General features: G+C 50.6%; 59 protein-coding genes (2 of these 59 running past the window's edge). 36 read left to right on the forward strand and 23 right to left on the reverse strand.

Annotated elements, in window-relative coordinates; genetic code table 11:
• Positions 1-976: the 5' portion of a phosphate acyltransferase PlsX gene (gene plsX / locus AWQ22_RS02725; RefSeq protein ID WP_030005802.1), read on the reverse strand. It extends 122 nt beyond the left edge of the window; the window shows 976 of its 1098 coding nt (coding positions 1-976); it begins with the start codon at positions 974-976; the stop codon falls past the left edge of the window.
• A 146-nt stretch (positions 977-1122) separates the two neighbouring features.
• Between plsX and AWQ22_RS02730 the strand changes: the two genes are divergently transcribed.
• The 3 genes from AWQ22_RS02730 (at position 1123) to AWQ22_RS02740 (ending at position 3558) form a co-directional block, all read left to right on the forward strand.
• The gene (locus tag AWQ22_RS02730; RefSeq protein WP_065710106.1) at positions 1123-2418 is read left to right on the forward strand and encodes a D-alanyl-D-alanine carboxypeptidase/D-alanyl-D-alanine-endopeptidase; all 1296 of its coding nucleotides are present in this window, start codon (positions 1123-1125) and stop codon (positions 2416-2418) included.
• Positions 2419-2621: 203 nt separating this feature from the next.
• Positions 2622-3251, forward strand: coding sequence for a precorrin-8X methylmutase (locus tag AWQ22_RS02735; protein WP_030005804.1), 630 nt, complete (start codon positions 2622-2624; stop codon positions 3249-3251).
• Positions 3252-3414: 163 nt separating this feature from the next.
• On the forward strand, positions 3415-3558 hold the full coding sequence (locus tag AWQ22_RS02740) for a high light inducible protein (RefSeq protein WP_030005805.1): 144 nt from the start codon (positions 3415-3417) through the stop codon (positions 3556-3558).
• 215 nt (positions 3559-3773) lie between these two features.
• Here AWQ22_RS02740 and zds read toward each other — a convergent pair whose 3' ends face one another.
• Positions 3774-5237 carry a 9,9'-di-cis-zeta-carotene desaturase gene (gene zds / locus AWQ22_RS02745; RefSeq protein ID WP_065710107.1) on the reverse strand — a complete coding sequence of 488 codons (1464 nt, stop codon included), beginning with the start codon at positions 5235-5237 and terminating at the stop codon, positions 3774-3776.
• A 241-nt stretch (positions 5238-5478) separates the two neighbouring features.
• Here zds and AWQ22_RS02750 point away from each other — a divergent pair, with 241 nt between their 5' ends.
• The 4 genes from AWQ22_RS02750 to AWQ22_RS02765 all read left to right on the forward strand — a co-directional run bounded on the left by AWQ22_RS02750 (position 5479) and on the right by AWQ22_RS02765 (position 10497).
• On the forward strand, positions 5479-5901 hold the full coding sequence (locus AWQ22_RS02750; protein WP_012306161.1) for a TerB family tellurite resistance protein: 423 nt from the start codon (positions 5479-5481) through the stop codon (positions 5899-5901).
• Between the two features lie 68 nt (positions 5902-5969).
• The gene (gene pcrA, locus AWQ22_RS02755; protein WP_065710108.1) at positions 5970-8336 is read left to right on the forward strand and encodes a DNA helicase PcrA; all 2367 of its coding nucleotides are present in this window, start codon (positions 5970-5972) and stop codon (positions 8334-8336) included.
• Between the two features lie 24 nt (positions 8337-8360).
• Positions 8361-8942, forward strand: coding sequence for a Uma2 family endonuclease (locus tag AWQ22_RS02760; protein ID WP_065710109.1), 582 nt, complete (start codon positions 8361-8363; stop codon positions 8940-8942).
• 130 nt (positions 8943-9072) lie between these two features.
• Complete coding sequence (locus AWQ22_RS02765; protein ID WP_012306164.1) at positions 9073-10497, forward strand: glycosyltransferase family 2 protein; 1425 nt, start codon at positions 9073-9075, stop codon at positions 10495-10497.
• Between the two features lie 35 nt (positions 10498-10532).
• Here AWQ22_RS02765 and AWQ22_RS02770 read toward each other — a convergent pair whose 3' ends face one another.
• Positions 10533-11765 carry an MFS transporter gene (locus AWQ22_RS02770; protein ID WP_065710110.1) on the reverse strand — a complete coding sequence of 411 codons (1233 nt, stop codon included), beginning with the start codon at positions 11763-11765 and terminating at the stop codon, positions 10533-10535.
• A 38-nt stretch (positions 11766-11803) separates the two neighbouring features.
• Positions 11804-14317, reverse strand: a complete 2514-nt coding sequence (locus AWQ22_RS02775) for an O-antigen ligase family protein (RefSeq protein ID WP_065710111.1) — start codon at positions 14315-14317, stop codon at positions 11804-11806.
• 51 nt (positions 14318-14368) lie between these two features.
• Between AWQ22_RS02775 and AWQ22_RS02780 the strand changes: the two genes are divergently transcribed.
• Positions 14369-14893: an AAA family ATPase gene (locus AWQ22_RS02780; protein WP_065710112.1), complete on the forward strand. Its 525-nt coding sequence runs from the start codon at positions 14369-14371 to the stop codon at positions 14891-14893.
• Here AWQ22_RS02780 and AWQ22_RS02785 read toward each other — a convergent pair.
• Positions 14850-15125, reverse strand: a complete 276-nt coding sequence (locus tag AWQ22_RS02785; protein WP_030005814.1) for a DUF3143 domain-containing protein — start codon at positions 15123-15125, stop codon at positions 14850-14852. The genes AWQ22_RS02780 and AWQ22_RS02785 overlap by 44 nt on opposite strands.
• A gap of 85 nt (positions 15126-15210) precedes the next feature.
• Positions 15211-15696, reverse strand: coding sequence for a J domain-containing protein (locus tag AWQ22_RS02790; protein ID WP_065710113.1), 486 nt, complete (start codon positions 15694-15696; stop codon positions 15211-15213).
• Positions 15697-15831: 135 nt separating this feature from the next.
• On the opposite strand from AWQ22_RS02790, the gene AWQ22_RS02795 reads away from it, so the two are divergent.
• From AWQ22_RS02795 to AWQ22_RS02805, 3 genes are all read left to right on the forward strand, one after another.
• Entirely contained in the window at positions 15832-16479 is a 648-nt protein-coding gene (locus AWQ22_RS02795; RefSeq protein WP_065710114.1) for a DciA family protein, read from the forward strand.
• Between the two features lie 419 nt (positions 16480-16898).
• Entirely contained in the window at positions 16899-17174 is a 276-nt protein-coding gene (locus AWQ22_RS02800) for a hypothetical protein (protein WP_062432330.1), read from the forward strand.
• Positions 17175-17573: 399 nt separating this feature from the next.
• The gene (locus AWQ22_RS02805; RefSeq protein ID WP_012306174.1) at positions 17574-17831 is read left to right on the forward strand and encodes a DUF6761 family protein; all 258 of its coding nucleotides are present in this window, start codon (positions 17574-17576) and stop codon (positions 17829-17831) included.
• Positions 17832-17876: 45 nt separating this feature from the next.
• Here AWQ22_RS02805 and AWQ22_RS02810 read toward each other — a convergent pair whose 3' ends face one another.
• From AWQ22_RS02810 to pyrF, 4 genes are all read right to left on the reverse strand, one after another.
• Positions 17877-18212, reverse strand: coding sequence for a hypothetical protein (locus AWQ22_RS02810; protein WP_065710115.1), 336 nt, complete (start codon positions 18210-18212; stop codon positions 17877-17879).
• Positions 18213-18331: 119 nt separating this feature from the next.
• Positions 18332-18661: a Grx4 family monothiol glutaredoxin gene (gene grxD / locus AWQ22_RS02815; RefSeq protein WP_012306176.1), complete on the reverse strand. Its 330-nt coding sequence runs from the start codon at positions 18659-18661 to the stop codon at positions 18332-18334.
• 60 nt (positions 18662-18721) lie between these two features.
• A complete protein-coding gene (locus AWQ22_RS02820) occupies positions 18722-18982 on the reverse strand; it encodes a BolA family protein (protein WP_012306177.1) in 261 nt (86 codons plus the stop codon).
• Between the two features lie 96 nt (positions 18983-19078).
• Positions 19079-19768: an orotidine-5'-phosphate decarboxylase gene (gene pyrF, locus AWQ22_RS02825; RefSeq protein WP_065710116.1), complete on the reverse strand. Its 690-nt coding sequence runs from the start codon at positions 19766-19768 to the stop codon at positions 19079-19081.
• A 202-nt stretch (positions 19769-19970) separates the two neighbouring features.
• Between pyrF and chlG the strand changes: the two genes are divergently transcribed.
• The 4 genes from chlG to AWQ22_RS02845 all read left to right on the forward strand — a co-directional run bounded on the left by chlG (position 19971) and on the right by AWQ22_RS02845 (position 24621).
• Complete coding sequence (chlG, locus tag AWQ22_RS02830) at positions 19971-20972, forward strand: chlorophyll synthase ChlG (protein WP_065710117.1); 1002 nt, start codon at positions 19971-19973, stop codon at positions 20970-20972.
• 247 nt (positions 20973-21219) lie between these two features.
• The gene (locus AWQ22_RS02835; protein WP_065710118.1) at positions 21220-21909 is read left to right on the forward strand and encodes a PHP domain-containing protein; all 690 of its coding nucleotides are present in this window, start codon (positions 21220-21222) and stop codon (positions 21907-21909) included.
• Positions 21910-22152: 243 nt separating this feature from the next.
• Complete coding sequence (purF, locus tag AWQ22_RS02840; RefSeq protein WP_065710119.1) at positions 22153-23622, forward strand: amidophosphoribosyltransferase; 1470 nt, start codon at positions 22153-22155, stop codon at positions 23620-23622.
• Positions 23623-23664: 42 nt separating this feature from the next.
• Entirely contained in the window at positions 23665-24621 is a 957-nt protein-coding gene (locus tag AWQ22_RS02845) for a M48 family metallopeptidase (protein WP_065710120.1), read from the forward strand.
• 95 nt (positions 24622-24716) lie between these two features.
• Here AWQ22_RS02845 and mtnC read toward each other — a convergent pair whose 3' ends face one another.
• The 3 genes from mtnC to mtnB are packed head-to-tail and all read right to left on the reverse strand — an operon-like array spanning position 24717 to position 26565.
• Positions 24717-25403: an acireductone synthase gene (gene mtnC, locus AWQ22_RS02850; RefSeq protein ID WP_065710121.1), complete on the reverse strand. Its 687-nt coding sequence runs from the start codon at positions 25401-25403 to the stop codon at positions 24717-24719.
• A complete protein-coding gene (locus tag AWQ22_RS02855) occupies positions 25400-25930 on the reverse strand; it encodes an acireductone dioxygenase (protein WP_012306184.1) in 531 nt (176 codons plus the stop codon). Before AWQ22_RS02855 ends, mtnC begins: the two co-directional genes overlap by 4 nt.
• A complete protein-coding gene (gene mtnB, locus AWQ22_RS02860) occupies positions 25927-26565 on the reverse strand; it encodes a methylthioribulose 1-phosphate dehydratase (protein ID WP_065710122.1) in 639 nt (212 codons plus the stop codon). Before mtnB ends, AWQ22_RS02855 begins: the two co-directional genes overlap by 4 nt.
• A 300-nt stretch (positions 26566-26865) precedes the next feature.
• Between mtnB and AWQ22_RS02870 the strand changes: the two genes are divergently transcribed.
• Positions 26866-27186, forward strand: coding sequence for a hypothetical protein (locus AWQ22_RS02870; protein ID WP_012306186.1), 321 nt, complete (start codon positions 26866-26868; stop codon positions 27184-27186).
• A 119-nt stretch (positions 27187-27305) separates the two neighbouring features.
• Here AWQ22_RS02870 and AWQ22_RS02875 read toward each other — a convergent pair whose 3' ends face one another.
• The 4 genes from AWQ22_RS02875 to AWQ22_RS02890 form a co-directional block, all read right to left on the reverse strand.
• On the reverse strand, positions 27306-27770 hold the full coding sequence (locus AWQ22_RS02875; protein WP_012306187.1) for an ATP-binding protein: 465 nt from the start codon (positions 27768-27770) through the stop codon (positions 27306-27308).
• Positions 27771-27939: 169 nt separating this feature from the next.
• The gene (rlmD, locus tag AWQ22_RS02880; RefSeq protein ID WP_065710125.1) at positions 27940-29298 is read right to left on the reverse strand and encodes a 23S rRNA (uracil(1939)-C(5))-methyltransferase RlmD; all 1359 of its coding nucleotides are present in this window, start codon (positions 29296-29298) and stop codon (positions 27940-27942) included.
• Positions 29299-29367: 69 nt separating this feature from the next.
• On the reverse strand, positions 29368-29955 hold the full coding sequence (locus tag AWQ22_RS02885; protein WP_065710126.1) for a peroxiredoxin: 588 nt from the start codon (positions 29953-29955) through the stop codon (positions 29368-29370).
• Between the two features lie 82 nt (positions 29956-30037).
• Positions 30038-32521, reverse strand: coding sequence for a glycosyltransferase family 39 protein (locus AWQ22_RS02890; RefSeq protein ID WP_065710127.1), 2484 nt, complete (start codon positions 32519-32521; stop codon positions 30038-30040).
• Positions 32522-32702: 181 nt separating this feature from the next.
• Here AWQ22_RS02890 and ndhL point away from each other — a divergent pair, with 181 nt between their 5' ends.
• From ndhL to trpA, 3 genes are all read left to right on the forward strand, one after another.
• Positions 32703-32936: an NAD(P)H-quinone oxidoreductase subunit L gene (ndhL, locus tag AWQ22_RS02895; RefSeq protein ID WP_012306191.1), complete on the forward strand. Its 234-nt coding sequence runs from the start codon at positions 32703-32705 to the stop codon at positions 32934-32936.
• A 51-nt stretch (positions 32937-32987) separates the two neighbouring features.
• Positions 32988-33308 (forward strand): DUF3007 family protein, encoded by a 321-nt coding sequence (locus AWQ22_RS02900; protein ID WP_030005830.1) that lies wholly within the window; start codon positions 32988-32990, stop codon positions 33306-33308.
• A 70-nt stretch (positions 33309-33378) separates the two neighbouring features.
• On the forward strand, positions 33379-34173 hold the full coding sequence (gene trpA, locus AWQ22_RS02905; protein WP_065710128.1) for a tryptophan synthase subunit alpha: 795 nt from the start codon (positions 33379-33381) through the stop codon (positions 34171-34173).
• Between the two features lie 34 nt (positions 34174-34207).
• On the opposite strand, the gene AWQ22_RS02910 is transcribed toward trpA, so the two are convergent.
• The 3 genes from AWQ22_RS02910 to AWQ22_RS02920 form a co-directional block, all read right to left on the reverse strand.
• Positions 34208-36853, reverse strand: coding sequence for a chloride channel protein (locus AWQ22_RS02910; RefSeq protein WP_065710129.1), 2646 nt, complete (start codon positions 36851-36853; stop codon positions 34208-34210).
• Positions 36854-37056: 203 nt separating this feature from the next.
• Positions 37057-38046, reverse strand: coding sequence for a vitamin K epoxide reductase family protein (locus AWQ22_RS02915; protein WP_065710130.1), 990 nt, complete (start codon positions 38044-38046; stop codon positions 37057-37059).
• Between the two features lie 40 nt (positions 38047-38086).
• Positions 38087-38599, reverse strand: a complete 513-nt coding sequence (locus AWQ22_RS02920) for a molybdenum cofactor biosynthesis protein B (RefSeq protein WP_065710131.1) — start codon at positions 38597-38599, stop codon at positions 38087-38089.
• A 60-nt stretch (positions 38600-38659) separates the two neighbouring features.
• Between AWQ22_RS02920 and AWQ22_RS02925 the strand changes: the two genes are divergently transcribed.
• From AWQ22_RS02925 to AWQ22_RS02935, 3 genes are all read left to right on the forward strand, one after another.
• A complete protein-coding gene (locus tag AWQ22_RS02925; RefSeq protein ID WP_030005834.1) occupies positions 38660-39142 on the forward strand; it encodes a flavin reductase family protein in 483 nt (160 codons plus the stop codon).
• A 65-nt stretch (positions 39143-39207) separates the two neighbouring features.
• Positions 39208-39558 carry a phenylpyruvate tautomerase MIF-related protein gene (locus tag AWQ22_RS02930; RefSeq protein ID WP_030005835.1) on the forward strand — a complete coding sequence of 117 codons (351 nt, stop codon included), beginning with the start codon at positions 39208-39210 and terminating at the stop codon, positions 39556-39558.
• A gap of 400 nt (positions 39559-39958) precedes the next feature.
• Entirely contained in the window at positions 39959-40495 is a 537-nt protein-coding gene (locus AWQ22_RS02935; RefSeq protein WP_030005836.1) for a CHRD domain-containing protein, read from the forward strand.
• A 135-nt stretch (positions 40496-40630) separates the two neighbouring features.
• On the opposite strand, the gene AWQ22_RS02940 is transcribed toward AWQ22_RS02935, so the two are convergent.
• Positions 40631-40990 carry an NAD(P)H-quinone oxidoreductase subunit M gene (locus AWQ22_RS02940; protein WP_012306200.1) on the reverse strand — a complete coding sequence of 120 codons (360 nt, stop codon included), beginning with the start codon at positions 40988-40990 and terminating at the stop codon, positions 40631-40633.
• 46 nt (positions 40991-41036) lie between these two features.
• Between AWQ22_RS02940 and AWQ22_RS02945 the strand changes: the two genes are divergently transcribed.
• The 6 genes from AWQ22_RS02945 to AWQ22_RS02970 all read left to right on the forward strand — a co-directional run bounded on the left by AWQ22_RS02945 (position 41037) and on the right by AWQ22_RS02970 (position 45123).
• Positions 41037-41546 (forward strand): hypothetical protein, encoded by a 510-nt coding sequence (locus AWQ22_RS02945; RefSeq protein ID WP_084448950.1) that lies wholly within the window; start codon positions 41037-41039, stop codon positions 41544-41546.
• 66 nt (positions 41547-41612) lie between these two features.
• Positions 41613-42152 (forward strand): RDD family protein, encoded by a 540-nt coding sequence (locus AWQ22_RS02950; protein WP_012306202.1) that lies wholly within the window; start codon positions 41613-41615, stop codon positions 42150-42152.
• Between the two features lie 52 nt (positions 42153-42204).
• A complete protein-coding gene (gene rpmG, locus AWQ22_RS16295) occupies positions 42205-42399 on the forward strand; it encodes a 50S ribosomal protein L33 (RefSeq protein WP_012306203.1) in 195 nt (64 codons plus the stop codon).
• Positions 42400-42463: 64 nt separating this feature from the next.
• Positions 42464-42679, forward strand: coding sequence for a 30S ribosomal protein S18 (gene rpsR, locus AWQ22_RS02960; protein ID WP_012306204.1), 216 nt, complete (start codon positions 42464-42466; stop codon positions 42677-42679).
• A gap of 71 nt (positions 42680-42750) precedes the next feature.
• On the forward strand, positions 42751-44763 hold the full coding sequence (locus tag AWQ22_RS02965; RefSeq protein ID WP_065710133.1) for a ribonuclease catalytic domain-containing protein: 2013 nt from the start codon (positions 42751-42753) through the stop codon (positions 44761-44763).
• Between the two features lie 156 nt (positions 44764-44919).
• The gene (locus AWQ22_RS02970; protein WP_012306206.1) at positions 44920-45123 is read left to right on the forward strand and encodes a hypothetical protein; all 204 of its coding nucleotides are present in this window, start codon (positions 44920-44922) and stop codon (positions 45121-45123) included.
• 50 nt (positions 45124-45173) lie between these two features.
• Here AWQ22_RS02970 and AWQ22_RS02975 read toward each other — a convergent pair whose 3' ends face one another.
• A complete protein-coding gene (locus tag AWQ22_RS02975; protein WP_012306207.1) occupies positions 45174-46049 on the reverse strand; it encodes a GDSL-type esterase/lipase family protein in 876 nt (291 codons plus the stop codon).
• A 287-nt stretch (positions 46050-46336) separates the two neighbouring features.
• On the opposite strand from AWQ22_RS02975, the gene AWQ22_RS02980 reads away from it, so the two are divergent.
• The 6 genes from AWQ22_RS02980 to AWQ22_RS03000 all read left to right on the forward strand — a co-directional run bounded on the left by AWQ22_RS02980 (position 46337) and on the right by AWQ22_RS03000 (position 53123).
• Entirely contained in the window at positions 46337-47644 is a 1308-nt protein-coding gene (locus tag AWQ22_RS02980; RefSeq protein ID WP_223209845.1) for a cation:proton antiporter, read from the forward strand.
• A 146-nt stretch (positions 47645-47790) separates the two neighbouring features.
• Positions 47791-49608, forward strand: coding sequence for an N-acetylmuramoyl-L-alanine amidase (locus AWQ22_RS02985; protein WP_065710134.1), 1818 nt, complete (start codon positions 47791-47793; stop codon positions 49606-49608).
• A 104-nt stretch (positions 49609-49712) separates the two neighbouring features.
• The gene (murI, locus tag AWQ22_RS02990; protein WP_030005842.1) at positions 49713-50552 is read left to right on the forward strand and encodes a glutamate racemase; all 840 of its coding nucleotides are present in this window, start codon (positions 49713-49715) and stop codon (positions 50550-50552) included.
• A gap of 151 nt (positions 50553-50703) precedes the next feature.
• Positions 50704-51675 carry a solanesyl diphosphate synthase gene (sds, locus tag AWQ22_RS02995; protein ID WP_012306211.1) on the forward strand — a complete coding sequence of 324 codons (972 nt, stop codon included), beginning with the start codon at positions 50704-50706 and terminating at the stop codon, positions 51673-51675.
• A 62-nt stretch (positions 51676-51737) separates the two neighbouring features.
• Positions 51738-51887, forward strand: a complete 150-nt coding sequence (locus AWQ22_RS16300; RefSeq protein ID WP_071819459.1) for a DUF2256 domain-containing protein — start codon at positions 51738-51740, stop codon at positions 51885-51887.
• A 42-nt stretch (positions 51888-51929) separates the two neighbouring features.
• Positions 51930-53123, forward strand: a complete 1194-nt coding sequence (locus AWQ22_RS03000) for a homocysteine biosynthesis protein (RefSeq protein WP_012306212.1) — start codon at positions 51930-51932, stop codon at positions 53121-53123.
• 83 nt (positions 53124-53206) lie between these two features.
• Here the strand turns inward: AWQ22_RS03000 and AWQ22_RS03005 are convergent, their stop codons facing one another.
• Positions 53207-53404 (reverse strand): hypothetical protein, encoded by a 198-nt coding sequence (locus tag AWQ22_RS03005; protein WP_012306213.1) that lies wholly within the window; start codon positions 53402-53404, stop codon positions 53207-53209.
• A 260-nt stretch (positions 53405-53664) separates the two neighbouring features.
• Between AWQ22_RS03005 and AWQ22_RS03010 the strand changes: the two genes are divergently transcribed.
• Entirely contained in the window at positions 53665-54939 is a 1275-nt protein-coding gene (locus tag AWQ22_RS03010) for a glutamate-5-semialdehyde dehydrogenase (protein WP_065711612.1), read from the forward strand.
• 73 nt (positions 54940-55012) lie between these two features.
• Positions 55013-56087 carry the 5' portion of an N-acetylmuramoyl-L-alanine amidase gene (locus tag AWQ22_RS03015; protein WP_065710135.1) on the forward strand. It continues 695 nt past the right edge of the window, so only the first 1075 of its 1770 coding nucleotides appear in the window; it begins with the start codon at positions 55013-55015; its stop codon lies off the right edge, out of view.

Genomic DNA, 56087 nt, shown 5'->3' on the forward strand with positions numbered 1-56087 from the left:
GGTTGTCAATTGCTTCTTTGGCTAAACGAATTGCATTAAAAATAGACGGCGCTTTCGAGCTACCGTGGCTAATGATACACACCCCAGCCACTCCAAATAGCAATGCGCCACCGTGTTCCGCATGATCAATGCGTTGCTTAATCCGTTTGAGGTTTGGAGTTAATACCGCCGCCCCAAGTTTGCCCCGCAGACCACGGGGTAATTCTTCTTTTAGGATTTGTAGGAGCACTGCGCCGACTGATTCTGCAAACTTTAGGAGGATATTCCCCGTAAAACCATCGCAGACCACCACATCAAACTCACCGGACAGCACATCCCGTCCTTCAGCGTTCCCTTTGAAAGGAATTGCAGGGTTACTACTCAATAGTTCGTGGGTTTTTAGGGCCAGTTCGTTGCCCTTGGAAGGCTCCTCACCAATATTCAATAAGCCCACCTGTGGTTCCCGGTTCCCCAGGACATACTTGCTGTAAATAGTCCCCATCAGGGCAAATTGTTCGAGATATTTCGGACGACTATCGACATTCGCTCCCACGTCGAGCACAATTACTGACCGCTCAGGATCAAGGGTCGGAAATACAGCCCCGATTGCAGGCCGATCAATGCCCTTAATGCGACCTAATTTCAAAAGAGCCGCAGCCATCGCCGCCCCAGAATGCCCCGCTGAAACAACGGCATCGGCTTGTTTTTTACGGACAAGCTGCATCGATAAATTAATTGACGCTTTGGGCTTGCGCCGAATGGCCACGAGGGGTTCTTCGCACATTTCCACCACTCCTTCGGCTTCTACCACATGGAGAAACTGGTTAGCTGGAGATGAATGTTCGTCTAAATACTTTTGGATACGGACAGGGTCACCGACTAGAAAAACTTCTACATTGAGTTCTTCTACGGCTCGGATCGCCCCAGCAACGATTTCGTCTGGAGCATAATCTCCCCCCATAGCGTCTACGGCTATTTTTGCGCGTGTCGATGACATTTTTATCAGGAATAGAAGCCTTCAACATATTACCAGAAGCCTGTTGGGTCACTGAAGTCACGGCTGAGAAGATTTTGATGTTGATATCATTGACCCAAATTTCGATTGTGATTTTGCATTGACGGGGATCAATGGGGGTTTACGGTATGTTAAATGGGTTAACTTTGGGGATTTTGGGTTTTTTGGGCTTTTTTCAGCAAGGGGATGGCACGGATTTGGCGATCGCCTCCTACGCAAGCTTGCAATGGCAAGAAGCGGGCCTCTTCGAGATTCGCTACCAACAGGACACCAATACCCAAACCATTGTGGATCGATACTTAGCGCAATTAGATTCTGGCGGCAAAGATCCGGCGTTACAGGGCATTTGGCTAGAATCAGCCTGGTCAACCCTGGGGAACCACCAGGGAAATCAACCTCTGTCGGCAGCTTCACTAACGAAAATTGCGACCACCCTAGCGGCCCTGGAGCAGTGGCCGTTGACCCATCGCTTTACCACCCGTGTTTACACAACGGGGACGGTGGCTAATGGTCTAGTTCAGGGAGATTTGATTATTGAGGCAGGGGGCGATCCTTTACTTGTTTGGGAAGAGGCGATCGCCCTGGGCAATGCCCTAAATCAAGCTGGAATTCGTCAAATTGAAGGAGATTTAATTATTGTCGGTGACTTCATGATGAATTATGTCGCCGAGCCTGCCACATCTGGGGATAGTTTTCGCCTCGCCCTTGATCAACGCGCCTGGAACGACGCCATCGAAACCCAATATCAACAGATGTCGCCGCGTCCGTCTCGTCCCCAGGTGGCGATCGCCGGAAAAATCCTCACTCGCCAAGCCCTACCCGATGGTGCAACCCTCGTCCTTAGCCATCAATCCTTAACCCTGGCCGACATCCTCAAACAAATGAATCTCTACAGCAACAATGCTGTGGCCGAGGCGATCGCCCAAAACCTTGGTGGTGGCCCAGCCATGGGAACAGACATTGCCCAAAGCCTGAATATTCCAAGCTCAGAAATCCAGCTTATTAACGGATCTGGCCTCGGTGTCGATAACAAAATCTCCCCCCGGGCTGCCGTAGCAATGCTCCAAGCCATCGACAGCAAACTCCAAGGACAACCCTTCACTGTATTCGATCTCCTACCCATTGCGGGCCAAGATCACGGCGGCACCGTCAATAACCGCACCATTCCCCCAGGCATCGCCTTTAAGACGGGTACCCTTAATCAAGTCAGTGCCCTCGCTGGCATTATGCCAACCCAAACCCAAGGAAACGTCTGGTTTGCCATTATTAATAACGGCACCTGGGACGTTAGCGGCTATCGACAACAGCAGGATCAATTCCTACAAACCCTGAGTGAGCAGTGGCCAGTAATTCCCCCCATTGACTCAACTCAAAAATCTCCCCCAGACTATTTCGGCAATCCCGAACGCATCCAAGCTAATTGAAGACCCAAAACCCAATCATTCCAATGCACACGATTTCAAAATAATGTCGAAATACCCACCTACCCAGATATTTAAAAGCTTTGCAATGCAACTAATACCAAGTTAATTTTTCCCGGAGAACTACTCTAGCGGCTTTTCGGGTGTGTCAAAATTGTGGAGGACTACCTACAAATCCCAACAACGCATAGGCAGAACAAAATACGATGGAATGGCATCTGACCGACGCCCAAAGTTTAGCCCTCATTGATCGCGAAATTGGCAAGCACTCCTTTTCCCCTGCCGAATATGAAATTGTGCGTCAAGTCATTTACTGTACCGCTGACTTTGAGTATGCCCAACTGATTCACTTTTCAGAACACGCTCTCCAGGCTGGTGCAGCGGCCCTGGCCGCTCGCGGTACGATCATCGTCGATGCTCCGATGGTTCGTGTCGGCATCACAGAACAGCTTCAAAATTCCTTCGCCAATCCCGTTTACTGTAGCGCCGATACCCTCACCCGTCCCCAACGGGAAAAGACAAAAACCGCTTGGGGTATGGAAACCCTGGCGCGCCGTTATCCAGAAGCAATTTTTGTCATTGGCCAATCCCAAACCGCCCTGTCTAGTCTGGTCACTTTAGTCAAAAAAGGCATCATTCGCCCTGCGCTGGTCATTTTTACTCCTGCTAATTTTCTGACAGGCACAGCGCCCCAAAAGTATTTAGAAGAAGCGGCGATTCCACACATTTGCATGCAAAGTCGTAAAGGTGGCGCGACCGTTGCCGTGGCGATTATCAATGGTTTGATTAGTTTGTCATGGAAAGCCTACGGACAAGATGTAGGCGAAAACCCTTGAAGGAGAAGGGTTTTCACCCTGTTTTCGTTTCAATCCTCGAAGAAATTTCCCTTCAAGCAAGTAACAAAACGTTGCAAGATATCTGCACTTTTGTTAAATTAAGTATCAACTGGTTGACTAGAAAGCAACTATATACGTCAAGATTCTTCTGAGGAAATAAATTATGGAAAATCAAGAAAGCAAATTTGGTTTTAGCGCCTTCGCTGAAAACTGGAACGGCCGCCTAGCAATGCTCGGTTTCGTGATCGGTCTTCTGACTGAGCTCCTAACCGGAAAAGGTATTCTGGCACAACTCGGCCTCATGTAATTTCTGAGAACTGACGACATTCCAGGATCAGTTATCACAAATTGATTGTTAAAAAAGCACTTAAAAGTCTGGGAGAGGATTAAGTTCCTCTCTTTTTTTTTGGTTAGCTGTTGTTACTTTTGTCAGCAATTAGTCAAAAAGGCCCCCATCCCATGATGTCAGGAGGCTTAATGGACAATTGTTTAATTAATTTTTTTAATTAAAGTAGTGCCGTCCTACACAACCGCAGGGGTTTTCTCGCGTGGTTCTTCGACGGTACGGAGGATTGCTGCTGCTGCTTGGCAACCGGAAATTGTTGCGCCTTCCATGCTGTCGATGTAGTCTTGCTGGGTATAGCTTCCGGCTAAGAATAAATTGTTGATGGGCGTCGCTTGGGCTGGGCGATATACATCCATGCCGGGGGCTTCTCGGTAAAGGGACTGGGCGAGTTTGACGACATTTGACCAAGTCATATTAAGCTCTCGGGAAGAAGGGAAGAGTTTATGTACCTGGGCCAAGACGTGCTGGGCAATTTCTTCATTACTTTTTTTGATAAATGGATCGCCGGGCGTCAAAACCAATTGCATAAGAGAACCTTCACCTTCTTTGTAGTAATCGGCGGGACTGGCGAGAGCTAAATCGGCAAAACAGGAAAAATCGGCTTGATGGGTGTAGAGCAAATTATCAATACCGACCGCTTCTTGGAGTTGTTTACGTTTTTCGGGGTCGTTGAGTTCTGTTACCCAACCGTCAAAGCGCAGTTGTACGGTGGCGACAGGCACGGCTTCGAGATTGTAGATGTTGTCAAATTCTGACCATTGACGCCAAGCTTCGGGAATAATGCGCTGGATACCAGGGATATCAAGGGCAAAAACATAGGTATCGGCGGTGATGGTCTCGGTAGTTTCACCGTTGTTGATGACAAGACCATCAATTTTGGGTTGTCCTTCTAGGGTGTAGTGGACATCGGTAAGCCGATGGCGGGTATGAATTTTGGTGCCCCGGGCTTCGAGGTAGTTGACAATCGGTTTGTGGAGATATTCGTGGGGAGAGCCTTCGAGCATCCGCAGCACTGAGGCTTCAGTTTTTGCGGCGAAGAACATAAAAATCGTTAACATGCAGCGGGCGGAGATGTTTTCGGTGTCGATAAAACCAAGGGCATAGGCGATCGGATTCCACATTTTTTTCAGACTGCCATCGTTACCGCCATGGCTCCGGAACCAATCGGCAAAACTGATTTTATCGAGGTCGCGGATCGTTTTCATGGCTCCGTCAAAATCAACGAGGCCACGCACAATGGGACTCGTCCCTAGGGCTAGGGAGTTGGCGGCTTTGTCGATCGCCGAAAGTTGAGAAGAGGTAAAGAATGCTTTGAGACCATGGAAAGGAGCACCGACGGGAAAACGGAAATCGAGTTCGCCAATTTTGCCCCCTTCGTTAATGAATTGGTGGGTGTGTTCCTTGAGGCGGAGGTTATTGCCGGCACCGACTTTTTCCATCAGGGCAAATAGGTTGTAGTAGCAACCGAAGAAGACATGGAGGCCCATTTCGATGTGATTGCCGTCTTTGTCAACCCAACTGCCGACTTTTCCACCGACAAAGGGGCGAGCTTCAAAGATTTCGACTTCATGGCCTGCATCGACCAGTTCAATGGCGGTGCTGAGTCCGGCGAGGCCTGCTCCAACGATTGCTACACGCATTACTTTTGTCCTACGGTTTGATTCTCAAAAAAGTATTAATTATTGTAAACGATTGGTGGGGGTCTCTTCGGGGCGATCGCCTTTCTTTCTGGTTGAATCGGTGCGGGTTCAGGAAAAGTTCAAGTCAGAATGTTTAAGATATTCAACAGAAAATTCGGGGTAACAAGACGGGGAGTTTAGGGTAGAGACAATCAAGAAGGTTTTGGCCCATAACTTTCCCCACTGATTCGGGAGGACCCCCATGCAGACGGCAGATAAAAACAAACAACTTTTTAAAATTCTTTTTAGTGCCGCTTGGATCGACGGCGAAATCCAGGTAGAAGAACGTCAATATCTCCACCAAATTGCGGATCAAAAAAACCTCTCCCAAGATCCGGATATTCGGGCTTTGTTATGTGAGGCGGTTCCTGTTAAACCAGAGGATTGTTACCGTCTCGTTGAAGAATATATTGATGACCATACCAACGAGGCGGAATACCAAGAACTGCTCGATGCGGTTAGCCACATGGTCTACAGCGATAGTCAAATTGAAACGGAAGAGGCGAAATTGCTTAATCGCTTGCAATCTCTAGCGCCGGAGTCCCAGCACGCAAACTCTCCTTTTCAGCGGGTGATCAAGTCCATCCAAAAACTCTACAAAGGGGCGATCGCCGAGATGAACTAACCGAACCCTGCCACGCCGGGGAGTATGTCAAAATAAGGTCTCTCCTTGTGCTGTGAACCTTACCTTCCATGTCTGACTTGTTAGCCCAACTCAACCCCTCCCAACGTCGTGCTGTTGAACATTTTTGTGGGCCACTCCTGGTGGTGGCTGGGGCTGGCTCAGGCAAAACCAGGGCCTTGACGTTTCGCATTGCCCATTTGATCCGCAATCACCGTGTTGATCCAGAAAATATTCTGGCCGTCACCTTTACGAACAAAGCCGCCCGCGAAATGAAAGAACGGGTGGAACTGCTCTATGCCCAACAACTCGCAGAACTGCAACATGGTAAACCCTTGGGAGGGCTGCCGGAGTTTGAGCAAAAAAAATTGCGATCGCAGGTTTACAAACAAGTTACCAAGCAGCTCTGGATTGGCACGTTTCACAGCCTATGCGCGCGAATTCTCCGGTATGACATCAACAAATATCAAGACGAACGGGGCCGCACCTGGCAGCGCAATTTCACCATCATGGACGATAGCGACGTCCAGACATTGATCAAACGAATTGTCACCCAGCAACTAAACCTAGACGATAAAAAATTCAATCCCCGCACCATCCGCTATCAGATTAGTAATGCCAAAAACCTCGGCCTTGCTCCCAACGATTATGCCCGGCAGCAGGGGGGTTACAAAGGCAAAGTGGTGGCGGAGGTTTATGAAGCCTATCAAACGGCCTTGGCGGCGAATAATTCCCTCGATTTTGATGATTTAATCCTGATTCCGGTGCGGCTGTTCCAACAAAATGAATCGATCCTCGGCTATTGGCACAGTCAATTTCACCATATCTTGGTGGATGAATATCAGGATACAAACCGGATTCAGTATGAGTTGATTCGGCTACTCAGTACCAATGGCGAAACAAACCAGGCCGCTTTGGGTTGGCATAATCGCTCTTTGTTTGTGGTAGGGGATGCGGATCAATCCATTTATTCGTTTCGGATGGCGGACTTCACAATCCTGCTGGAATTCCAAGAAAATTTTGGCGATCGCCTCCCCGATGACGAAACCCAGACGATGGTTAAGTTGGAGGAAAATTACCGCTCCCGGGAAAATATTCTGAAAGCCGCCAATGCCTTGATCGAGCAAAATAGCCAACGCATCGATAAAGTGCTCAAGGCCACCCGGGGCGCTGGAGAGGAAATTTATTGCCACAAGGCGGATAACGAAAACGAAGAAGCGCGGTTTGTTTTAAATCAGATCCTCGGTCTGCGGCGCAAAAATCCAGAACTCGACTGGGGCGACTTTGCGATCCTCTACCGCACCAATGCCCAATCCCGCCCTTTTGAAGATCTCCTGATTCGTAACAACATTCCCTACCAAGTAGTGGGCGGCTTTAAGTTCTATGACCGCAAAGAGATTAAAGATGCCCTCGCTTACCTCAAGGCGATCGCCAACCCCGCAGATACCCTGAGCCTGATGCGGGTGATCAATACTCCCAAGCGGGGCATCGGCAAAACCACCGTCGATAAACTTAACCACGCCGCCCAAGAATTAGGTTGTCCCCTCTGGGAAATCCTCAGCGATGAAACCTCTGTGGCCACCATCGCTGGACGGGCCGCTCGGAAAATTAACGAGTTTGCTGGGCTGATCCAGGAAATGCAAGGCAAAATGGCGACCATGCGCGGTGCCGATATCCTCGATTATGTGATGGAAAATTCCGGCTATATCGATGATTTAAAAATGCAAGGTACCGAAGAAGCCGACAGCCGCGTCGAAAATATTTCCGAGCTTTACAACGCAATGCTGCAATTCCAAGACGAAAATGAAGACAGTAGCTTAAATGGCTTTCTGGAAAATGCGTCCCTCGCTTCGGATCTCGATAACCTCAATGATGAGTCCCAGCAAGTTTCTTTGATGACGCTCCATTCAGCGAAGGGTTTGGAATTTCCGGTGGTCTTTTTGGTAGGGCTAGAGCAGGGGCTATTTCCCCATACCCGCTCCTTAAATGATCCCATTGCTTTAGAAGAAGAACGACGGTTATGTTACGTGGGTCTGACCCGCGCCCAGGAGCAATTATTCCTCAGCTATACCAGGGAGCGGTATATGTGGGGTTATCGGGAGCCTGCCGTTGCCTCGCAATTTCTCGCGGAACTTCCCCAGGAGTTGGTAACTTCCAATGGGCGATCGCCGGCGCCAATGCCCCCGAAGCAGGAGCCAAAGATGATGTCCATTAGCCAGAAGCAACGCTCCCAGAAAAGACGGGAACGACAGGCCGCCCGCACCGAAGTGGCCCAACAAAAATGGGACATTGGCGATCGCGTCCACCACAACGTCTTTGGGGAAGGGGAAGTGATTAAAATTTTTGGGGATGACAAAAAGACCAACCTGGCGATCCAGTTTCCCAATCTCGGTAAAAAAATCATTGATCCCCGGGTGGCCCCGATGAAAAAGCTTTAAGTAGATACCAAATTTAAAAAGATTATGATTGCCCTCAGTGACCATTCATACCTAACCCCAGAAGAATATCTCGCCTTTGAAGCCACCAGTGATATCCGCCACGAATATGTCGATGGTGAAGTTTATGCCATGGCTGGCGGCACAGGAAACCACAATTTAATCAGTTTGAACTGTGCCATGTTGTTGAGAAATCATCTAAAAGGCTCTGGCTGTCTGACGTATATGTCTGACATGAAAGTAAATGTCAAAAATCAGCAACGCTTTTTTTATCCAGATGTCCTTGTAACCTGCGATCGCCGCGATGATCCGGCCCAGACTTATCTCAACTTTCCGAAACTGATCATCGAAGTGCTTTCTCCCTCGACGAAAAATTTCGATCAAGCCGCCAAATTTTTGTACTATCGCACCCTGCCCAGCCTAGAAGAATATTTACTTGTTGGGACAGAAAACCCCTTTGTGCAATGTTTCCGCCGACAGACCCAAGATATTTGGACAGTACAAATTTACGAAGGGCTTGAGGCGATCGCCCATTTAGAATCCTTTGATCTTGATGCCCCCCTCACGGACATTTACGAAGGAGTAACTTTCACTGCGCCAACTCCGTAGCGATGGTCGCACAGTCCCTTGAGAACCGTTCCCCAAGGGGGCAGGCCTATCGATTATCATGAATGTCGAGCGGCAAACGCAATTATCCCCAGCCCCCGAACCGCACTTTTTGGAAGAGGAGAATCTTCGCATGGCAAATCAACCCTGGCAAACCGATGACAATCACGATCCCCTTGGGGCTTTTTTAGATGAACTGACTGATCCAGAGGTGGCCGAAGCGGAATTTCGGAGTGATTTTTTCCAGGGATTAGGGGGACGTCGTAAAAAGTCAGCCTTGATGCTCAGTTTCATCTGGGCGATCGCCTTTGTCCTGCACAGTGTGAGCTGGGGGTCAACGGCGGTTTTGGGGGCCACGGGTCTGCTTTTGATTCAGGCGATCCGTTTGGTTAGCGCCCAGCCTGATCCTCAACCCCAACCCCTAGCTGACGCAGATTTAACCACTGCCCCCATCGTTTCCCTCATTGTCTCGGCGAAGAACGAAGAGGCAGTGATTGGGCGTTTAGTAAAAAATCTCTGCCAACTAGATTACCCGACGGCGAAATGTGAGGTCTGGTTAATTGATGATGCCAGCACCGACAAAACACCCCAAATCCTCGATCAATTGGCCCTGGAGTATCCCCAGTTAAAGGTGGTGCATCGCTCTCCCAATGCCGGTGGTGGGAAGTCAGGTGCCCTCAACCAAGTTCTAGCCCAAACCCAGGGAGAAATTATTGCCGTCTTTGATGCCGATGCCACAGTACCGCCAGAATTTTTGCGCCATGTGGTGCCCCTCTTTGCCGATGAGAATGTCGGGGCGATCCAAGTCCGGAAGGCGATCGCCAACGAACCGCTAAATTTCTGGACGAAGGGTCAAGCCACAGAAATGATCCTCGACAGCTATTTTCAACAACAACGGATTGCCCTGGGGGGCATCGGTGAACTGCGGGGTAATGGTCAGTTTGTGCGCCGTTCTGCCTTGGATCAATGTGGTGGTTGGAACGAAGAAACGATCACCGACGATTTGGATTTGACCATCCGTCTCCACCTGGACAATTGGAAAATTGGCTTTTTGCTTAATCCCGCCGTTAACGAAGAAGGAGTTACCAAGGCGATCGCCCTCTGGCACCAGCGCAGCCGTTGGGCCGAAGGGGGTTACCAGCGCTACCTCGACTATTGGCGATATTTCTCGAATAAGCGCCTCGGCTTTGGTAAAAAAGTCGATCTCTTTTCCTTTATTTTGATGCAATATTTGCTCCCCACTGCGGCTATCCCTGACTTTATTTTTGCGGTACTGAAGGGCCATTTACCCGTCCTGATGCCAATGACGACCCTCGCCCTTGGCCTATCCCTCTGGGCAATGGTGCAGGGAAATATGCGTGTCTATCGCGAGTTGCCCTGGACTTGGGCGAAGGTCACAAAAATTTTTACGGCCTGTGGTCTGACGATGGTTTATATGCTCCACTGGATGGTCGTGATGCCCCTAACTACGGCCCGGATGTCGGTGCGTCCCAAGCGACTCAAGTGGGTTAAAACCACCCACCAGGGAGAAGAAGAAAGTTTTGTTTCCCAAACCTAGTGAATTTACAGGAAATAATTGACCCTTGAACGGAGTTAACCCTCCGTTTTTTTGTGGGTGATGAGGGTTTCGAGGTACCGCAAGGTCAACAGACAAGGGACAATACTCACTGCCCCCGCCAGCCAAAATCCATGGGCGATCGCCGGCACCTGATCCAAGGCCCAACCGCCGATCGGTGGCCCAATTAAATAACCAATCGCCCAACATTGGGAATTCAGTGCGAGGTAAACACCCCGTTGGGAGGCTGGGGCGAGATCAACCACTAAAGCAGAAGCGGCTGGGGTATAGGCATCGGTGGCTAGGGCTAAAATCCCCAAACTGGCGATCACACCCACCAGGGCCGGAATTGCACCAATACCCGCTCCCCACATCACCGTAAAACCCATGCCCCATAACAGGAGGGAAACCATCAGGGCATGGGGTCGGCTCAAGCCATTTAAACGCCGGGCAATGGGCAACTGACAGACGGAAGCAAACACGATATGCCAGGCAAACAGGCCACTAATCACCTGGGGCGAAAATTCAATGAAATTCGTGAGGTATAGGGGCGCGGTGCTTTGGATCTGGGCGATATACAGCGTAAACATCACATTGACCGCCATATAAATTACCAGCCGTTGATCCTGGAGGGCCGTTAACCAGCTATTACCTTCAGCTTGGACATCCTCGTGGCTTTGGTAGGTTTCGGCGATCGCCACCCAGATCACCCCAAAAAACACCACAAAACTGATGCCATCGAGGACAAACAGCAAACGATAATTTTGAATCGTCGCAATGATCAAGCCCCCCAGCATCACCCCTGTACCGAGGCCAATGTTGTCCGCCAGGCGCACCAGGGCAAAGGCTTCATTACGCTGACTACCGCTGGTTAAATCTGCCACCACTGTTTCTGTCGCAGGCCAATACAAACCGATCCCCAAGCCCATTAACAAATTTCCCAACACCAACAGCCAAAACGTATCTGCCGTTGCCAAAGCCACATCGGCGATCGCCGAAACCCCTGCGGCGGCCAGCAGCGTTTTTTTGCGTCCCCAGGCTGGATTATCCGCCCCTGTTCCCCCTAGAAAACGGCCCACAACCCCCGAAACCGAGGCACTCCCTAACGCAAGGCCCACCTGGGTCGCTGACAAGCCCACCTGATTTACGAAAAAGATTGGCGCATAAAAGGCAGTGAACCCGGTGCCAATCTGGGAAAGGAGTCGGCCTGCTGCGAGGATCCAGATCTGGCGATCAAGGCCCAACAGCCAAGTTTTTGATGCATTACCCATGAAATTTTTAAATTGCGCTTAAATGTTGACCGTGAAATTTATTGTTCCCTGAGTTGGAAATCGTTTTCAGTGGGGTGAGGCAGGCCCAACGCCTCGGTACGGACATCGTTGATCAGCTGATCTAAAACCGGGAACGTGCGGGGATAACCACTTCCCAGCCCCAACAGTGACAGGAGACGAAACGTCTGGAGATCATCGGGACGCAACACCGTATCCACCGCTTCAAAATCCTCACTACGGTAGAGCAATCGGGAAGCCAAGCGCTCACTACCGACGGGTTTGGCAAGTTCGGCAATCTGCTTCAGCCATGCCTGGAGCGTTACTCCTTCGGCACGGCGGGAGGTCAGGAGATAGGTTTGGGAGTCTTCTGCATCGGCTTGTTTGAGGTTTAGATTTAGATTAAAATCCGGCTGAAACCAGGCCTTGAGAATGAGCCAACGGGTATTATTGTCTGGGTTTTGGGCAATTTGTTGGTCGATAATTTTCAGGGCTTGTTCGGGTTGGCGATCGCCTAAAATCAACGCTTGCACCATCGGTGAAAATTGGCTGAGATGATCCCGGTGGGGAATCGGCAGACCGTGCCACCAGGCCAACCAAGCCATTCGTTCCTGGAGGGTGATGATGTAAGGATCTTGGGGATCAAGACGTTCAAGTAGATCCTGGTACAAAGCGAGGGACGCTTCGACAGCCTCCACCCGCACCGCCGCAAAGGGTTCTTGCTCCCATTGGCCGAGGGTCATGATATTGGGGTCGACTAAGCCCTGGAGCGAAAAGGCGGCGATCGCCTTTTCCCGTTGATCGGTCTGGAGGTAGGTTTGACCGAGGAGAAAATAGGTAGGTTCTGCTTCCCGCGATAACAGCTGGATTGCCCGTTCAAAGTATGGTTGCGCCAAGCTTGGGTCTAATTCCCGCAGCACAACCCCTGTATTAACGTTGGCATAGTAATCATTGGGGATCAGGGAGTGGGCATCGAGAAAATATTCCGCCGCCAGTTCTGTGGTTTGCTGGTTGCTTTCTGGGTTATCCGTTGCCTGGCGCGTTCCCCACAGCCACAGGCCCAAGCGGAGGGGATAATTCACATTCCAGCCATTGAGGGCATAGGCGCGGTTCACTGCGGTAAAGGCTGCTTCCGGTTGCCCATTGGCCCAGAGAGTCTGTCCCCGCGAAAAAAGATACATCCCAGCACTGTAGGGCACTGCAACTAACAAGGCTCCCAGAAAACCAGCGAGGCTTCCTAAGCTCCACAAACGGCGCTGAGGAATGGGCAAGGGTTGGGGAGTGGCTTCGTTTAAAACCTGATCCGCAACGCTCAGTAGCAGCACAATCGTTAAAGTCAGGGTAAGACTGATCGGGATATTTTCTAATTGATAATCGGTGAGGGTCGCCATGGCGTAGGCAAACCAACCGCCCCCCAAACCATAGAGTAACCGTTTGATTTGCGGGTTATCTGTGTGGTGATGGATACGATGACCGAGCCGAATTAGCTGCACCAAGAAAAAGGCGATCGCCACCCCACCGATTAAACCCAGTTCTCCCAGGAGTTGGATCGGATTGCTGTGGAGTTGTTGGATGTGGGCGGCGCCGGAGCCGACATTGATCGGACGGTAGAGGTTATATTCCCGGGACATATTCCCAGGGCCGACCCCCGTTAAAGGGCGATCTCGCAAAATATTTAAGCCCGCCTGCCACATAAACAAGCGGTCTTCGGTTTCCCCATCCACCTGGAACTGCACCGTTGGGAGGCCATCGTTGAGATCAATTTGAATCAGCCGCTGCACCCGGGGGTGTTGTAACCCCGCTGTCACCATGATCCCCAACAGAAATAGGGCAATGGTGCCGGAGATTAAACGTTTTTTTCCTTTTGTGCGGCCAATAACGAAGGCGATGGTGGCGATCGCCCACAAAAATAACCCCACAAATCCCCCCCGGGAAGAGCAAGTGTAGAGGAGATAGAGGAGGGGGGCACTTAGTACCAAGAGTAAACCCCGCATTTTTCCCCGGTGGGCAAGGGCAAAGCTCAAGATCATCGGCAACACAAGACAGAAATAGGCCGCCATAAAGTTGTGATGGCCCAGGGGAATGGAGTTGCGTTCTAGCTCGCCAGCGGTCATTAACCAACCAATCAGGCTCACGAAACTGATCCCAAAGCCCAGCCCCACGAGGCCCCGCCATTGATTTTGCCAAGTCCAAACACCCAGGCCGCCAAGGTTCCGGAGACCATAGAGGACAACGCCATACCCGGAAACAGTGACGAGATTAAATAGGGCAACCCCTTTAAACGGCGCAAATACGGTGGATAGTCCACAGGCGATCGCCACCGCGAGAATGCCCCAATCCAAACCATAGCCTAGGGGACGAAAAGGCAGCTCAAATTTCCGGAGCATCACCAAGAGTGCAAGACCCAACAGTAAGAATCCCCCCTGCCAGAGTAAGATCCAAGGGAAGGCAGCCATGAGGTAATAACTCGGCGGCAAAAACATAAAAAAAATCAAGAGTACCAAGCCCCCGCAGGCGAGCCAGCGTCCCATTGTCATCTCAGCAAAAGTCTTCATCTATCCCCGTTAATTCGTCGATATTACGCAAAACATGAGTTCAAACAGATTGTGTTTTCCTCGGCACAACCCCCATCGCATTTTCTCATTGGTGCCCCTGGTTCTGGCAAATCTACCTTTGCCCAGTGGTTGCGCCAAAGTATGCCCCAGGCTTGCTTAATTTCTACCGATGGGATTCGGGCGCAATTGTACGAGGATCCAGGGATTCAAGGGGATTGGCCCACCATTGAGGCGATTGTGCTGTGGCGGCTGCACCAGGCGATCGCCCAGGGAAAACCTGTCATTTATGATGCCACCAACTGCCATCAACCCTGGCGATTAGATTTTTTAGAAAAATGCCCGCCCATGGATTGGCTGGCTTGGTATTTAGCTTGTCCTCTAGAGGTTTGCTTGGCCCGTAACCAAAGGCGATCGCGCCAGGTTCCCCCAGAAATTATCGAAAAAATGATCCACGATCTCGAAGCCGCGCCACCCCAGGCCCAGGAAGGCTTTCTGGAAATCATTACTCTCCCGGATTTGCAACCAGAAACCCTTAAGGCCCTGAAAAAACAGCAGCTTCAATATCTCGACGGCTAAGGGAATATTTAAACGAACGCTCGATGTCAGAACCATCGGCCCCCGCTTTGAGGTAGGACACCGCCAGCTCTTCGATTTCGAGGCGAATTTCTGCTTGCCAACCAGGGCGGCCGACTGTCCAACAGTGGAGATTTTGGGGATCTTGCTCGCAGCCCATCTCCCGGAGCCACTGCTCAATTTTGGGGAGGGGATGGTTGTAGAGGGGGCTATCAAGGGAAGGCATCGTGGACATGGTTTTGGTAGAGGGTGATTGGCTTGGCTCAAAAGGCCACAGTTCAGTCTACCAATTTCTTTTTGGTGACAACTGCACTAAAACCCTAAAACAATCCCTCTAGATTTAGGTCTTGGCGGCTAATCCCTAGGGCGATCGCCAACAATACACAACCGACAAAAGTTAAACCCATAATAAAAAGCGCGAAAATTTCCCCCGCCGAGAGGGGCCGATCCGTCGGATCTAGATAGGCAGAATTTGAATAACCACGCTCTCCCTGCTCATGTTGTAAGGGTTGGATCACGCTGTAGCGAGAAAACCCAATCTGCAAATCGTAACGCGATCGCCGCTCCGGACTGCTTAAAATGCCGTAGGCTTCATTTAGACGTTGAAACTTTGCCGTGGCTTCCGCTTCCGGTAAAACCGTCGTATCGGGGTGAAACTGCTTGCTGAGCTCCCGGTAACGTTGGCGGATTTCTAGCGGCGATGCCGTCGGTGATAGGCCCAAAAGACCATAATGACTCTGGGCAATGCGTGTTTTGACATCAAGGACTTTTTCGGTGGTGCGAGACCGTTGGGAAGAACGAGCCATCGTGAACAAACCCCAAAGACTTGCCCCATATTTTATCGTTCTCTCTCCCCAGAGGTAATGTGGTAGTAACAGACAAAAGGCGATCGCCCTTTCGCCATTTTCCTTTGTCCCTTGCCCTGCATTCTCCGACGCCCCATGGGATTCCAATCCATTGATCATCTCCTCAACCATCTGCTCGACCAACCCGCCTGGGCGCACCAAAAACGTTTTACAGCCGTTAATAAGCGTTGGCAAAAGATCCTGCCGAAAAAAAGCCTGGCTAACAGTCATCCCATTCGGATCATTGATGACGTTTTGTGGGTCGCCACCCCCAATCACACCTGGTCACAACACCTGAATCTCCAGCGCCGCCGCCTGCTGGCCCAGCTCAATGCCCAACTAAACCCTCCCCTCAAGGATCTCCGGTTTTCTACCGTCCATTGGCACCGACGGCCTGCCTATTCCCCCCTGGCCGCCGACCCAAATCTCCCCCATCCGAGCCAGATCCCCCCTCGTCCAGACCAACTCCAGCGCCCGGATGCTCGTCAAACAAATCAAGATCCCCTCGAAGCCGCACGCCACTGGGCCGAAACCCAACAGCAACTCTTCGCTGGGTTACCTGCCTGTCCCCGTTGCCAAAGAGCGACGCCCCCTGGGGAACTACAACGGTGGCAGGTTTGTAGCTTTTGCATTGTGCAGGTTTGGCAGGAACAACAACCCTTAGGTTTGGGCCTTCCCCCTGAATCTTCGGCCCCGGAAACTTCTACCGAGCCAGAAAATGCTCCCCCTGAGGATGATCCCTAACTTACTTTTTGCAGGGAATAAAGCAAAGCGCCGGAATCGCGACTGTTGAGCTGTGGGAATTCTGAAATGTTCAGTAAAAATTTGACGATCGCCAAGGTTTTTTTGGACGTAATCACTGGCTTATTTTATTTTTCTGGGGGAATACAGAGAAAAAACATCTTGATTGTTAAATGATCCCCATAGTGAATTGACTGCGTTTTTGCCATATCTTAGGGGGTTACAGGCACATATACCTATTTAAAATTACTGTTAAGAAGTTGAAACATCAAATATAAAAAAAAACAAACTTTAATTGTGCCTTGATCCGGGTTAATCAAGGGCAGGGATTAAGCTTCAGGGGATCTGGTGATCTGGGTAACAGTCACATAATGAAAACATAAATAAAATTTTTATGACATGGGGTCCCTAGGGGAGCGTTTATGAAACCGCAAAGTTGCTCAGTCTCCACTTGTAAGCATTGTCGTTGTTTTCAGGCTGAAGGGCGTCGTGGCGGCATCTGTAAACGCTTCGAAACGTTTGCGGCAGGGGACTGGACAAGCTGTCCCTTTGCACTCCCTATTTTTGAAGACAGTTGGGAACCCACAACGGATCTGGTATTGCTCGAAAAATCTTTTTCGTTGGAATGTGTGGCCCAAAAAGTACCAACGGCGATCGCCCCGCTGCCAACGACCTATTCTGAGATTCATCCCCAATAGTCGGGATTAACTCTCTGGCCGACAAAGAAATGGCTTTAAAAACAAAAAATTGATGGCAAAAAACTTAGCATGGGCAACCATGCTTTTTTACTGGTGTTGTTCGGCAAAAAAATAACGGCGATCGCCCCCGTGGTGTAAAAATTAATTTTGGGAAATACTTTTATTTTTTTGTTGGTAAAACTTAATATTGTTTTAAGAAAAATTATCGGCAATTAGGGTATTTGAAGGGGGTTTTTATTGTTGCGCGAAGAGCCGAGATCTCCTTTAAAAAGGAAAAAAATCAGCGCCAATTCACAAAAATCGCTAAAATAGGGCCAAGAGAAACAGGTATCAGGTGACACAATAACCGTTTCCCTCTGTACCCAGACTCATCTACTGTTTTTTAAATCTTCCGTGACTATGCTCCAAGACAGTCTCACCATCCGCTACTATCAACGCTTAACGGACGCCATGGTAGAACTGTGGCGCAGAGGCAACCGTTATGAAGATATTCGTCAATACATGGACGGTTATATTGCCTGTCTTCACCACACGGGAGCCCTTGAAGTGTATAAGATTCACCGCTTAGAAGAAGAAGTTTTTCGTTTTCTGCGGGATCCATCCAATTTTGAGATGGCCTACCCCCAAACCCAAACGGAAACAGATTTTTATTACTAAAGCTGCCGTCGGGGCAAGGGAATTTTTGTCCCTGGGGCGTTGTTTTTACCAGGGAGCATCAACAATGGAAGCAGATTGTAGGGTCACGGCCTGACCGGCAAGGCGTTCAACCGTTGCTTCAAGGTGATCCTCCCCAACCACTTCACTCTGGAAATCCCGAAGACTTTCTAGGCCAGGATACTCATCAAGCAGCTCTTCTCGTAATTCGTAGCCACTGACCCGAAAAAGCCAGGGAACCCTATCAAAGTTGGGATGCTTGGTAGGTATACTTTTGACACCAGAAACGGTGATGTAACGGCGGTGACCGGCACATAGCGGGGGGAGCTCGGCAGCAAGCTTCTCCCCTCGTAGTAGGCGCTTATAGAGATCGGGGCTAAGCATAACCTGGGGATTTTTGGCCTATCTGAGACGGCCAGAATGTAGGGAAACAGCCTCTGACTTCGCAGGTATATGGCGCTGTTTCCCAAAGTTATTTTTTCGTTTTCGAACAGGCGATCGCCCTAGGACGCGAGGGCGACCTCAAGCATCTCATGGAGTTCTTTTGAGTTGTAAAGCTCGATCATGATGTCGGAACCACCCACAAATTCTCCATTGACATAGACCTGGGGAATCGTCGGCCAGTTGGAATATTCCTTAATGCCTTGGCGCACATCGTAGTCTTCTAGAACATCAAAGGTCTGATATTCAACGCCGAGACTGTTAAAAATTTGCACAACGTTGTTAGAAAAGCCACATTGGGGCATTAGCTTACTGCCCTTCATGAACACAAAAATTTTGCTGCTGTTGACCAATTGATCAATTTTTTCGCGGGTTTCAGGGGTTAAAGACATTTATTTTTCCTCATAGTATGGGTTGACAAGGGTTCAGGAAAACATTGTTTCCCCGACCGTTTAAGTGGGTTGACCCACTTCTGCCCATTTCTCCGGGGTGAAAGTCCGCAGGGCTAAAGCATGGATCGCTTCTGAGGCTAAATCCTCCTTGAGGGCAGCATAGACCATTTGGTGTTGGCGTACCCGGGATTGACCTGCAAAGTCGGGGGAAACGACGATGGCCTCTAGGTGATCGCCGCCACCGGTGAGATCTTTCACGAACACTTGGGCTCCGGAAAGATGGGTTTCAATGGAGGTTTTGACTGCCGATAAGCTAACCATAGGTAATTAGTGTGAAATCAATCCTAAATGTAAGCAGGAATACTTAAGCCATTGTATCTTTAGTCTTCCGTCTCTGGATTTGCTGGGGTGAATGATTTAGGCGATCGCCAACTCTGCTTGAATTTTCTGCCAAGCCGCTTGGGGATCTGCGGCCTGGGTGATCGGTCGGCCAATGACGAGGTGATTTGCTCCCTGTTGGAGCGCCGCCTGGGGAGTCATGACCCGTTGTTGATCCCCTGATTGAGCCCAGGTGGGCCGCACCCCTGGACAAACCAAGGTGAAATCTTGACCGCAACATTGCCGCAGCATCGCCACTTCCTGGGGGGAACACACCGCCCCATCTAACCTAGCGTCTTGGGCTAGGTTGGCCATGTGTTGGGCAAAGGCATCGAGGGGCAGATCCACTTGCAAATCGTCCCGCAACTGGTCTGGACTAATACTCGTAAGGACGGTAATTGCAATTAGTTTAGTCGGAGAATCTCCGAGGGCTTCTTTGGCAGCCGTTAAGGCGATCGCCCCGGCAGCACCGTGGATAGTCAGAAGATCGACCCCATAGGCCCGTGCCGAACGGCAGGCACCAGCAACGGTATTGGGAATGTCGTGGAATTTGAGATCAAGAAAAATGCGTTTGCCCTGGTCTTTGAGATAGCGCAAAATATCCGGCCCAGTGGCGACAAATAACTCTAGGCCCACTTTCCAGAAAGTGACCTCCGGTAAGCTCTCGACTAAGGCGATCGCCGCAGGGAGATCCGGCACATCCAGGGGCACAATCACAGTATCTTGCATCAGTTATTGCTTGCGTAAATTTCATTAGAGACGGTCATGTTCAGCATAACGGTGTTTTGAGCTTTTTGAGACAAGGCTTACCCATTGGCAAAATCCCACCGGGGACTAGGTTAAAATAAACCCCTTGCGGCGTAATATGCCCAATGACGAGTGGTTTTCCTTTACGCTCTTTTTCTGTACAAAATATTCCAATCCAGACGCCATGACAGAAACGCCTAATCCAGACACGAAACCAGCCACAGCCCCAGAGGAACAGGGTTCTAAAGCTCGCCAACTCCTCGGCATGAAAGGCGCCGCTGGGGGGGAAACCTCCATCTGGAAAATTCGCCTGCAATTAATGAAACCCATCACCTGGATTCCGCTGATCTGGGGGGTTGTTTGCGGGGCAGCATCCTCCGGTGGCTATGTGTGGGGAGTCGAAGATTTTCTCAAGGCCATGACCTGTATGTTGTTGTCAGGGCCTTTACTCACGGGCTATACCCAAACCCTTAATGATTTCTATGACCGGGAGATTGATGCGATCAATGAACCCTACCGTCCCATTCCTTCGGGGGCAATTTCTGTACCCCAGGTAGTGACGCAAATTCTCGTACTCCTGGGTTCTGGCATCGGTTTGAGCTATCTCCTCGACCGTTGGGCTGGCCATGATTTCCCCGTGATGTTGGTCTTAACGGTGGTGGGCTGCTTCATTGCTTACATTTATTCTGCGCCGCCGCTGAAGCTGAAACAAAATGGTTGGCTTGGGAACTATGCCTTGGGAGCGAGTTATATTGCGCTGCCTTGGTGGGCTGGCCACGCGCTGTTTGGGACGTTGACGCCGACGGTGATGGTGGTGACCTTGATCTATAGTTTTGCGGGTCTAGGGATTGCTGTTGTAAATGATTTCAAGAGCGTCGAAGGCGATCGCCAACTGGGTTTAAAATCTCTCCCGGTCATGTTTGGAGTCGGAACTGCAGCTTGGATTTGTGTGCTGATGATTGATATTTTTCAGGTGGGCATTGCGGGTTACCTGGTCAGTATCCACGAACAGTTATATGCCACGATTCTCTTGCTGCTTGTGATTCCCCAAATTACCTTCCAAGATATGTATTTCCTGCGGGATCCCCTGAAAAATGATGTGAAATACCAAGCCAGTGCCCAGCCTTTTTTGGTGTTGGGGATGCTGGTGGCAGGCCTTGCGATGGGTCATGCGGGGATTTCCTAAGCTTTATTTTCTCGGCTTCACCTGGCTCTTGTTTGCTTAAATTTTCGGCAATGCAGATCGGGTTCTTTCTCTCCGGGTCGTTGAGGACACGGGGGGATTTTTTAATGGTGCTGCCCAAGGGCAAAAATCTTTGCTATCTTGTTTGTAACAATTTGCAATATCTAATCTTTTTTTCAGGTTTTCTTTACCCTTTTATTACCATCCCGCTCGCCCTTTAAATCTGCGATCGCCAAAGATCGCCTTCGCCATGACTTCTACTTTGTCTGTTCCAAGTGCGGCTCAAGATTTGCAAGCGCTCGAAAAGGCTTGGCGCAGTCTAACGGCAACCAGTTGCCCCAATCAATACAACTTCCACATGCATTCGGTCTGTTCCGATGGTCAGCTCACCCCCAGAGAAATTGTTGACCAGGCGATCGCCATCGGTCTAAAAGGCTTTGCGATCACTGACCACCACACGCTCCAAGGTTACCAACAAGCCCAAGGCTACCTCAGCCGACAGCAGAACGAGACGACACGACCCTTGCCCCACCTCTGGACGGGCATCGAAATTAACGGCATCCTCCTTGATACCACGGTACATATCCTCGCCTATGGGTTTAACCCCGATCACAGTGCGATCGCTCCTTACTTTAACCGGGAAATTCCAGAGGGCGATCGCGCCGCAGCAGTAGCAATCATTGACGCGATCCATGCCGCTGGAGGGTTAGCTGTTCTGGCGCATCCCGCCCGTTATCGTCGTCCTGCCACGGAGTTAATCCCGGCAGCCGCATCCCTTAACATTGATGGTGTAGAAGCCTATTACGCCTACGACAACCCGAAACCCTGGGTGCCTAGCCAAAAACACACCCCGGTAGTGGCTGCCCTCGGCCATCAGCACAATCTATGGCTCACCTGCGGCACAGATACCCATGGTCGCAGCCTCCAGCAACGACTTTAGGGATCGCTGCGAAACTTTGATCCCCGCATAGCAAAATTCTGGCCTAAAATAAACTTACCCAAGGAATATTTTCTTCCTTTGCCCCCATTAATCATGCCGCGACCCTTAAAACGAGATTAAGTGGGGTTAAAGCCTTTGTGGATTTTGTCCCTCAAGGCATTCATTGACGTGGTATTGTAGCCATCGTAACCGCTGAATTTCCTTACTCTTTTTCACCCACTAACTAGGAGTGCAACCTGTAGGATGACTGTCCCTCAAACTGTCTATGCCAACGATCTCCCCGACAAACCCAAGGAATACTGTGGTGTTTTCGGCATCTATGCCCCAACGGAAGAAGTGGCAAAACTGGCATATTTCGGACTCTTTGCGCTCCAACATCGGGGGCAAGAATCCGCAGGGATCGCGACCTTTGACGGTACGCAGATGCACGTGCACAAAGGTATGGGCCTTGTTTCCCAAGTCTTTAGCGAAGAAAAACTGCAGGAACTGCCTGGGGTTTGGGCTGTGGGCCACAACCGCTACTCCACAACTGGCTCTAGCCATAAGTGCAATGCCCAGCCTGCCCTTGAAGAAACTCGCCTGGGGACTTTGGCCCTCGCCCACAACGGCAACCTGGTAAACACCATTGAGCTGAAGGATAAGTTGTTGTCCCTTGCCGATGGTCTAGATTTTCAGACGACCACAGACTCAGAAATGATTGCTAAGGCGATCGCCATCTATGTCGATCAGGGGAAGGATTGGACTGAAGCGGCGATCGCTGCCTTTAATCTCTGCTCCGGTGCCTATAGCTTAGTCATCGGCACCCCGGACGGCATTATTGGTGCGCGGGATCCCCAGGGGGTTCGTCCCCTTGTCATTGGGACTCTCACCGAGGGAGATGGCAGCACCCGTTATGTTCTGGCTTCTGAAACCTGTGCCCTCGACATCATTGGTGCGGACTATCTGCGGGACGTCGAACCAGGCGAAATGGTCTGGATTACCGAATCTGGCCTAACTGCCCAGCAGTGGTCTGAAAAACCAGACCGAAAGCTCTGCGTTTTCGAGATGATCTACTTTGCCCGTCCCGATAGCATTGTCCACGACGAAACTCTCTTTAGTTACCGTCTCCGCCTGGGAGCGCAATTGGCCAAAGAATCCAACATTGAAGCCGATCTCGTCATGGGGGTTCCTGACTCTGGCATTCCCGCCGCCATTGGTTTTTCCCGTGCCTCTGGGATTCCCTTTGGGGAAGGACTCATTAAAAACCGCTACGTAGGCCGTACCTTTATTCAACCGACCCAGCACATGCGGGAAGTAGGGATCCGCATGAAGCTCAACCCCCTAAAAGATGTCCTCCAAGGTAAACGAATTATCATCGTGGACGACTCCATTGTGCGCGGCACTACCAGCCGTAAAATTGTCCGGGCACTCCGGCAAGCTGGGGCCGCCGAAGTCCATATGTGCATTTCTTCGCCCCCTGTGACCCATCCCTGTTTCTACGGCATCGACACCGACAGCCAAGATCAACTAATTGCCGCGACAAAGTCCTTGGCTGAAATCGAAAAACAAATTGAAGTTGATTCCCTGACCTACCTCAGCAAAGAGGGCATGCTGGATGTCACCAACGAACGCACTTCTAGTTTCTGTACTGCTTGCTTCGATGGTCACTATCCCATTGAAATTCCGGACGCGATCAAGTCATCTAAGCTAATGTTAGAAAAAGCCACTGTCTAGCAAAGCCGTTCCCATGGATTGAGAGCGGTAAAGGAAGTATTAATGCCGACCTATCCCGGAATTTCTAGCGAAGCCTTTCGTCATCCCCTCGATCGCCAAGCGGAAGAAGCCCTCCGTAATCTGCCCGGTTTTAAGCTGTTGGCCAGTCGTTTTGTGGAATATATCTACGAACGACCCCAGCAGGTTTTTTTAATGGGCAACAATATCAAAGCTGGCCCTCGTCAGTATTCAACCCTGTACGGCATGTTTCGGGAATGTGTCCATGATTTGGATATTTCCCCAGAGCCGACCCTTTATGTCAACCAAAATCCGATGGTGAATAGCTATGCCCTCGGCCATGATCATCCTTACATTGTGGTGAATACGGGGTTAATGGATTTACTTGATGAAACAGAGTTACGGACGGTAATGGCCCACGAGTTGGGCCACATAAAATGCGACCATACGATCTTGATCCAAATGGCAATGTGGGCCATGGGGGCAGCTTCTTTCCTGGGAGAAATCACCCTTGGCCTCGGTAATGTCATCACCACAGGGTTACTTTACGCTTTTTATGAATGGCGGCGGAAGGCAGAACTTTCGGCGGATCGGGCCGCTCTCCTGGTGATGGATGATCTCAACCCCATTTTGCATACCATGATGAAGCTCGCCGGCGGTAGTACGAAATACGGCCACGAAATGAGTTTGACTGAGTTTACCCAACAGTCCCAGGATTACGATGAACTTGATCAGGATCAATTGAACCAGATTTATAAGTTTTTGATCTATAATGGCGGTAATGGAACATTTTTAAGCCATCCTTTCCCGGTGGAACGCTTGAGTTTTATCAAGACCTGGGAAGCTTCTGAGGAATATCAACGGATTAAGCAGGGTCATTATGCCCAAGCAGGCACTGGTTCAGTGGATGTCAGTGCCGAAGATGAAAGTGATCTAGACAGTTTGCGTCGCCAAATTGAAGAGCTCAAAGCAGAAATCAAAAAGGCCAAAGGAGCCGAATAAATCCCGTGGGGGATAAAAGATTGGAGGGGTATGGCTAGGGCTGAGGTTAGAATTGCGATGTTGAGCGATGCCAGCAATGCACCCACTGCACCCCCTTAATGCAGGCTTGTAATTGCCCCAAAGTCCGTAACTTGCTGATGGGTCGGAGAAGCAGTTGTTCCGGGGCGGACGAGTTGCCATGCTTGGTATCCGGCTTGGATCGCGGCGTCTAATTCGGCAGGGACATCCGATAGAAACAGGATTGCCTCAGGGGGCAGTTGCACGGCCTGGGCGATCGCCTGATAAGATTGCACATCTCGTTTTTGGCCGACCTTGAGATCAAAGAAGTAATTGAAGTAGCCCGTGAGGTCGCCGTAGTCAGAGTAGCCGAACAGGAGTTTTTGGGCCTTAACCGAGCCAGAGGAATAAATCCCCAACTGGAGGCCCTCTTTTTGCCACTCTTTTAGTTTGGGCAATACATCTGGATAAACATGGCCCCGGAAATCGCCATTTTTGTAACCCTCTTCCCACAAAAATCCTTGCATTGCTTTCAAGGGAGGAACTTTGCGGTCTTCCATTGACCATTGGTGTAATGTGGCGATCGCCCCAGTTTGATCGAGAGATATTCCGGTTTCGGCAAGAATTAAATCTTGTACTTGCTTGAGGATTGCCGCAATTTCTGGTTCCTCGGCCCGGTTGGCAATGCTTTGGATATTGTCCCGAAAGTAAGGAAACAACACATCAAACACAAAACTCACGGAGGTGGTTGTGCCCTCGATGTCCATCAAGACAAACTGAATCATAGGGTAATGGCGCGGTATTGTTGTTCAACTTGGGATCCGGTGTAGTGGGGCGTCCAGCCTGCGGTATCCGAGAAAATACGAATGGCTTTCACATTGGGCACTGGCCCCGCATCAAACCAGTGCTTAGTACCCTGGGGGACAGAGATCAAGTCACCAGCTTCGCAACAAACATTAAACACGGCGGTACCGTCGAGGTTAAACCAAAATAAACCCTGACCCGCGACAAAAAAGCGCACTTCATCTTCGGAGTGGGTATGTTCTGCGAGAAATTTTTCGCGGATCGCTTGGTAGTTTTCAATGCCACTGTGGATATTCACCACATCGGCGCTTTGGTAACCATTGGCCGCCATGAAAGGATCGAGCACATCGGCATAGGCGGCGAGAATGTCTGCTTGGGACGCCTCCTGGGTTAACTGGGCAGGTGTTTCCCATTGCTCAAACCAAATACCATGGCTTTTTAAAAAATCTTTGATCGTCGCGGGGTCGGTTAAGGTTTGTTTCGATTCGGTCTGATATAACGTCGTCATCGGGCAGCCAAGGGGGGCGTGATTTTCAATTGCTCAAGCTCGCATTCTAACATGAACTCCCAAACCTCTAGATGACGCTTGGCGATCGCCAAGGTTTCTCCCCAGGCATAGAGGCCATGTTTTGCGATCAAAAAGCCGTAATTATTTAACTCCTCCTGTCGCTGAGCGAGTTGTTGACAAAATGATTTCATGTCCTGCTCATTAGCAAAAATCGGTAAGGCGATCGCCGTTTCGTGGGTGGTTTGACCCGCAATCCCCTTAATTACCTCGTAGCCGCTAAAAGTAACAGCCTGTTTCGCCGCAAATATCCCAGACAACAACGTTGCCGCCACCGAATGGGTATGCAACACACAGGTAATTCCCGGAAAGTTTTGATAAATAAAGCAGTGAATTAAAGTTTCTGCCGAAGGCTTAATTCCTTCATTGGGGGGCAGCGGCAAACCCGTTGTATCTACTGCAATAAAATCCTCCGGTTGAAATTGAGATTTATCAACGCCACTGCGGGAGACAAAAATAACTTGATCTTCGTCCAAAAATGAATAATTCGTTGAAGTGGCCGGTGATTTTCCCTGGGTATGGAGTTGCCGTATCACAGCACATAGCCTTTCTTTTTGGGTCTGGTTCTCTAAAGACATTTGGGCACAAATAAAGCAGAAAAAATAAAAGCAAATCTTAATATTTTACTGATTGATGTCATGGTTAGCGCAACATTTCTAGCGACAACTGGGCCTTTATCTTTTTACGGGAAATTTTTAGCCAAAACACCATTGCAGATAAGTGTTTTTACTCAACTTTTAGTTGTTTTCTTTGTTAATTGATGTTGCAACTTTGACCATTCATTCTCATAAATCGTTTACAACCAAAACATGATGCTGACTACAATCAGTCATCTTTGGCTAAAAACAAAAATAAAAATTAAAAATCAATTATTGATGATGGATAACGAAATTAAAAAATACCGCATGGTTTGCACCCTAACCTTTGGCGATATCTATGGGCAAATTATTGTTTGGCTGATTGTCATCTTTCTGAGTCTTGCGACCACCCTCGCCCTTTGGAGTGCAACCCGGCAAGTTTATGCCCTGGCCACCGTTGCCCTTGTTGTTGTCTTATCTTTGCCCTTTCTCTTATTTGCCTTTGTGACAACGCTACTCAATCACATTGAATTCGTGCCCATGGGCGAATCCGAATCTTCTAAAACCTTCCCAAGCCGTCGTACGCCCCCTTCCTCTACTAATCCGGCAACGGCAAGCTAGGGATGAATTACGGAAGTGATGGCCCAGCCAGAGATAACAGTTAAATAGCCCCATGAAACAGGGGCGCTAGGGTTGCACTAGAGAAATCTGGAAAAATTTTGAGGACTTTCTGGGGCCGCTTAATGGATTGACGGTGCAGAGTCTAGGGAGATCACCGGGGCGCTACTGAAGCGTTTACTTAGGCGTAATTGATTACCGGCGGCGTTCCAGTGAATTTGGTCGAAAATTTGATAGAGCAAACAGAGGCCACGACCACATTCATCTTCTTCAGGGGGGAGGAGATCATCATTTAATTGACAACATTGAGCCTGACGGTCAAAGCCTTGACCCTCATCGGTAATAATCCATGAGCATTGTTCTGCCCCCATGTAGAAATGAACAATGACTTTTTTGCTGGGATCTAGTCGATTACCATGTTTGGCCGCATTAATCAGTGCTTCCTGGAGACCGAGTTGAACTTCGTAGCGCCAGTCACTGGGGATACGGTCTAGGAGAAGATCGAGAATCGGGACTAAGTAGAGGGTAGAGGCAAAACTGAGGGTCGTCCAATGGGATTTTAGCGGCGGCAATGAAATCGCGATCACAGTTAATGCTCCTTTGGGGATGTGCGCAGGGATGAATGGGGAAAACTGGGCTCAGTGGGGTAGCTTATGGCATAAACCCAAAAAGTAGTGGTCACAACATAGTTTGTTTGCCTGTAGGGAATCCCGAACGATCTTGTCGTGGTTTCTGCCTTGTATTATACAAAAAATTTTAGGTTTCCACGAAATTCAAGAGAACGGCGCATTCGACATGGGGCGTTTGGGGAAAGAAGTCGGCGGGCTGCACCCACTGGATTTGGTACTGTTGAGTGGCACAAAGATGTTTGAGGTCGCGGGCAAGGGTTGCAGGATTACAACTGATATAGACAATTTGCTTGGGTTTGCTGTGAAGGAGAGCATCGAGCACTTGGCGATCGCAGCCTTTACGGGGGGGATCAAGGAGTACAATATCAGCGGTGACATCCAGACTAGGTAGAATTGACTCCACGGTGCCAGCGTAGAATTCCACATTATGGATATCGTTGTGGTGGGCATTTTCCCAGGCCTGCTGGATCGAGCTTGCTTGAACTTCGATGCCGATCGCCTGCTGGACTTTTTTCGCTAGGGGCAGGGTGAAGGTTCCCACACCACAGTAGGCATCGACGAGGATTTCTTCGCCCGTAAAGGTAAGCTGTTGAGTAATTGCCGTAAGGAGGGCTTCGGCGGCGCTGGTGTTGACTTGGAAAAAGGTTTCAGGCCGGAGCTTGAGGGTTAGTCCCGCAAAAATTTCTTCGAGGTAGGGACGACCGGCGATCGCTTTTGTGGTGTCACCCCAGATAAGGTTGCCTTTTTTCGGGTTTTCGTTCAAACAAACTCCCACGAGACCGGGATATTCTTCGAGCCAGGTTTCAGCTTGGGTTTCTAGGTTCACCAGATCAGCACTGGTTGAGATCAAAGTAAGCAGCATTTCCCCGGTGCGCTGGCCAATGCGGAGGGCGAGGTGCCGGAGTTTGCCCTGGTGTTTGGTTTCGTTGTAGATCGACCAGCCTTGGTTTTGGATGTCAATTTTGATGTTGCCCAAGAGGGGATTGAGGCGCGAATCCTGTACTGGGCATTGGTTGAGGTTGATCAGTTGGTGGCTGCCTTTGCGGTAATACCCGGCTTGCACATTGCCCATACTACTGGAACGACCCAGGGGATAGGTGGCCTTATTGCGATAACTCAATGGCCCATCACCACTCAGGATCGGCTGAATGTCGAGATCCTGGAAACCACCAATGCGCTGGAGGGCCTGTTGAATTTCGTTGGTTTTGACCTGCTGTTGTAGAGAATCTTCTACCTGGAGCCACTGACAACCACCGCATTTGTCCGCCACGATGCAGGGGGGACGCCGCCGCTCTGGGGCTGGTTCTAAAACTTTTTGCAGTTGACCGATGGCGTATTGGCGCTTGAGACGGACGATCCGCACCTGGAGGCGATCGCCTGGCACCGTATCCGGCACAAACACGACTTGATCCCCGTGGCGACCGACCCCAGCCCCCTGGCTATTAAGGTCATGGATGGAGAGTTCAATCAGATCGCCTTGGTGCATGGTGCTAAGTTCGCTTTCAAAGTGCCTTCACACTTTAGCCTTTCTTGTGGTCAATCTTGCAGTTTTTCCCTAGAGGGTCGAGAAATAAGCCTGGGCTTCGCTTGGGTTTGGCACCATGGTGCGATCGCCCACTTGCCAATCGACGGGACAAACTTCATTGTGATTAGTCTGGACGTGCTGAATCGCTTGGAGTACCCGCAGGGTTTCGTCAAGGCTGCGGCCAAAGGAAAAATTATTCACGGTGATGTGTTGGATCATTCCTTCCGGGTCAATGATAAAAAGTCCCCGGAGAGCGATCCCCGCTTCCGGTTCGAGGACGCCGTAGGCCGTGCTAATGGTTTTGTTTAAATCAGACACCAGGGGAAAGGCTAAATCTCCTACACCGCCTGCTTTTCGCTCCGTTTGGATCCAGGCTAAATGTGCAAATTCACTATCTACAGAAACACCCAATACTTCTGTATTGAGTTTTTGAAATTCCCCGTGGCGATCGCTAAAGGCTCCTACTTCTGTTGGACAGACAAAAGTGAAATCGAGCGGGTAGAAAAACAACACCACATATTGCCCCCGATAGTCGGACAACTTAATGGTTTTGAACTCTTGATCAATGACGGCGGTAGCGGTAAAGTCCGGTGCCAATTGTCCCACTTGTGCAGCCATGGTTATCGTGTCTCAACGCAAAATCTTTCCCCAACAAGGTATCACACTGCTATTTTGCGTCCCGAAAACCAGTGAAAATGGGTTACAAAACGCCCTGGGCCTTGAGGGTTTGCACCACTGACCAGGCTTTGAAGAGTTTCCCCTGGAGGAGCGCCGCCACCCCGGCGATCGCCTGAATTTCTGGGACATCCCCTAGCTTGTCTAAAACTGGCGTAATGGCCAATTCCGCCTGTCTGGGTTCCCAACGGTACAGATGCACAAAAGCAATGTAAGCATTCACCCAGGGATCATCTGGGGTCAGTGTTTGCAGTTCGGTCAGGGTCTCGATGGTGGCCTGAGATTCCTCTTGGAGAGCATGGGCAAGGATTTTGGCCCAGTACCAATCCCGCAGTTGGGGACGGTTTGTTGCGTTGGCTGGCGTTTGTGTGAGGCGATAGGCAAGGCTATCTTCCACTTGCTGTAAATAATCCTGGACTGGATCGTACTGATTGAGCCGTTCGACGTGGGCAAATAATGGCTCTAAACCCGCAATGCCTCCACCAAGTTGGGGCGCAATTTTCCGCAATTGGGTCAGCCAATCTAAGGCCACTAATTGCGTTGGTGTTAAGGCTTCACCTGTGGCCGACAAAATTCCTACAGTGACTGTCGGTTGGTTCAAGGGGCGAGCTTCCCCAGTAGCCGGATCGAGATACTGAACCGCCAAAGTGTAACGGCCCGCTGGTAAATCTGCTGGCGGTAGAGTGGCGGTGCGTTCAATAATTTCGAGGCGATCGCCTTTGTTCTCTGCATCCTCCCGTAGCATCCCGAAGGCTAACTGATGATCCTGGATCCAAAACTGTTCGCCGTTCGACCAAGTGAGTAACGCCATACCCTTGGTTAAATCCTGCCGATTTCCCGACCAAGTGTAGGTAATCGGAAGAGGTTGGCCGGCGATCGCCTCTGATGCGACGGCCACATTTTTTAATGCCACAGGACTTTGAGTGGTATCAGCAGCTTCGACAGAAACCAAAGGTTGGCGACGGTGATAGAGCTTTAGCTGATCTTGATCCGGCAGTGGCCAACTCCCCTGGAGCAGAAACTCAGGATCAGTATCTAAACTCGCCGCGAGGGCCAACTGATCCGCGTTGCGGTGGGGGTCCTCTCCTGTTTTCGTGAGGAACCAATCAAAGGACTCTTTGTCTTGAGCCAACTGTTCTGGAGTACTCCCTAAATTCCGCCCATACACCTGAAAATCCCGTAGAGCGCCATAGTAATTGAGCGTGTGATTATTGGCGATCGCCACCCCAGGGATCACCCCCAAGTTACTTCTTAAATTTGGAGTTTCCTGAATAATTTCCTGGATAATTTCTGGGTGGGGATAGGTCTGCCGATCCGGATAATTAGGATCTGGTACCAGTCCCGCAATGACTGGCAAAGGAAACAATTGGATGAGCCAAAAGATTGCAGCTAAACCCACGGTTCCCCAACGCACAGGTTGCCATTTACCGCGCCACTGGGTCAGGCCATACCCCAAGAAAACCGCCACAATTGGCAGATAGGGCATGATATAGCGGCCATCTTTGTTGTACATCGCTGATAGCAGCAAATAAGCACCACCAAAATAAATCCCTAACCAATACAAACTTTGCCGCTCAGGAAGTTGATATTTAGCGTTTTGGGTAGGAAAACGACGTAGTAAGTGCAACGCAATACCAACAAGGGGCACCAGCAACAGAATCCAGGCGATCGCCTGGGGTAAATCCAACCAATAGTAAACCCATGCCCCCAAGGTATTTAGAGGAGGATCTCCTTCCCTTGCTGCCGACGCGACGTTGGCGCGCTCATAGGTACTGAATAAGTAGATAAAATTTGTGCGATACCAAATTCCCCAGATCGGAAGGGAGAGCAGCAGACCGCAGAGAAGTTGTAGAACCCTTGCCCATTGCTTCTGCCAGAGTTGAGCGGCCAAGGAAAATCCTGTCGGCACAAACAAAAAAAAGAGAGCGGTTTGTTTTGTCATCAGGGCACACCCAGCACTGATCCCAAACCCTATTACCCAGAGCCATTGGGCGCGACGGGTTTGCGCAAAATACCAATAGGTTAAACAACAAAATGCCAATGGCGTGACAGCAGCAAGGGGAAAATCCGTCACATAGTAAAGTCGAGGGAACGTCAAGCGGGGCATTAAAAGGGCGATCGCCGCACTCCACAAACCCACCGAACGATTAAATAATCGCTGGCCAATGCCGTAAACCACCAGCATTAGAACACCGCTAAATACCAGATTCATCAGCAGAGCTTGATCATTTCCCGGCCCAAAAATGAGTTGAAATGGCGCCGCAATAAAATGGGTGAAGGGAGGAATCTTATTGGATAAGCGCCAAAAATTCTCCCAGCCGGGGAACTGGCGAAATGCGGCAACGTAGTTCAAACTCTCCGTGAGATAGTCGGCATGATCCCAAGAAGGTACACTTTGATCGAGCCATAACCACAGGCGATCGCCGAGATTAATTCCCAGCCACAACCCCAATAAAAGTAACCCAGTCTTCCAAGGCGCTCTGGGTGATTTTGCGACCTGATCCTGCAATGTTAAAACTCCCCTGATGGATTTAGCCTAGCTGCAATGTATCGGAAAAAATCCCTCAAGGTAAAGCTTCTCTTTATCCTTGCCATAGACAAAAATAATTTCTCAAATCACCACACCTTGCTTGACCCTTGGGGCACTAGGATAAAATAATCCCCAAGCAAATCATCACCACCACAAACCCATGCCCTTTGATATTCCCGTTGAAACCCTCCTGATTGCCACCCTCTACCTCAGCCTCAGCGTGACCTATCTGCTCGTTTTGCCTGCTGGTCTCTATTTTTACCTCAATAACCGTTGGTATGTCGCCAGTTCCATCGAGCGACTTGTGATGTATTTCTTCGTTTTCTTTTTGTTCCCTGGGATGCTACTCCTAAGCCCTTTCCTGAATTTCCGTCCCCGTCGTCGCGAAGTCTAAGGCTTTGCCGAATGAATTCTCCCATCCTTGCCAACTTCTCCCCCTAAAACCATGCGACGCATTGATATCTTGGCCATCAGTTTCGGTATTTTCATCGTTGGTGGGCTGCTCTATGGTGGCCTCAAAGTTGCGGGCCTCGAAAGTTTAGATGCAGGGATCTGGTCCCAGGCGTTGCTGGTAATTGTGGTGTTTGTCTGGGTGGGAACCTATCTGTTTCGGGTAGGAACCCGCAATATGACCTTTCATCAACAGCGGCGAGATTACGAAGAAGCAGCCCTGCAGCGGCGCTTAGATGAGATGAGCCCCGAAGAATTAGCCCAACTCCAGGCAGAACTCGAAGCAACGGAAGATCAAACTTCGCCAAAAAAGTAACGGCAATCTTTACCGAAGGGGGAGTTGGGGACGTACAATAACCCCTTGTGTGTTTTTATCGAACAAAATCATGACCTCTGTTTCTGAACGTTTCCGATCCCTCAAGCAGGCGGGCCAATGTGCGCTGATTCCCTTCATTACAGCGGGTGACCCAGATTTAGAAACGACAGAACAGGCCCTCAAAATTTTAGACGCAGCCGGGGCTGATTTTATTGAACTCGGCGTCCCCTATTCTGATCCCCTCGCCGATGGGCCGACAATCCAAGCGGCGGCAACCAGGGCCTTGAGTCGGGGCGTCACCCTTGAGCAAGTTTTAGTGATCGTGCAACGAGTCCATGGGCAATTAACAGCACCGATTATTTTATTCACCTATTACAATCCGATTTTTTATCGGGGCATTGACGCTTTTATGGCCCAAGTGGCAGCGGCGGGAGTCAAAGGTTTGGTGGTCCCGGATCTGCCCCTAGAGGAATCCCAGATGGTGCTGGATGCAGCAACGAGCCATGGTCTTGATTTGATTTTATTGGTGGCTCCCACCAGTCCAACGGAACGGATCGAGGCGATCGCCAAAGCCTCCCAGGGTTTTATTTACCTCGTGAGTGTGACGGGGGTCACGGGAGCGAGAACCTCTGTGGCCAGCCGTGTCGGGGAACTGTTGCCGAAGTTACGTCAAGTGACCGATAAGCCCATCGGAGTTGGTTTCGGGGTTTCGGATCCAGCTCAAGCGAAACAACTAAAAGAATGGGGCGCGGATGGCGTGATCGTCGGCAGTGCGGTGGTCAAACGCCTCGCAACTGGAACGCCCGCCGAAGGTTTAGCGGCAGTCAAAGAATTTTGTGAGTCCCTCAAGGAGGCGATCGCCTAACGATGGGCCTGTTGTAGATCGAGAAAATGAAAGATCATTCGGGGTCAGTAACATCTAAGGCCCCCCGAATAATTACCACTGTGCGGTTTGTCCCCTTGGCGATCGCCTCCGGAATATTTCCATGGAGCGCCTTTTGGAATAAGCTTTCTCGGCTAGCTCCCAGAATCACCAGATCGTAGGTTTCTTCTTTGATTAAGCGGATTAAACTGTCAGCAATGTGGGACGAGCGAATAGGTAGGGGAATAATGGGAATTTCGACCAGGGGATCCAGGCCTCGCTTGGCCTGGACGAGCAGCGGAAAATGTTGGGGGCGTTGTTGGGGTTGATAGACCTGACAGAGGCAAATTTGGGATGGCAGGGAATAGCGCACCACCTCTGGGGACAGGTGCAACAGTGCCGGAATGAATTCCTGGGCGCGTTCGGCGTTGGGGCCGCCAGCAATGGGAACAAGGGCGCGGATTTTTCCTGGTTGAGCCTTAAACTGGAGGGGATGGGCGTGGCTCGTTTTCACCAAAATCACATCACAGGGCACTTTTTTCACGAGATATTCCATCACACTCCCGAACAGTTGCCCCCTTGGGTGGCGATCGCCTTGCCAACCCAAGATTAACCCCTGATCCTTGCTCGAAATTTCCTGAAGAATGGCCCCGGCCACATCGTAGGCGAGGATCACCTGGGTGTGGATCGAAATTCCCAATGTTTCCCCAAGGCGTTCGAGTTTTTCCATCAGATGCCGTTCTGGATAGGTGTTCATGTGGGCATCGGTGAGGGGATAGGTTGCTGCCACCTGCACCACATTTAGGCAATAGACCATGGCATTTTTTTCCTTGGCAATGGCCGCCGCAAAGGTGATGAGGGCTTCGGCGGTATTGGGATTGGCGATCGCCACCCAGAGTTTGCGCTTGTAATTGTCGCTGGTGTGGGTTTGATAAACGCAATAGGACGGCGTGCGCTGTACCGCATGGTGACTTTTCCCAAGGAGTTCCTGGGCTTCGGCGCGAATAATATCTGACCGGGTGATAATGCCCTGGAGCTGATCATTATCGACAACGGGTAGGCGGGAAATTTGATAGCGATTGAGCAGGTACAAAACATCACTAAGGGAAGCCCGGGGAGAGACCGTAATCACCTTGCGCTGCATCACCTGGGCCACCGTTAAATTCTTTCCCTGGGCCGCCATTTGGGCTAAATCCCCTTGGGTGACGATGCCAACGAGCTTGCCCTGTTTTAAAACCGGAAAACCCCGGTGGGGTGATTCGGAGAGGATGGGGACTAAATCTTTTAAGTTGAGATGGCTTTCGAGGGTTTCTACTTCCGGTTGCATCACCTGAGCGGCGGTGAGATCCGTTAACACCTGGGGATTTTTTTCCTCCTCTAGGTGAATGCCGCTGGCCTCCAGGAGGTATTCGTAGATCGAACCTTTAAAAATGCTTTCCGCCACAATGAGCGCTGTCACCGAAGCCAGCATTAAGGGGAGGACTAAATTAAAATCCGTGGTCAGCTCAAAGACAATTACAATCGCGGTCACTGGCACCCGCGCCACCCCTGTAAAAAAAGCCCCCATCCCCGCAAGGGCGTAGGTATATTGGGTCGCCTCTGGCACAAAGATCTCGGCACAGGTACCCACCAAATAACCGAGGGCCGTGCCTAAAACGAGGGTCGGTGCAAATAGTCCCCCCGGTGCGCCGGAGCCATAGGCAATCAAGCTTAGGAAAAAATGGGCGACAAAGGCGATCGCAATTACCTGCCAGCCCGCATCCCCCGTAAGCAAAAAATCCCGTAGCCCTGCATTGTCCCGGAAAAAAGGCGGCAAAAACGCGACCACAGTGCCCGAAATCGCCCCGGCGATCGCCATCCGCACCCCCAAGCTCAAGCGGAGACGACGATTAAACCCCAAAACCGTCAAGATACCGCGATTGAATAAAGCCCCCAAAACCCCTGCCAAGCCCCCCAACAGCAAATACCAGGGGATTTCTGCCAGATAAAAATTACTTTGATTCGCCGCGTTTAATAGCTCTGCGGGCAAATTCAGATCCGAAGTGCCAAACCAGCGGGAGACCACCGAACCTGTAAAAGAGGCAACGATCGCCGTTTCTAAGGTCAGCCCTGACATGTCCCGCATCAGTTCTTCGACCACGAACAGTACCCCAGCAATGGGAGTATTAAATCCCGCCGCTAAACCCGCCGCTGCTCCGGCTGCAATCATTTGCCGTCGGTGGTTTGGGGTTGTCGGGAGCCATTGACTGAGTTGAGCTGCGAGAGCCGCACCGATATGGACACTGGGGCCGCGCCGTCCGAGAGTTAATCCGCCACCCAGAACCAAAATCGTGCCAATGGATTTAGCTAAGGCTACCTTCCAATTTAGCGGCAGGGGAAATTGGGCCAGGACAACCTTGACCTGGGGGACGCCGCCCCCCTTGGCTTCTGGGGCAAAGGTCTCTAGGAGATAGCCCGCAAACCAGCCGCAAACCACCCCAAATAGAGGCAGGATTAACCAGGCGCCGTATTGACGACTCAGGATGACCCGATATCCCCCCACGAAACCGATGCCTTGTTTGAGGAAAAGGGCCGCCAAACCGGAGATGACACCAATGAGGCAGGCTTCGATTAATAAATAGTTATTGTTTAAGCTGTGCTGGCCTAAGGATCGAAAAATCCACCAATTTCGCACAGAAGCCATGGCGATCGCCCGTAAGATGCTTCAAAAGATTTAGAAACGCTGGTTTCAGCTTTCCCCTAGCAGATTAGCACGATCTTTCCCTGGGCCTTTCAGGAAAATTTTTGGCAAGTTTTAGCTCAATCGTTGACAAAAAAAACCTGACCTTGGCAGATCAGGTGATGCATTTCAGGGATGTAAAAGCTGATGGGGAATGCACTCACTCCTTAACGGGGCAAGGCATATTTAAAATCAGTGGAACCTTGGTAACCAGAAAGCTCTGCCAGGCGTTGTAGCGATTGGGTGCCAGCATAACGTTCCCCATTAATCTCCCAGGTAGGGAATCCTTCTAGCCCAGCGGCGGCACAAACATCAGGCTGGCCATTTTCTCCTTCGGGGGCGCATTCAATGTAGGGCACTTTGGCAAAGGCTTCTTTTCCGAACAACTGTTTTTGGTCGTAGCAGTGGGGACACCAGTAAGCGCCATATTCTTTCGCCCCAATTTCTGTGAGGTGTTCGGCTAGGGCAATTTCTGCGGGGCCAGAGGTGGTGGTGATTTCCCAGCCTGTGGGCGGTTCGGGGGCGCGGTTGGGGACTGGGGTAATAATTTCTTGGCCCTGGTCATTAAGCACCGGGACGTTGCCTTGGATATCGCGTTCAATGCTGTTATATAAGCCGAGAGTGCCGAGGGCGGTAATGATCGCCACCACAAAAATTGTCAGGAACACTTCACCCCAATCGTCCCAAAAGCGACCAAAGAGGGTTAACAGCAGAAAACTCGCGGCAAAGGTGGCCGAGGTAATGCAGTAGAGACAAACGCCGCCAATTTTCGCAAAGAGAATGTACATCAGGTAGGCACTAAACAGGCTCATGGCGGTGGCACCAATGAGGAGAAAGAGCCATGTCCAATCTTCGTATTTGTTCCGCAGTTTTTTGTTGTCTTCGGGATTAATCGCCAGGGGCACTAGGGAAAAACCGGCCATGGCGAGATAGGCGATCGCCCCAAACAGTGACAAGGGCAAGCCAAAGACAAAGGCGTAGGGACTAGAGAGTACATCACTACAGCTCGCTGCTGCTTCTGTACCACAGGCCACCTCTGCCCCGAAAAGTTTGGAGATCGTCAGGTAACTGGTGAGCAAAAAGCCAATGATGGCGATCGCCCCAATAATAGGGCGGGACCACTGATGGATCCAGGGTTGAGAACGTCGGCGTACCATAGCGCGTCAAAAAAATTTCAAGCAATAAATTGTCTACATCTTAAACCTGCGGGGCGGCGGGTTGCAGTTGGCTGACTAAATGGCGCAGTTCCGGCAAAATGAGTTTTTCCATGGCTAATCGCACCGCCCCAGTCGATCCGGGTAAGGAAAATAAAATCATGCCTCGATAGGTGCCTGCCACCGCCCGGGAGGCGATCGCCCTAGAGCCAATTTCCTCGTAACTCAAGGCCCGGAAAATTTCCCCAAACCCCGGCAAGGTTTTTTCTAAATGTTTGGCCAGCATATCGTAGGTGTTGTCCCGGTGGGCGATGCCGGTGCCACCACTGAAAATTAATGCTTCCAAATTCGCGTGGGCGAGGTGCTCTAAACGGTGGGCGATCGCCTCTGGATCATCTTTAATCACCTCATAATCCCCGATTTCATGGCCTGCGGCGGTGAGTAATGCTTGAATTAACTGGCCGCTTTTATCTGTTTCTGGCGATCGCGTATCGCTGACAGTGATAACCCCACAACGGACGACACGCGCAGCAGGATCAGGATGAGGTTGCAGCATGATCAGCAAAGATGATTAACAATGGTTGTGACAACAAACCCCTACAGGAGAAGTTAAAAAATGCTAGACGAACAGGCCAAAAAAACAATGCTCCTCCACATTCCCCACGCATTATATATCTGCGGTGTGCGGGATGGTGATGAGATGAATGGCTTTACTGCCAGTTGGGTGATGCAAGGTTCCTTTAAGCCCCCCCTCGTGGTCAATTGTGTCCGCTCCGATTCTGGTTCCCACGCCATGCTCAAAAAAACCGGCGTCTTTTCCCTGAGTTTTCTCGACGACTCCCAGAAAGATATGGCCGCTAATTTTTTCAAGCCCAAACGTCGGGTCGGCAACAAATTTGAAGATGTGGAATTTTACGAAGGGGCTGAAACGGGCTGCCCCGTGATTAAAGATTCCCTTGGTTATGTGGAATGTAAAGTGGTCGGGGCCGTTGAACAGGGCGATCACACGGTCTTTGTGGGCGAAGTGATCGGCGCTGGGGTACATCGGGAAGGCAAAATTCTTGACCTAGAGAGCACGGGTTGGAGTTACGGCGGCTAAAAGTAAAGCTTTATTTTGCCGAAAACCGACCTAGTCTTTTAACAAAATTTTCCTGATTTAAAACGATGCCTCTGATTAAAGTTCAAACATCTTTACCGCCCGCTTCCCAAGGGGATGTAGAAGCCCTTTTGCTCAATTTGTCCCGCAAACTCGCGGCGCACCTCGGCAAGCCAGAAGCCTATGTGATGACCGCTTTTGAGGCCGGGATTCCCATGACCTTTGGGGGGTCGATTGATCCGGCTTGTTATGTGGAGATCAAAAGTGTGGGCACCATGGGCGATCGCACCCGCACCATGAGTGAAGACTTCTGTAATGAAATTCACCAGAGTCTCGGTGTTGCCAAAAACCGTATCTACATTGAGTTTGCCGATGCCAAAGGCAGTATGTGGGGCTGGAATGGTTCGACTTTCGGTTAACCGCAGCCGATGACCAAAGCGATTCAATTAAGTTTGGGTTTATCTTGACAAACGCCAACTAATCCCAAGGAGCTGCCGCATCTATAATTTGGGGCGGCTTTTTTTTGCGGCAAAGCTCACAATCTTTAGGCGATCGCCGGAGGCAAATTAGGTAATTTACAGTAGTTAAAAATACTTAGAATGGGACAGTTTGCTGATGTCGGCAGGATCAAAGAAACATTTCCTGGCTGATTGTTTCACAAAACAATTTAAAAATCCGAATATCTGCGCCAAAATGCGGAAAAAGTGAGCTTTGACGTCCAAATTCAAGCTTTATTTTCGCTGAGATAGTACAACGATCAATAGCTAGTTCTGATCGCTGTTTTTTGCAAAGCTATCTCAATTTCAATCAGGAGTTCCGATGAAAAGTCAAACAAAACGCCTAAGACGCGCTTGTAGTTATCTCGTCCTCGCCCTTAGTGCAATGGTTCCCTCGGTTGCCCTCGCCGGCCATACCAATACTATTTTGCACACGATGATGGATGGTAGCGCAGAGGTGCCAGAAGACGGCAATATGGAAATGCTTGTCGGTGATGCCAATGGTGAAGGCCATGCCTACGTTTTTGGCATTGATAATGATCCGACTACCCTTTGTTATTCGATGACGGTCACTGGGATCCAACTCGTTCCCGTCGGCTCTGGGATGGCGGCCCATATTCACGAAGGCGCAATGGATGAAAATGGCCCAGTGGTCGCAGTTTTAGCCGGGCCAGAGGATGGCAATGCTGCGGACTGCCTGACAGAAGGGGAAGAAGGGAAATTTCCCACGGGTGAAACCGGAATTGTGCAACGTATTTTAGAGAATCCCAGCGATTTTTATATCAATGTTCATAATCCCCAGTTCCCGAACGGTGCTATTCGGGGTCAACTGAGTTCTATTCATTCCCATTCTCATTAGGGATAGGGCTTACAGTTTCACAAGATTTTCTGCTGAATTTTTTGGGGCGATCGCCCGCAGTTTCTTTTGTCTTTCCGAGGGGAATTTCATCAAAGACTGCGGGTTTTTCTGATTACTTGAAGCCTGGGCCAAACCTTACTGGAGGTAAGCGCCTTGGCTATCGGGGTGATCCATTTGGGGTAAGCCCATGCTGAAGTTCATTACCCGTGAGTCGAGGTTATAGCGGAGTTCACCTTTTTGGAGGAGGTCACGGATAAAGGCTTCTAGGTCGGAGCCGATCCGCCGCAGGTTGTATTCGGTTAAATCCTCGCCGCTGTTACTTTCCACGAGGGCATCGAACTGGCGATAGACTTTCTGGAGACTTTCTTCGGGCCAAACGAATTCGTTATCTGGATCGACATCCAAGGTGAGCACGGTTTCACTGGGGATTAATTCATTTTTCTGAATTTCGGCAGTGTAGATGCGGACGTGGCGGGTCGTGGATTTAAGCAGCATAGGACTTAACAGATAAGATGAAAATTATTCTGCAACAATTGCTATTGTGACATTTCCCCAGTGTACAGATAAAGTTTTCCTTGGTGCGGCGACGAACCATGCGCCAGGGTTACCAATCTTCCAAAAAATGAGGCTCCAGTGGAAACGTCTGGGGCAGCTCGTCATTTTCGGTGTCATTTTACTCAATCTTTGGGGTTGTACTGGGACGGAGGCTCCCCGGGAATTTGCCCCGGACGGTGAAGTGATCCAACGGGCGATCGCCACCAAACTCAAAAGCCATTACCAACAACTGAGCCAGACTATTAATGCGCCGCCGCCCAACTTGGAACTGAAAAATATCCAGGTCAAAAAGCTCGATTCTTTTTTTCTCCAGGCACTGCCGGTTTATCACCTCCAGGGCACCTATGATGTGGTATTGAATTTTCCTTCCCAGCGCACAGAAAATCGTCGCCGCAATCCCTTTGAGGTTTATCTCCAGCGGCAACCGGAAGGAAAAACCTGGCGATCGCTCGAAAAAAATCCCCAGGGTTGGCGATCGCAACAACTCCCTCGATAAGCCGCATCCCCGTTTCCCTGACCCTCTACAATAAAAGCAATCCGTCTTTGCCCGATTTCCCCGCCTATGTATGACGAAGAAGATTACCGTCCCGTCCGCCGTTTCCCAAAAGTCCCCCTAGACAGACGCTTTTGGGCTTTTTTTGTGGATTTTATCGTCGCTTGGATTGTCAGTGGCTTAGGGGGTTTAACCCTACAGTGGTTGGTTTTTCTCGTCGTCTGGTTTGGCCTGCGGGTCTTTCTCGTCAGCCGTAACCAGGGTCAAAGCCTGGGTAGTTGGGCCTTTGATATCAAAGTCATCGACATCCGTTATCGAGTGCCAGAAATTATCAACCTCAGCAAACGAGAAGGCATTTTAGGGTTTGCCGCCATGCTTGCCATGTATGGGATCCAAAGTTTTTTTCTGATGGGGAACGGCATTTCTTTGATTTTGTTAATCTCTCCCCTGTTGGCCTCCTGTGGCGTGGCGATCGCCGACGAAGAATTTAACCAAGCCTTCCACGATCGCATCGCCGAAACCTATATGATCCAAACCCAGCGCGGTTTTTCCCTAGATTTACGTCTCAAACAAATCCTTGCCGAGCTAAGACAAAATATGCAAAAATAGAAATTTGTGTGTAAACCTTAGCGATCCACAACCGCTAATCTAGTAAAAAATTATGGCAAGCAAAAAAGGCGTCCGCATTACCATCACCGTGGAATGCACCGAATGTCGCACCAATACCAACAAGCGCTCCAATGGCGTTTCCCGCTATACCACTAGCAAAAACCGTCGGAACACCACCGGGCGGCTCGAAATCAAAAAATTCTGCCCCCACTGCAACGCGCACACTGTCCACAAAGAAATTAAGTAGGTAATTCCTTTACCACTGAAATTTTATCGACAAATTTTTTATTTTTTAACGTTATTTATTAACCATGGCCTACTACCGTAAACGTCTTTCTCCGATTCCTCCTAGCCAGCCGATCGATTACAAAGATGTCGAACTCCTCCGCAAATTCATCACCGAGCGCGGCAAAATTTTACCCCGTCGGATCACCGGCTTAACAGCGCGTCAACAACGGGATGTCAATACCGCCATTAAGCGGGCACGGATGCTGGCCCTGTTGCCCTTCATCAACAAAGAAGGCTAAAGTGATGCCAAGCAATTCTAGGTGTTGAGTTTAGGATTGCTCTTATATAGTCGCGTTAGGCAACAAAGCTGGTGGAAAAAGGACAACTGATTGAGTTTCGGCTACAGGGAGAACGAGTACTTGCTGTCGCTGAGCGTCCTGAAGGAAAAAAAGATTGGATCGTAATCGATGGACGGGGGCAATCCCATAAGCTGCGTCCCCAAAGGGTTGAATACACCGTGGCGGGTTCCCCCTACGATCCAACTGAGATCCCCAGCTTTTTCACAGCAAGTCAGGCATTAGTTGATCCCGACAATCTGGCTGTCGCTTGGGAATTTCTTGTCGAAGCCTCGGAACCGGCAACCCCAGAATCCCTCGCGCAACTTTTGTTTTCAGCCAAAACGCCCCAGCAATGTTATGCCTGTCATTTGATGTTGGCGGAAGATAAGATTTTCTTCAAACGCAAAGGGGATTACTACGAACCCCGTGCAGAGGCGCAGGTCCGCGAAATTCAGCATCAGCTAGAAATTGAAGCTCAGAAAGAACGTGAAAAAACAGAATTTTTACAGCGGGTTAACCAGGCGATCGCCGGAGAAACAGTAACCTGGGAAGACAGTGATCGGCAACGTTTCGAAAGCCTAGAAAAATTTGTCCTCTACCCGGAGCAGTCAGCCAGAGCCGCCCACGACCTCCTCGAAATGCTGGGGCGATCGCCCACGACAGAACAGGCTTTCCGCCTCTTGGTCTCCCTTGGCTGGTGGAGTTCCCACGAAAATCTTGCTCTCCTCCGGAGCGGTTACCCCAGAAAATTTTCTCAGAAGGTACTCGATGTGTCCCATGCCCGCCTGTCAGCCTCGCCCGGTGATACCGATGAGGGGAACCGTCTCGATTTAACCCATCTCAAGACCTACACCATTGACGATGAGAGTACCTCAGAAATTGACGATGGCCTCAGTATCGAAACCCTAGAAAGTGGCCGCCATAAGGTTTGGATTCACATCGCGGATCCCACCCGCTTGTTAAGCCCTGGGGATGAACTCGATCTAGAAGCCCGGCGTCGTAGTACCAGCCTCTATTTGCCCACGGGGATGATCTCCATGTTCCCGGAAGAGCTGGCGACGGGGCCGATGAGCTTACGCCAAGGTCAGGTCTGTGCCGCCCTCAGTTTTGGAGTTTTGCTCACAGAAAACGGGGCGATCGCCGATTATGAAATCACCCCCAGTTGGGTCAAGCCTACTTATCGCCTCACCTATGACGATGTGGACGAAATGCTCCATCTGCGGATCCAGGCCGAATCAGAAATCGCCCTCCTCGCGGATTTTGCCCACAAACGCCGAAAGTGGCGGGATGCCCAAGGCTCCATCAGTATTAAGATGCCAGAAGCCTCCATTAAGGTGCAGGACGAAAACATTTTCATCGAAGTCCTCCATGCCTCCATGTCCCGGGAACTGGTTGCTGAAATGATGATCCTCGCTGGCGAAGTGGCAGGCCATTATGGGCGGACCCATGGTTTACCCCTGCCTTTTCGGGGACAACCCCAACCGGAACTCCCCCCCCAAGAGGAACTGTTATTATTACCTGCTGGGCCTGTGCGCGCCTGTGCGGTACGGCGTTGTATGCCCCGCAGTGAAATGGGCACCAATCCCGTACGCCATGCCAGTTTGGGGTTAGATTCCTATATCCAAGTCACATCCCCCATTCGTCGTTACACTGACCTGTTGGCCCATTTTCAAATTAAGGCCCATTTGCGGGGGGATGAACTGCCTTTCTCGGTGGATGAACTCAAGGAAATTCTCTACAGTGTCGTCACTTCCAGTCAGGAAGCTGTCCATGTAGAGCGCCAAACCAATCGCTATTGGAGCCTCGAATACTTACGTCGTAATGCGGATCAAGTGTGGCAAGGGTTAGTCCTACGCTGGCTCCGGGAAGATGAAAAATTAGGCATTATCCTCCTAGAAGAACTGGGTCTAGAACTTCCCCATCGCTTTGAACGGGCCGTTGCCTTGGGCGATCGCCTGGAAGTAAAAGTAAGCCAAGCCGATCCCCATAAAGATGAAATTCGCTTCCGGGAACTGCTCGAAACGGAGATTGCGGCGGCTTCCTAGGATAAAAAGCCGACAAAACATCAAGATTTATAACAGACTCTGCGGGTTCCCCATTGAGAAATATTGCAGTTCTCCGGAGGGCGTCCGTTGTTTCTCCTGGGCATGGTAACCTCATAGCCAGCGAACTTGAAATGTTTTCGAACAACTGTGAAAGCAATGACTGCTATTTACTCTACAAAGAATCAAGTCAATCCCTGGGCAGAAGAGATGGGTGAATACGTGGCCCAACTGCAACTCCATATGGCACTCCAGGCCAAGAATCTCGTGCCTTCCCTAGAACATCCTCAGGATGGTCGGCATCAGTTGCTCCATGAATCCCAACTCCACTTGGAAAAATTGGCTTCCCGCCAAATTGCCTAAAAAAATCTAGGGATGATGCTCGGAATCTTATCGGGTTTAACTTCTAAAAATCATTGGGCCAAACAATCTTCTAGGCGTTGTAAAGCCCCCTGCCATTGGGCATAGCCAGCATCGCTCAAGTGGAGGCCATCGGTGGTTAGCTCCGACCGGAGTCCACCATTAGCGTCGGTGAATAAAGGATAAAGATTGAGGTAATTGACACCTTCTTGGGAGGCGATCGCCTGGAGTTGTTGATTAATACGAATGGCCCGGTCTTTGCGTAAATAACCGTGATTCGTGGGTAAAAGGGACTGCACGACGATCACTGACTCAGGATGTTGACAGCGTAATTGACGAATGATTGCCCGCAAATTATTCAGTACCGTTGTCTCAGAAACTCCCTGCTTGAGATCATTGACTCCGGCCATAAGATAAATCGTGTCTGCTTGGAGGCCATGAAGCGTTCCGAGGCGCGCCAGGATTTGACTCGTATTTTCACCTGAAATCCCTTGGTTCAGCCAAATTTTAGAAGCCGGTAAAAGGTCATTGGGAAACCAGAGGCTCAGGGAATCCCCCAACAAAATGCCGAGGGACTGCCGCCCTTGATATTGGGCCGCTAAGTGTACTTCTTGGCTCAAGAGCTGTTGCCACTGCTGATAGGTGGGTTGGGGCGCGCCATTTGTCCATAGCCGGGTACTTGCCCCTGCCTTAAGGGCGGTTTGGATCTGTCCCCGTAATAAAGCATTGAGACGAAAAGTATAGAGTTGCGCCCCGGAACGAAAGCGAGGGCTCGCTAAATATTGCGGTGTCGCTGTTGCCCAAAGGTTGGTAGCCGTTGGATTGCTTGCCCTTTGGACACAGGTTTGGGGGGCGATCGCCTTGACCGAATGAACAGCAGTCGGCGTTCGGCATAATAGATTCGCAACTAAAAATAACGGTTCTGACATGGCAATTTCCAGGGCAAACACCTTCTAATTATTGTCCCAAAACGAAAAGTTGCCGATAAATCCGTCAAGAATAAACCCTTTAATGATCCAGGGGTTTGTTACATTAATCTGGTAAAACGCGACCAGGAAGCCTCTGGTTATTCTGCCCCGTTTTTTGACCGAAGCCAAACCTCCCCGGACAACTTTGGTCCCTACGCTTGTCGTTACCTTGTAATCAAAAATTCATGCCGTATTTTCAATCGTTCCTTCTCAATGCGCCCCCCGCCAGTGAAGCAGCGGAACCCTCCATGATTCTGGCTGCGGTGCTACTGAGCCTTGTGGTTATCTACTTTGCAAGTAAAGTGGGCGGAGAGCTGTGTTCCCGCATCAACCTCCCCCCAGTACTGGGCGAATTAGTCGGCGGAGTATTGGTGGGCGTATCTGCTCTGAGTTTACTGGTCTTTCCAGAAGGGGGCATCGAAGCGTCCCAATCACTACTGATGCAATTTCTGCAAAATACAGCCGGTTTAAGTCCTGAAGCAGCCCCGGCAGTGTTTGCCACCCAAAGCGAAGTGATTTCTGTCCTCGCAGAACTAGGGGTCATTATCCTTCTGTTTGAAATTGGTCTTGAATCGGATCTACAAGAATTGATTAAAGTTGGCCCCCAAGCCGCCATTGTCGCCGTGGTTGGGGTAGTGGCACCTTTTGCCGCAGGGACAGCAGGTTTAGTCTTTTTATTCCATCTCAGTACAGTGCCAGCGATTTTTGCGGGGGCAGCCCTCACGGCAACCAGTATCGGGATTACCGCGAAGGTGCTAGCAGAATTGGGTCAACTGACCACCAAAGAAGGACAAATTATCATTGGCGCGGCTGTACTCGATGATGTCCTCGGCATTATTGTCCTCGCTGTGGTTGCAAGCTTGGCGAAAACAGGAGAAGTGCAGGTTGTCAGCACTATCTGGCTCATTGTGAGTGCTGGGGCGTTTCTCATTGGTGCGATTATTGTCGGTCGTCTCCTGAGTCCTTTATTTGTCAGTTTGGTGGATGGGATGAAAACCAGAGGCCAACTGTTAACTGTATCCGTCGTTTTTGCTTTTGTGCTGTCCTACATTGCAACGGTAATCCAACTGGAGGCGATTCTTGGGGCCTTTGCGGCTGGACTGATTCTGGCGGAAACGGATAAACGGGGCGAACTAGAAGAACAGGTATTGCCGGTGGCGGATTTGTTTGTCCCCATCTTTTTTGTTTGCGTCGGTGCAAAAACAGACCTCAGTGTCCTCAACCCGGCGGTTCCGGCCAACCGTGAAGGATTAATTATTGCGGCCTTTTTGATCGTGGTCGCAATTGTCGGTAAGGTCATTACGGGCTTTACCGTCTTCGGCCAAGACCAGTTGAACAAGTTGGCGATTGGGGTAGGCATGATTCCCCGGGGCGAAGTGGGCCTTGTGTTTGCAGGGGTTGGTTCGGCCAGTGGCGCCCTCTCGGAATCGACGGAAGCGGCAATTATTATGATGGTCATCTTGACGACATTTATTGCACCGCCATTTTTGCGTTTGGTCTTTAAGGAACCCCAGGCGGCGATCGCCACTGGAGAGACGCCGGAGAAGCTACAATAATTCAGCCTTGGGCAACCATTGAAACATATCCTAAGCGACCCACGTCCCTTGGGAGAAGGTAGGAAGAGGTTTTATCTCTATCCACCGGAATTGTTCTATATCTTGAGGGCGTGGCATTTTCCCTTGTGAGTCGAGGATTTTTAACTGTGAGATTTTTCTGGTTTTTTCTGACGCTACTGACGCTATCCACTTGGCAACTACCGGCTTGGGCAGGTCAATTGGTCTTTTGGGAATTTAATACCCAACGACGTCAATTGCAGTTTCGCACCAATGAACGGGTGCAGCCCGAAGCGCAACTGATCCCAGATCCCAGCCGCTTGGTGATTGATTTACCGGGTACTGTCCTGGGAAGCTCCACGGTCAATCGCAGCTATGGCGGCAAAATTACGAGCGTACGGCTAGGTCAGTTTGCGCCAGATGTCACACGGTTGGTGGTGGAATTAGCCCCTGGCTATACCTTAGATCCTGAGGCAATCCGTTTTGAAGGGCGATCGCCGACGGATTGGGTTGTGAATTTACCAGAACCTGAACTCATTCCCGTGGCCCCAGTAGCTCCCAGTACCCCAGAAATTTTTAACAATTCTGCCAATCCTGGAAATCCCAGTAACGCCGCTCCAGAAGAAGCTTTTTTTAATAACTTGGTGCGGGTGACCCAACAGGGATTCCTCGTGAACCTGGATCCCCGGCCCGGTAGTCGCATCACTACCGACCAAGATGGTGATCGCCTTACCTTTACCCTGCGGGATTTGCAATTGCCCCGGAGCTTAGAAAATCAGACCCTAGATGTTAACCGCTACAAAGTCCGCCAAATCAAATTTGAGCAACCCAGCCGTACCGAAGCCCGCATTACCTTAAATTTAGAACCCGGTAGCCCTCGGTGGCGCGCGCTGTATACCACCTACGGTGATGGCGGTTTGGTACTGCTTCCGGATGGGGGCACCAGTAGCCTAGGGGGAAGAGAAACCGGGGCGATCGCCGTCCCCACCCAACAATCAGTCGCCACAGCCCAACCCCAACAAACCATCGTTGAAGCCCTAGAACTTGCCCGCAACAGTACCCAGTTAGTCATCCGTGGCAGCGATCGCCTCCAGGCCGACGGTGGTTGGAATCGTAACGCCGGCTTCTACCAAATTCGCATTAACAACGCCCGCCTTGCTCAACCTGTGCGTGGCCCCCAGTGGGGGGGAGATAGTCCCATTTCCCGCATTGCCATCCGCCAGGAAACGGCCAATACGGTGCTCGTCCAGATTGAACCTGCCGAGGGGGTACAAATTGGAAGTCTCAGTCAACCCAACGCCCAGTTCCTTGCCCTAGACCTTAATCGTCCCCAAACGGCAAGTTCTCTGTTTGTGCCGCCGGCCCCAACGGCACCGCCCCCCACAACCCAAGCGGTACTGCCAAATTTTCGCCCACCCCGGAGCAATATTATGGTCATGATCGACCCCGGCCATGGTGGTCGTGATCCTGGTGCTGTGGGGATTGGTGGCCTACAGGAAAAAAACGTGATTCTCCCCATCTCTCAAGAAGTAGCCCGAATCCTACAGCAAAGTGGCATCACAGCCCGAATGACCCGGGATACGGATTATTTTGTCAGCCTAGAAGGACGTACCCAACTGGCTAACAATGCCAATGCTGATTTATTCGTAAGTATCCACGCCAATGCCATCAGCATGAGTCGCCCCGATGTGAACGGTTTTGAAGTGTACTATCACCAAAGTGGTCGAGCCTTAGCTGAAAGTATTCACCGCAATGTAATGCGACGGCTCCAAATGCGAGACCGGGGTGTGAGAACGGCGCGCTTTTATGTATTGCGTAATACATCCATGCCTTCAGTGCTCGTCGAGACAGGTTTTGTCACGGGCCGGGAAGATGCTCCCCGCTTGAATGATCCTGCATTTCGGAGCCAAATGGCCCAGGCGATCGCTGCTGGCATCCTGGAATATATCCAAAACAATGTGCGCTAGCCCAGGGGGTTGCCAGAAAATCAGTAATTCGCCACAGAAATAAGCGCAAATACCTTAAAACTGCGCTAATCTTTGTTTAATTTATTTGGTGTGAACGAGAATCTATGGGCAACCAACAGCAACACCCCATTGGCATTTTTGACAGTGGCTTGGGGGGCATCACCGTCCTTCGAGCCCTTTACCGACAACTCCCCCAAGAGTCGATTATCTATTTTGCCGATACGGCCCGATTACCCTATGGTGATCGTTCACCCGAAGAGTTGATTCAATATGTGCGCGAAATTCTGACTTGGATGGAAGCCCAAGGGGTGAAGATGGTGGTGATGGCTTGTAATACAAGCTCGGCGATCGCCTTGGATGTGATCCGCTCAGAATTTAAAACCCCCGTTTTAGGGCTGATTCTCCCCGGAGCGAGGGGGGCAGTCAGTCAAGGGAAACGCATCGGAGTCATCGCTACCCAGGCCACAGTGAATAGCGGCGCTTACGAAAACGCGATTCTGGAAGCGAACCCAGAGGCGGCGGTGTGGCAAATGCCCTGCCCAGAATTTGTCCCCCTCATTGAGGCCAATCGCATTAACGATCCCCACACGAAACGCATTGTTCAGAAACGTCTCCAACCGCTCCTAGAACAAGGCATTGATACCCTGGTTTATGGGTGTACCCACTATCGCCACTTGTCTGGGGTAATTCAATCAATTTTGCCGAGCCATGTGATTTGTGTCGATCCGGCGGAATATGTGGTCAGTGCCACGGAACAGGAATTGGAATTGATGGGTTGGAAAAATCCCCAGTCACCATTACCAACCCGCTTTGCGGTGAGCGGTTGCCCAGACCAGTTCGCCCAATCGGCAAAGGGATGGCTTGGACATCAGCCCCTAGTGGAACAGGTGGACTTAAAAAACCTCATGGTGAATACATCGCCCCTTTCGATCACCAATGGCTAAAGGGCGATCGCCTGCCTGAAACAGGTGTCCCTACGAGTGATCGGGCCAGGGTAGACCCGCAAAAAAGAGCCGTTTTCTGCTGAAACGAATCCATTGCCATACAATATAGAATATGTAAATTTTCGTAAATTTCGTTTCCCTCGGCTTAATAATGATTTCAGCGACTACCCTTTTTTCTCCCGTCGAAGCCGACCTCAAGGAGCTCAGTGAAAATCTGACGCGGCTAATTAGCGCCCGACATCCGATTTTGGGGGCCGCGGCAGAGCATCTGTTTTCTGCGGGGGGGAAACGAGTTCGACCCGCCATTGTGCTTTTGGCCTCCCGGGCGACCCTAGGCGATCGCCCCTTGACCCAGCGGCACCGTCGCCTGGCAGAAATCACTGAAATGATTCACACGGCGAGCCTTGTCCACGATGATGTGGTCGATGAAGCGGCCCTGCGCCGGAGTGTACCTACTGTTAACAGCCTTTTTGATAATCGCATCGCTGTTCTGGCCGGAGACTTTCTCTTTGCCCAATCCTCTTGGTACCTCGCGAATTTAGACAATCTCACCGTGGTGAAATTGCTCTCTGAGGTGATCAAAGACTTTGCCGAAGGGGAAATTCAACAGGGGCTGAACCGCTTCGACACCGGAATGAACCTCGAAATTTACATCGAAAAATCCTATTACAAAACAGCGTCATTGATTGGAAACAGTGCCAAAGCGGCGGCTGTTCTCAGTGAGGTTGACCCAGAAATTGGCGATCGCCTCTACGACTATGGCCGCAATTTAGGCTTGGCCTTCCAAATTGTCGATGACATCCTCGACTTCACTGGTTCTACCGATGTCCTGGGGAAACCCGCCGGATCTGATTTAATCGGCGGCCACATCACCGCCCCAGCCCTGTTTGCCATGGAAGAGCATCCCAACCTAACCCAACTGATCGAGCGGGAATTTGCCGAAAATGGCGACCCCGAAAAAGCCCTCGAAATTGTGCGCAACAGCAATGGGATCAGTCGCGCTAAAGAACTTGCAGCCCACCACGGTCAATTGGCTCGCCACAGTTTAGAGTGCCTAGATCCGTCTCCCTCCAAAGATGCCCTCACGGATCTCATTGACTACGTTTTGGGCCGGATGTATTAGGCCGCACCCTGAAATAAAAAAGCAGTCTGACGAAAGGCGACATCCAGTTGCAATGATTAACCATGGCACGACAGCGTAAAAAAGCCGATCTCCCGACAAAAACTTGCACCGTTTGCGGACTGCCGTTTACCTGGCGCAAAAAATGGGAAAAATGCTGGGATGACGTGAAATATTGTTCGGAGCGGTGCCGACGGCGGCGTAACCAAGGGTGATTTTCTCCTAGGATGAAAGGGTACGCTTCCCTCTGTTCAACCATGAGAACGATCGCCAGCATCAACGAAAAGATTCTCGCCCACCAGGCCGTTGTCTGGACGGTGTCTGAAGTAAAAGCACGGGTGGCGGAATGGGGCATCAAAAAAATTGCCGAAACCGTTGATGTGGTGACCACAGGTACCTTTGAGCCGATGGAATCTTCGGGGGCAATGCTTAACCTGGGCCATACGGATCCCCCCATTAAAATTCGCAAATGCTGGCTCAATGGGGTGCCTGCTTATCCTGGTCTGGGGGCGGTGGATATTTACCTAGGGGCGACCATGATGGAAGATCCCCTGGAAAATGAAGCGGCGGAAATTGGCGATCGCCCCCTCTCCCAGAAAGGCGGCGGCCATGTGATTGAAGATCTGATTGCAGGTAAAACCGTCCATCTCCATGCCCTGGGCCATGTGACCGATTGTTATCCGCGCGCCACCTGGGACAATACCCTCACAAAAGATCAAATTAATCAGTTTTATCTATTCAATCCCCGCAATCTTTATCAAAATTTTATTGTGGGTGTTAACGGTGGCGATCGCCCCCTCTATACTTACCTCGGCCCCCTCCAGCCCCATTTGGGAAATGCCGTCTATGCCTGTGCTGGAGCAATTTCTCCTTTGTTAAATGACCCAGATTTAGAGTTGATCGGGGTCGGCAGCAAAATTTTCTTGGGGGGCGGTATTGGTTACGTGGCCTGGGAAGGCACCCAGCATTTTCCCCTCCAGAAACGTCTGGGCAATCGCACCCCCCTGGGGCCAGCCTCCACCTTGGCTTTGATTGGCGACGCAAAACAAATGGATCCCAAGTGGGTACGGGGTTGTTATTTCACCAAGTACGGCCCTTCTTTAATGTTGGGCGTGGGGGTGCCTCTACCGGTTCTCCATGAGGAAGTCATCGCCCACTGTGCCGTCCAAGATAAAGAAATTGTCGCCCCGGTGATGGATTTTTCGATTCCGCGCCGGGTACGGCCCACCTTTGGTTTGGTGAGCTATGGCCAGCTTAAAACTGGGAAATTAACCATTGAGGGAAAAACCGTAAAAGTTGCTCCGGTCACGAGTCTATATCTCGCGGATCAAGTGGCAGAAACCCTCAAACAATGGATTCAAGCCGGTGATTTTACCCTCACCGAACCCGTGGCAACCATCAGTGGCGATCGCCCCTTTTTGTCCCAAGACCAATGGAGCCAGCGTTTGTAATACTGCCGAAAAAAGCCACCATCCTGAAACGGCGATGACCATCGATAATTTTTTAGAAAACAGAATTTTCCCAGTAAATTTCGTTAGCTCATGGTGGCATGACTAGGGCCATAGTCCGCACGCACTTGACGGGGGAGTTTACCTTGAATCGTGCCTTGATAGTCTCCTTCTGGTGCCATGCCGATTTCTGTGGCAGAACGGTTCAGGAGGGACATTTGACGATTTTTAATGGCGTGGTGATGGCGCATCATTAATGCACGGGCTTGTTGTTGGGTTCTCATGGTTTTGCTCCTGACCGACCGCGAAACACGGGGGATTTGTGTTTTATACTTTGTCCTCTACCTCATTATATTTTATTTTCTGTAAAATTTGATACAGAAAACATATTTTAATAAGAGCAACTGGCCTTTTTGACAAAAAAGTTGGGAGAAAGCAACCTTGCTAGCTGGCAGGTTCTTGCGATCCCCTAGGGCAATCAGTATGATCTGGTGAGGCTTTACGCAAACTTTCGCGAGTACATTGGGACTTCATGGGTAATCAAATGGCATCTACTCCCCCGTTAGAGAGCAGTGATCCGATTACGGCAGCCTTGCAGCGGGCCCATCAGGCTTCCCTAGAATTAGAGTTACTCAAAGGTAGTGAACGTCATCTGGGTATTGAGGCGATCGCCACCGCCCTAGAGGCCAATATTTCCGTCATCCTCGAAGCGAATACCAAGGATTTAGAGGCCAGCCGCGAAATGGCCGTGCCGAAGCTGATTCTGGATTGGTTAAAGTTGACCCCCGAACGGCTGCAAAAAACAGTGCGTCTGCTGCGTCAACTGCCAAAACTGCCCGATCCGCTGCAACGGGTGAAAAATGCGACCTATCAAATTAGCGGTTACCAGACCTACTCCCAACGGATGCCCCTGGGGGTGATTTGTCTGATCCATGAAGCCTTGCCCGAATTAGGGGCGATCGCCGCTGGACTTTGTTTAAAGACAGCCAATAGCCTCGTGATTCGCGGTTGCGGTGATGCCAGCCATACCAATCACCTGATCGCTGAGATTATGCAAACGGCCCTTGCTGACCAGGGCTTACCCGGAGGCTGTTTAGAATCTCTCTCTTCTGAGGAAGGTTGTACCGTACAACAACTGGTGGCCCAGGATCGCTACTTGAACCTGATCATTCCCTATGGCCGTCCCAACATGATTCAACAGGTGGTGCAACACGCCACCACCCCTGTCCTGAGAACCACCGTAGGCAATTGCTACCTCTACCTCGCCCCCAGCGGTGATCTGGAATTGGCCAGTTGGGTGATCCAAGACAGCCATAATTACGAACCCGATGCCGTCAATGCCATCGAAAAAGTCCTGGTGTGTCCTGAGCAGAAAACATCCCATTTAATTAGTCTGTTTAAATCCCTCCAAGAACAAGACTTTGAGCTACGGGGGGATGCGTCCCTCGTCGAAGAATTTCCTGAACACCTCGCCCCCATCGGTACCGAAGAAGAATGGCAACAGGCTTATTTGGAGAAAATTGTGGCGTTTAAACGGGTGCCGGATCTGGCCGCAGCTATCACTGAAATTAATTGCAACTCCGGTGGCCATGCTGATTGTATTGTCACGGAGTCCTACCATGAAAGTCGGCAATTTTCCATGGGCCTCGATAGTGCTTTGATCTATATCAATGCCTCCCCTTGTTTTTCGCGTCATCCCCTGGGGAGCGATTCGGTATTTCTTGGGGTCTCGAACCAAAAGGGAAATCGCCGGGGTTTAATTGGCCTCGAAAGTTTTACGACCATTAAACAGGTGGTTCAGGGGGATAGCACCCTCTAGGTTTCAACGCCTCAAAGAACGCTGTCTCAATGGAGATGGCCTTTGTAAGCTTAAAAAGTTAAGGACAAGATTTATGTTTAAAGCGATCGCCCTCAGTTCTGGTATTGCCGTGGCCCTGACCTTTCCGGCGATCGCCCAGTTTCCTCGCCAAAGCGATCGCCTCCAATTGGTCTACCCCCCAAACAATCACCAAACCAGCGCCGCCCAGATTTTCTTGATTGGTTCAGCCCCAGCGGCGGGCACCGTGGCGATCAATGGTCAACCGATTACCCGGAGTGACTTGGGTCATTTTGCCCCCAGTTTGCCCTTGGCGGTGGGTCAAAACCAAATCACCCTGACCTATCGTCAGCCTTCGGGACAGACGGAAACAAAAACCCTCACCGTTGAGCGCTTGGCTAACAATACAATGCCGCCCAACCAACTCGAAGCCCCTTTCCCGGCGGTGGATATTGCCCGGCAAGCCGACGAGACAATTTGTTTCCAAGTCCAGGGGCCAGCCCAAGCCCAAGTTAGGGTTGCCCTCGGCGGAAAATCTTTTTCCCTACAACCCCAGACCACGGTGACGCTCCCCAGCAATGCCGCCGTCTTAACCCTAGAGAATGAAGCTCCTGCCGAAGTTTTTACGGGAACCTACGGGGGCTGTCAGCGCTTTACCCAAGGCGGGAACCTCGGCCAAGCCCGTTACCAGATGAATGTCCAGGGGCAAACCAGCACCGCCACCAGCCCCGGTCGCATCGAAATTTTAGACACCCAAAATACTGAGGCGATCGCCGTCACCAGTTTAGCTGGGGTGGCCCGCACAGGCCCCAGTACCAATTTTTCCCGGCTGACGCCCTTGCCCCAGGGAACCCAGGCCCTGGTTACTGGCAAAGAAGGGGATTGGCTGCGTTTAGACTATGGCGCTTGGATTCGCGCTTCGGAGACCACACCGATCCAGGGTGCAGTGCCGCCGACAACATTGATTCGCAGCCTGCGATCGCAAACCACCGCCACAGAAACAAATGTCATTTTTCCCCTCCAAAGGCCCGTACCAGTTACCGTCAGTCAAAATGACGACACCTTTAGCCTGACCCTCCACCAGGCGATCGCCCAAACCGACACAATTTATCTAGACGAAAGTCCAATTATCCGCCGCCTCGACTGGGCGC

This window comes from Picosynechococcus sp. PCC 7117 (assembly GCF_001693275.1).
Lineage (GTDB): Bacteria > Cyanobacteriota > Cyanobacteriia > Cyanobacteriales > MRBY01 > MRBY01.

Coding starts and splice junctions, on each gene's coding strand:
- AWQ22_RS02730 (WP_065710106.1), top strand. CDS start 1,123: ATGTTAAATGGGTTAACTTTGGGGATTTTGGGTTTTTTGGGCTTTTTT.
- AWQ22_RS02735 (WP_030005804.1), top strand. CDS start 2,622: ATGGAATGGCATCTGACCGACGCCCAAAGTTTAGCCCTCATTGATCGC.
- AWQ22_RS02740 (WP_030005805.1), top strand. CDS start 3,415: ATGGAAAATCAAGAAAGCAAATTTGGTTTTAGCGCCTTCGCTGAAAAC.
- zds (WP_065710107.1), bottom strand. CDS start 5,237: ATGCGTGTAGCAATCGTTGGAGCAGGCCTCGCCGGACTCAGCACCGCC.
- AWQ22_RS02750 (WP_012306161.1), top strand. CDS start 5,479: ATGCAGACGGCAGATAAAAACAAACAACTTTTTAAAATTCTTTTTAGT.
- pcrA (WP_065710108.1), top strand. CDS start 5,970: ATGTCTGACTTGTTAGCCCAACTCAACCCCTCCCAACGTCGTGCTGTT.
- AWQ22_RS02760 (WP_065710109.1), top strand. CDS start 8,361: ATGATTGCCCTCAGTGACCATTCATACCTAACCCCAGAAGAATATCTC.
- AWQ22_RS02765 (WP_012306164.1), top strand. CDS start 9,073: ATGGCAAATCAACCCTGGCAAACCGATGACAATCACGATCCCCTTGGG.
- AWQ22_RS02770 (WP_065710110.1), bottom strand. CDS start 11,765: ATGGGTAATGCATCAAAAACTTGGCTGTTGGGCCTTGATCGCCAGATC.
- AWQ22_RS02775 (WP_065710111.1), bottom strand. CDS start 14,317: ATGAAGACTTTTGCTGAGATGACAATGGGACGCTGGCTCGCCTGCGGG.
- AWQ22_RS02785 (WP_030005814.1), bottom strand. CDS start 15,125: ATGTCCACGATGCCTTCCCTTGATAGCCCCCTCTACAACCATCCCCTC.
- AWQ22_RS02790 (WP_065710113.1), bottom strand. CDS start 15,696: ATGGCTCGTTCTTCCCAACGGTCTCGCACCACCGAAAAAGTCCTTGAT.
- AWQ22_RS02795 (WP_065710114.1), top strand. CDS start 15,832: ATGGGATTCCAATCCATTGATCATCTCCTCAACCATCTGCTCGACCAA.
- AWQ22_RS02800 (WP_062432330.1), top strand. CDS start 16,899: ATGAAACCGCAAAGTTGCTCAGTCTCCACTTGTAAGCATTGTCGTTGT.
- AWQ22_RS02805 (WP_012306174.1), top strand. CDS start 17,574: ATGCTCCAAGACAGTCTCACCATCCGCTACTATCAACGCTTAACGGAC.
- AWQ22_RS02810 (WP_065710115.1), bottom strand. CDS start 18,212: ATGCTTAGCCCCGATCTCTATAAGCGCCTACTACGAGGGGAGAAGCTT.
- grxD (WP_012306176.1), bottom strand. CDS start 18,661: ATGTCTTTAACCCCTGAAACCCGCGAAAAAATTGATCAATTGGTCAAC.
- AWQ22_RS02820 (WP_012306177.1), bottom strand. CDS start 18,982: ATGGTTAGCTTATCGGCAGTCAAAACCTCCATTGAAACCCATCTTTCC.
- pyrF (WP_065710116.1), bottom strand. CDS start 19,768: ATGCAAGATACTGTGATTGTGCCCCTGGATGTGCCGGATCTCCCTGCG.
- chlG (WP_065710117.1), top strand. CDS start 19,971: ATGACAGAAACGCCTAATCCAGACACGAAACCAGCCACAGCCCCAGAG.
- AWQ22_RS02835 (WP_065710118.1), top strand. CDS start 21,220: ATGACTTCTACTTTGTCTGTTCCAAGTGCGGCTCAAGATTTGCAAGCG.
- purF (WP_065710119.1), top strand. CDS start 22,153: ATGACTGTCCCTCAAACTGTCTATGCCAACGATCTCCCCGACAAACCC.
- AWQ22_RS02845 (WP_065710120.1), top strand. CDS start 23,665: ATGCCGACCTATCCCGGAATTTCTAGCGAAGCCTTTCGTCATCCCCTC.
- mtnC (WP_065710121.1), bottom strand. CDS start 25,403: ATGATTCAGTTTGTCTTGATGGACATCGAGGGCACAACCACCTCCGTG.
- AWQ22_RS02855 (WP_012306184.1), bottom strand. CDS start 25,930: ATGACGACGTTATATCAGACCGAATCGAAACAAACCTTAACCGACCCC.
- mtnB (WP_065710122.1), bottom strand. CDS start 26,565: ATGTCTTTAGAGAACCAGACCCAAAAAGAAAGGCTATGTGCTGTGATA.
- AWQ22_RS02870 (WP_012306186.1), top strand. CDS start 26,866: ATGGATAACGAAATTAAAAAATACCGCATGGTTTGCACCCTAACCTTT.
- rlmD (WP_065710125.1), bottom strand. CDS start 29,298: ATGCACCAAGGCGATCTGATTGAACTCTCCATCCATGACCTTAATAGC.
- AWQ22_RS02885 (WP_065710126.1), bottom strand. CDS start 29,955: ATGGCTGCACAAGTGGGACAATTGGCACCGGACTTTACCGCTACCGCC.
- ndhL (WP_012306191.1), top strand. CDS start 32,703: ATGCCCTTTGATATTCCCGTTGAAACCCTCCTGATTGCCACCCTCTAC.
- AWQ22_RS02900 (WP_030005830.1), top strand. CDS start 32,988: ATGCGACGCATTGATATCTTGGCCATCAGTTTCGGTATTTTCATCGTT.
- trpA (WP_065710128.1), top strand. CDS start 33,379: ATGACCTCTGTTTCTGAACGTTTCCGATCCCTCAAGCAGGCGGGCCAA.
- AWQ22_RS02910 (WP_065710129.1), bottom strand. CDS start 36,853: ATGGCTTCTGTGCGAAATTGGTGGATTTTTCGATCCTTAGGCCAGCAC.
- AWQ22_RS02915 (WP_065710130.1), bottom strand. CDS start 38,046: ATGGTACGCCGACGTTCTCAACCCTGGATCCATCAGTGGTCCCGCCCT.
- AWQ22_RS02920 (WP_065710131.1), bottom strand. CDS start 38,599: ATGCTGCAACCTCATCCTGATCCTGCTGCGCGTGTCGTCCGTTGTGGG.
- AWQ22_RS02925 (WP_030005834.1), top strand. CDS start 38,660: ATGCTAGACGAACAGGCCAAAAAAACAATGCTCCTCCACATTCCCCAC.
- AWQ22_RS02930 (WP_030005835.1), top strand. CDS start 39,208: ATGCCTCTGATTAAAGTTCAAACATCTTTACCGCCCGCTTCCCAAGGG.
- AWQ22_RS02935 (WP_030005836.1), top strand. CDS start 39,959: ATGAAAAGTCAAACAAAACGCCTAAGACGCGCTTGTAGTTATCTCGTC.
- AWQ22_RS02940 (WP_012306200.1), bottom strand. CDS start 40,990: ATGCTGCTTAAATCCACGACCCGCCACGTCCGCATCTACACTGCCGAA.
- AWQ22_RS02950 (WP_012306202.1), top strand. CDS start 41,613: ATGTATGACGAAGAAGATTACCGTCCCGTCCGCCGTTTCCCAAAAGTC.
- rpmG (WP_012306203.1), top strand. CDS start 42,205: ATGGCAAGCAAAAAAGGCGTCCGCATTACCATCACCGTGGAATGCACC.
- rpsR (WP_012306204.1), top strand. CDS start 42,464: ATGGCCTACTACCGTAAACGTCTTTCTCCGATTCCTCCTAGCCAGCCG.
- AWQ22_RS02970 (WP_012306206.1), top strand. CDS start 44,920: ATGACTGCTATTTACTCTACAAAGAATCAAGTCAATCCCTGGGCAGAA.
- AWQ22_RS02975 (WP_012306207.1), bottom strand. CDS start 46,049: ATGTCAGAACCGTTATTTTTAGTTGCGAATCTATTATGCCGAACGCCG.
- AWQ22_RS02980 (WP_223209845.1), top strand. CDS start 46,337: ATGATTCTGGCTGCGGTGCTACTGAGCCTTGTGGTTATCTACTTTGCA.
- murI (WP_030005842.1), top strand. CDS start 49,713: ATGGGCAACCAACAGCAACACCCCATTGGCATTTTTGACAGTGGCTTG.
- sds (WP_012306211.1), top strand. CDS start 50,704: ATGATTTCAGCGACTACCCTTTTTTCTCCCGTCGAAGCCGACCTCAAG.
- AWQ22_RS16300 (WP_071819459.1), top strand. CDS start 51,738: ATGGCACGACAGCGTAAAAAAGCCGATCTCCCGACAAAAACTTGCACC.
- AWQ22_RS03000 (WP_012306212.1), top strand. CDS start 51,930: ATGAGAACGATCGCCAGCATCAACGAAAAGATTCTCGCCCACCAGGCC.
- AWQ22_RS03005 (WP_012306213.1), bottom strand. CDS start 53,404: ATGAGAACCCAACAACAAGCCCGTGCATTAATGATGCGCCATCACCAC.
- AWQ22_RS03010 (WP_065711612.1), top strand. CDS start 53,665: ATGGCATCTACTCCCCCGTTAGAGAGCAGTGATCCGATTACGGCAGCC.